We start from the raw sequence: 54994 nt of genomic DNA on the forward strand, positions 1-54994 counted from the left end.
CCCGCGGCGGCCATCGTGCACCGCCCGTCCACGGGGTCGTAGACGACGTACACGCAGCCGGAGCCCACGGGATTGCCGTACGTCCCCTCCGGTCCGGCGCCCTCGTCCCCCGCCGTCCGGTCCACCAGGTCGTCGAGGTGCGCCAGCACCTCCTCGGGAGGCAGGTCCAGCGCGGCCAGGGTCCGCACGGCGGTCCGCAGCCCGCCCATGGCCGCGGCCGCGTCGATGCCGTGTCCCGGGGCCTCGCCGACGACGAGCGCGACACGGGCGCCGGACAGCGGAATGAGGTCGTACCAGTCGCCGCCCAGGCCGGTCAGCTCGTCGGCCGGGCGGTAGCAGGCGGACGCCTCCACGGCCCCCTGCTCGGGCAGGTGGCGGGGGAGCAGACTGCGCTGCAGCCCCAGCGCGGCGTCCCGCTCCCGGGTGTAGCGCCGGGCGTTGTCCACGCAGACGGCGGCACGGGACACGAGATCCTCGGCCAGGGCGAGATCGTCCGCGTCGAACGGGTCCTCGCGGCGGCGACGGAAGAACGTGGTGAGACCCAGGGTGACGCCCCGCGCCCGGACCGGGACGATCATCACGCTCTGCAGCCCGAGTTCCAGGAACGTGGACGCCCGGTCGCCCGGCGACCGGGCGAGCCACTCCGGGGCGAGCGGGTCGAGCCGCTCCTGACGGTAGGAGCGGCCGGTGGTCAGACAGCGCACGGGCGGTGAGTCCGCCAGGTAGGTCACGACCGCCCCGCTCTCCACGACCGTCCGCGGCAGGTCCTGGTACCGCGAGCGGTGTCCCGCGTGGCGCAGGCGGACCCGGTCGGACTCGCTGAGCGGGTCCGGCTGGAGCTCGGCACCCCGCAGCACCGTGTCCAGCAGGTCCACGGTGACGTAGTCCGCGAGCTCCGGCACGGCCACGTCCACCAGCTCCTGCGCGGTGGTCGTGATGTCCAGGGTCCGGCCGATGTACTGGCCGGCCCGGTCGAGCAGGGACAGCCGCTGACGGGCGCGGTGCCGCTCCGTCATCTCCACGACCGTGTAGTACACGCCCATCGGGTTGCCCCGGTCGTCGTCGAGGCGGGTGAACGACAGGATGTGCGCGGTGTCGCGCATCGGTGCCGACCGCACGCGGCCGACGTGCTCGAAGCGGACCACCTGTTCGCCGGTCTCCAGCACGTGCCGCATCTGCGCCTCGACGGAGTCGGCGTCCAGACCCGGCTGGACGTCGCCGTACCGCAGCCCGAGGCGCTGCTCGGCCGGGCCGCCGCCGAACTGCTCCAGGGCCGCGTTGGACCACACGAAGCGCAGGTCGGTGTCCACGACCGCGATGCCGATCGGAGCCCCGGCGACCATCTGCTCCAGCACGGAGCGGCTCATGTCCCAGCCGGCCGAGCCGGCCAGCTCGGAGAGCAGGACCAGCAGCGACGCAGCGCCGCGGGGCTCCACGGTCGGCGTGACCCGCACCGTCACCGCCAGCCGGTGACCGTCCCGGTGCAGTGCCGTCAGCAGCCCCGCCCAGTCCGCGCCGGACCGGCACCGGTCGAGCAGGTCCGGCATCCGGTCGGCGTCGTCGGGAATCAGCAGCTCGGCGAACTTCCGGCCGACCGTCCCGGGCGCGCCGTACCCCAGCAGCCGCTCGGCGTGAGCGGTCCAGCCCGACACGATGCCGTGTGGATCGAGCAGCAGGGGAGCGGCGTCGGCCACGTCGAACCGCTGCCGACGTCCGTCCTGTTCCTTGTGTCCGGCCACGGCCGGCCTCTCTGTCGCTGACAGTGGTCCACCACCTCGTGTCCCCATCTTCACCCGTGAACGGGGGAAGCGGCCTGCCGGGGAGCGCTCGCCTCCCCCGCCACCGTGGCCGGCGGGGGAGGCACCGCGGCTCAGGCGCGGCCGGCGAGGACCTTCTCCAGGGTGTTGAGGGCGCCCCGCAGTTCCTCCTCCGTGATGGTCAGGGGCGGGGCCAGCCGGATGGTGGACCCGTGCGTGTCCTTGACCAGGACGCCCTCGCGCATGAGGCGCTCGCTGATCTCGCGGCCGGTGCCGATCGACGGGTCGACGTCCACGCCCGCCCACAGGCCGCGGGTGCGGAACCCGACGACGCCGCTGCCGGTCATCGCCTGAAGGCCCTCGCGCAGCACCGCGCCCAGGTCCGCCGCCCGGCGCTGGAACTCACCCGTCTCCAGCAGCTCCACCACGGCCGTGCCCACCGCGGCGGCCAGCGGATTGCCGCCGAAGGTCGACCCGTGCTCACCGGGGTGCAGCACCTGGAGCACCTCCCGCCGGGCCACCACCGCCGACACCGGGACGATGCCGCCGCCCAGCGCCTTGCCGAGCAGCACCACGTCCGGGACGACCGACTCGTGCTCCACGGCGAGCGTGCGGCCCGTGCGGCCCAGACCCGACTGGATCTCGTCCGCGACGAACAGGCACCCGGTGCGGCTGGTCAGCTCCCGCACCCCGGCGAGATAGCCGTCGTCGGGCACGATCACACCGGCCTCGCCCTGGACCGGCTCGATCAGCACCGCCGCCGTCGTCTCGTCGACCGCGGCCTCCAGCGCCGCGAGGTCGTTGTACGGGACCACCCGGAAGCCCGGGGTGAAGGGCCCGAATCCGGCGCGGGCCACCTCGTCGGTCGAGAAGCTCACGATCGTCGTGGTACGCCCGTGGAAGTTGTCCGCCGCCACCACGATCGTCGCCCGGTCGGCCGGCACGCCCTTCACGTCGTAGGCCCACTTGCGGGCCACCTTCACGGCGCTCTCCACCGCCTCGGCGCCGGTGTTCATCGGCAGCACCATGTCCAGCCCGGTCAGCGCCGCCAGCCGCTCCGCGAACCCGGCGAGTTGGTCGTTGTGGAAGGCCCGGGAGGTCAGCGTGAGCCGGTCCAGCTGGCGGTGCGCGGCCTCGACCAGCGCGGGGTGCCGGTGGCCGAAGTTGAGCGCCGAGTAGCCGGCCAGCATGTCGAGGTACCGCCGGCCCTCCACGTCCTCCACCCAGGTGCCCTCCGCGCGGGCGACGACCACGGGCAGCGGATGGTAGTTGTGCGCGAGGACCGGCTCCTCCGCGCCGATGAGCTCGGCGGACGTACGCGCGGTGGCGACAGTGGTCATGAGCGGATCTCCTGAGTGCAGCACTTGATGCCCCCGCCCGCCTTGTGGAACTCGGACAGGTCGACGGGGACGGGGACGTAACCGCGGGCGGCGAGAGCGCCGGAGAGACCCGTCGCCTCCGGCGCGATGAAGACGTGGCGGCCGTCGGAGACGGAGTTCAGGCCGAACGCCATCGCGTCCTCACGCGTGGCGAGCACCGCGTCCGGGTACAGCCGGGCCAGCACCTCACGGCTGCCCGGGGAGAACGCCTCCGGGTAGTAGGCGACGTTCTCCTCGTCCAGCACGAACAGCGCCGTGTCGAGGTGGTAGAAGTATGGATCCACCAGCGTCAGGCCGATCACCGGTACGCCGAAGAACTCCTGCACCTCGCGGTGCGCCTCGCGGGTGGTGCGGAATCCGGTGCCGGCGAGGATCCAGCGCCCGGCGGGCACCAGATCGCCCTCGCCCTCGCACACCGACCCCGGGTGCTGGACGTCGTAGCCCTCGGCCTTGAACCAGGCCTCGTACGGAACCGACTCCGGGCGCCGCTCCGGCGCGAGGTAGCGGGAGCCGAAGACACGGCCCTCCACGACGACCGCCGCGTTCGCGGCGAACACCATGTCGGGCAGTCCGGGCTCGGGCTTCACGGTCTCCACCGTATGGCCGTGGTCGCGGTAGGCGGCGATCAGCGTCCGCCATTGGCGCTGGGCCAGCGAGACGTCGACGGGACGGTCGGGATGCATCCAGGGATTGATCGCGTACCGGACGGCGAAGTGTCTGGGTTCGCAGACGAGGTAGCGCCGCCGGCGCGCCACACGGGACTGGGGCACAGAGGGGTTCCTCCGCTTCCACGCGGTGCCGACTGGGATGCCTCCACGGTAGGAAGCCCGCAGGACGGACGACAAGCAACGAGAGCTGCGCGTCCACGCAGGATCACTGCGTGTTCACGCCTGCCCGCGCACGTCTGCTGCGCCGCCCGGGGCGGGCTGCGTCACTCCCGCCTCAGGACTGTCGGGCAGCAGGTGGGACAGCACCATCACGCTGATCGTCTTGCGGATGAACGGCTCCTGGCGGATCCGCTCCAGCACCTCCTCGAAGTGCTCCACGTCCCGCGCCCGCACGTGCAGCAGCGCGTCCGCGCCCCCCGTCACCGTCATCGCCGCGGCGATCTCCGGATGGTTGCGCACCACCTCCGCCAGCCGCCGCGGCGGTGCCGCCCCCTCGCAATACACCTCGACGTACGCCTCCGTGCGCCAGCCCAGCGCCGACGGCCGCACCGTCGCCGTGAACCCCGTGATCACCCCGGTCTCGCGCAGCCGGTCCACCCGGCGTTTCACCGCCGTCGACGACAGCCCGACGGCCGCGCCGATCTCCGCGAAGGACGTCCTGGCGTTCGCCATCAGAGCCGTGACGATCTTCCGGTCGAGCTCGTCGAACGGCGTGGGCCTGCTGCTCATGCGGGCACTGTATCCAGGGACGTCCGGCCGCCCCGCGCACCGTGTGCCGTCGCCGCCGCCCCTGTGCGGCACGTGTCCACACGGGGGAAACACCCCTACACTCCGGCTTCATGCTGCGCGCCCTCGCCGTCGACGACGAACGCCCCTCGCTGGAGGAACTGCTGTACCTGCTGAACGCGGACCCGCGCATCGGCAGCGCCGAGGGCGCCGGCGACGCCACCGAGGCGCTGCGCCGCATCAACCGCGCCCTGGAGTCGGGCCCCGACGGGCCGGAGGCCATCGACGTCGTCTTCCTCGACATCCAGATGCCCGGACTCGACGGTCTCGACCTCGCCCGGCTGCTCAGCGGGTTCGCCCGGCCGCCGCTCATCGTGTTCGTCACCGCCCACGAGGACTTCGCCGTCCAGGCCTTCGACCTCAAGGCCGTCGACTACGTCCTCAAACCCGTACGCAAGGAACGGCTGGCCGAAGCCGTCAGGCGGGCCGACGCACAGCGCCGCACCGCCCCGCGCGAGGCCGCCCCGCGCATCCCCGTGCACGAACCCGACCCCGACCACATAGCCGTCGAGCTCGGCGGCGTCACCCGCTTCGTCGCCGTCGACGACATCACCCACGTCGAGGCCCAGGGCGACTACGCCCGGCTGCACACCGACCGCGGCAGCCACCTCGTACGGATCCCGCTGTCCACCCTGGAGGAGCGCTGGCGCTCCCGGGGCTTCGTGCGCATCCACCGCCGCCACCTCGTCGCCCTGCGCCACATCGGCGAACTCCGGCTCGACGCGGGCACGGTGAGCGTGCTGATCGGCTCCGAGGAACTCCAGGTGAGCAGGAGACACGCCCGCGAACTGCGCGACCTGCTGATGCGCCGGACGACGAGCTAGACGGGGGAGCACCCATGCCCCAGGACCCGACCGAACGCCGCGTGGTCGTCACCGGCCCGCCCCGGCGCGCCCCCCACTCCTCCGGCTACTACCGGCCGCGCACCGAGATCGACGAGCAGACCACCCTCGGCCACACCTACGTCCGCTCCCTGATGCGCATCCAGCTGCGCGCCGGCCTGGCCGTGTTCGCCGTGCTCGCCCTGCTCATCGGCCCGCTGCCGCTGGTCTTCGCCGCCGCCCCCGACGCGCGCCGCCTGGAGTGGGCGATCCTCGGCTTCGGCCTGTACCCCCCGCTGGTCCTGCTCGCCCGCTGGTACGTACGCCGCGCCGAACGCAACGAACGCGACTTCGTGCGGCTCGTCGAGGACCGCTGAGACCGGGGACCACCAGCACCGTGAACTACACCTACGCCGTCACCGCCGTCGCGCTCGTGGTGCTCGCCACCGTCCTCGTCGGCGCCTTCGGCCTGCGCATATCCCGCACCACCTCCGACTTCTACGTCGCCTCCCGCACCGTGGGCCCCCGCCTCAACGCCGCCGCCATCAGCGGCGAGTACCTCTCGGCCGCATCCTTCCTCGGCATCGCGGGGCTCGTCCTCGTCCAGGGCCCGGACATGCTCTGGTACCCGGTCGGCTACACCGCCGGCTATCTGGTCCTGCTGCTGTTCGTCGCCGCCCCGCTGCGCCGCTCCGGCGCCTACACCCTGCCCGACTTCGCCGAGGCCCGGCTCGCCTCGCAGACGGTGCGGCGGCTCGCCGGAGCGCTCGTCGTCGGCGTCGGCTGGCTGTACCTGCTGCCCCAGCTCCAGGGCGCCGGACTCACCCTGACCGTCCTCACCGGCGCGCCCGACTGGCTCGGCGGGGTCATCGTCGCCGTCGTGGTGACCGTCATCGTGGCCGCGGGCGGCATGCGCAGCATCACCTTCGTCCAGGCCTTCCAGTACTGGCTGAAGCTCACCGCGCTGCTCGTCCCCGCCCTCTTCCTGATCCTCGCCTGGCAGAGCGACGGCGCGCCCAGCCACGCCTTCGACGAACCCGCAGCCTTCCGCGAGCAGCGGACGGTCCGCATCGACGACACCCTCGACCTGCGGCTCGCGAAGCCGCTCACCGTGACCGTGGACGGCACCGTCGACGGCCGTGACCTCGACGGCACCGAGGTCGCCCTGTCCGCCGGCACCCACCGCGTCGACGGCGGCACCCGGCTCACCTTCGCGGAGGGCGCCGAGGTCCCCGCCGCAGGCCGCGGCGCCGACGACGCCCTGTCGCCCTCCCGTGCCGAGTCCCGCGAGGAACGCCCGCTGTACGCCACCTACGGGCTGATCCTCGCCACCTTCCTCGGCACCATGGGCCTGCCCCACGTGGTCGTCCGCTTCTACACCAGCCCGCACGGCGTGGCCGCCCGCCGCACCACGGTCGCCGTCCTCGGACTGATCGGCGCCTTCTACCTGCTGCCGCCGGTCTACGGCGCACTGGGCCGGCTGTACGCCCCCGAGCTCACCCTCACCCAGGACGCGGACGCCGCCGTCCTGCTGCTGCCGGGCCGGATGATCGGGGGAGTGGGCGGCGACCTCCTCGGCGCCCTGGTCGCCGGAGGTGCCTTCGCCGCGTTCCTGTCGACGGCCTCCGGGCTCACCATGGCCGTCGCCGGGGTCCTCACCCAGGACGTGCTGCCCGCGCGCGGGGTGCGGCACTTCCGGCTGGGCACCGTGCTCGCGATGGCGGTGCCGCTCGGGGCGAGCGTCCTGGTCGGCGGACTGCCGGTGGCCGACGCCGTGGGACTGGCCTTCGCCGTGTCCGCCTCCTCCTTCTGCCCGCTGCTGGTCCTCGGCATCTGGTGGCGGAGGCTGACCCCGCCGGGCGCGGCGGCCGGGATGCTGGTGGGCGGCGGGTCCGCGTTCCTCGCCGTCGCCGCGACCATGACCGGCTACCCGGGCGCCGGTCCCTGGCACGCGCTGCTGGCCTGGCCCGCGCTGTGGTCGGTGCCGCTGGGCTTCCTCACCATGATCGTGGTGTCCCTGTCCACACCCGGCCGGGTGCCGCCCGGGACGGCGGCGGTGCTGGCGCGCTTCCACCTCCCGGAGGAACTCCGTACGGAGGACAGGCGTACGGAGGTGTCCACGTGAGCGGTTTCCTCGCCGGTCTGCTCGTCGCCGTCCTGCCCCTGCTGGCCGCCGGGTTCTGGCTGGGCCGGCGCACCGCGCGGCCGGCCAGCCTCGCCGGACTCGGCACCCCCGTCGAGCACGCCACCTTCGAGACCCTGCACACCGCCTCCCTCGCCACACCCCCGCTCCGGGCCGGCCTGACCGAGGAGACCGCCGGCAGGTCCGCCCGCAAGCTGCGCTCGCTGCTGGGCACCGACGCCCTCTGCCTCACCGACCGCGAACAGGTGCTCGCCTGGGACGGCGCCGGCGCCCACCACCGCACCGAGATCATGGAGCGGCTCACCGGTCCCCTCGACACCGGCCGGGGCGAGGCCTTCCCGCTCACCTGCGACACCCCCGACTGCTCGGTGCGCTGGGCGGTCGTCGCCCCGCTCACCGTCGACGACCGGGTGCACGGGGCGCTCGTCGCCTGCGCGCCCCGGGAGTCGGCGGTACTCGTCCGGGCCGCAGGCGAGGTCGCCCGCTGGGTCTCCGTCCAACTGGAACTCGCCGACCTCGACCAGTCCCGCACCCGCCTCATCGAGGCCGAGATCAGGGCACTGCGGGCGCAGATCTCCCCGCACTTCATCTTCAACTCGCTCGCCGTGATCGCCTCGTTCGTGCGCACCGACCCCGAGCGCGCCCGGGAGCTGCTGCTGGAGTTCGCCGACTTCACCCGGTACTCGTTCCGCCGGCACGGCGACTTCACCACCCTCGCCGACGAGCTCCACGCCATCGACCACTACCTGGCACTGGTCAGGGCACGCTTCGGCGACCGTCTCTCCGTCACCCTGCAGATCGCCCCCGAGGTGCTGCCGGTCGCGCTGCCCTTCCTGTGCCTCCAGCCGCTCGTGGAGAACGCCGTCAAGCACGGCCTCGAGGGCAAGGCCGACCAGTGCCACATCCAGATCACCGCCCAGGACGCCGGCGCCGAGGCCCTCGTCGTCATCGAGGACGACGGCGCCGGCATGGACCCCGGTCTGCTGCGCCGCATCCTCGCCCGCGAGGTCAGCCCCACCGGGGGCATCGGACTGTCCAACGTCGACGACCGGCTCCGCCAGGTCTACGGCGACGACCACGGCCTGGTCATCGAGACGGCCGTGGGTGCGGGCATGAAGATCACCGTCCGGCTGCCGAAGTACCAGCCGGGCGTGCACCTGGCTGGGCGGCTCACACCGAAGTGAGAGCCGCCGCCCCGGTCGTCCCTCAGGCGCTGCGGGTGGCCACCATCCCGAGGGTGAGCAGGCCGAGGACGACCCACCCGAACCACAGCCAGCCGTTGCTGCCGAGCGCCACCGTGTACGCCGTCACGGCGACCAGGGCGCCCACCGTGAGCACCCCCATGGTCTTCGTCGCACTTGAACCGTTCGTGGTACCGGGCATCGCAACACCCTCCTCATGGTTCGGCTCCCTCCATGGTGCCCCCGTTCCGCCTCTTTACGGTGCACACGACCGCGTGCTCGCCTGATTTCCGGGCTCCGCCGCCGGTCCACGACCCGGCCGTGTGGAGCGAGGGGTCGAAGCCGTAGTCACGCGGCGCGACCTCCCGCGCACACGCCGCGTCCGCCGCGGAGCGGGCCCCGGCGGGCGTCGCGTCCCCGCCCAGCCGGACGAACCCCAGGACCTGCTCGTCGTGCTCCCCCGCGCAGGACACCAGCAGCGCCTCCCGGCGCGAGCGCACCTCCAGGCAGTCCCGCCGCTGCATCGTCGCCGGGTCCGCGAACGCCGTCCCCATGCGGCGGTGGTGGCCCAGCGGGCCGTAGAGGGGCCCGTGCGCGCCGAACACCAGACAGGCGGTGCGCCGCCCGGCCGCCTCGAACCCGTCGGGCGCCGGGACGACGGCCACCGCCCGTACGTCGGCCAGCCGGCCGCGCAGCTCCCGCGTCCGCTCCTCGCACAGCGCCGGGCCCCGCTGACGCGCCTCCCCGGCCGAGGCGGACGCCACGAACGCCATGACCTGCCCGTCGGGCGTCTGCTCCGCGCAGGTCGCATCGAGGGTCAGCCGGGGCGTGCCGGCGAACCGGGCACCGCCGGGCCAGTCGGCCCGCACGCAGTCGCCCGCCTCCAGCGGCTCCACCAGCCCGACGGCCTCCCCGTACGGCGGGGCCGTCCCGCGACCGCCGGGTTCCCGGTCGGCCAGCGCGTACCAGGTCCCGCCCAGCGTCAGCACCAGCCCCAGACCCCCGGCGAGCACGGCGCGCAGGGCGTGCGGGCGGCGGCGCCGGCGGGTTTTCGCGGGGGAGGGGACGGGTGGGTGCGCCGAGGGCTGCGGGTGCGGGGCGGTGTCCCACGGAGGCCGGGAGCCGAGGTCCGCCTGCGTGCGCGGATACGTCTCCGACTGGGGCGTCACGATCCACGCCAGCTCGGCCTCCGTGTCCCGCGCGGTCGTGCGCAGTCCCGGATCCTTGGCGAGCAGTCCCCGCAGCACCGGCTCCAGCGCGCCCGCCCGCACCGGCGGACGCGGGTCCTCCATGACCACCGCGGTGACCGACGCCAGCGGGGACGCCCGCGCGAAGGGAGCCCGCCCCTCCACCGCGTGGTACAGGGTGCAGCCGAGCGAGAACAGGTCGGCCGCGGGAGTGGGCGGCCCACCGGTGGCCCGCTCCGGCGCCAGGTACCCGGCGGTGCCGACCAGCGCGGAGGCCAGGGTGTACCGCGTCTCGCCGGTGTCCGGCCGTACGGAGATGCCGTAGTCGGTGAGCAGCACCCGGCCGTGCGGTGCGCCGGCGCGGTCGGGCGCGAGCAGGATGTTCGCCGGCTTCACGTCGCGGTGCAGCACGCCCCGCTCGTGCCCGGCGGTGAGTGCGTCCAGGACGCCGAGCCCGATCCGGGCGCACTCGGCGGGGGCGAGGCGGCCCCTGCGGGCGAGCAGCTCCCGCAGGTCGACGGCGCCGGCGACGTACTCCATGACGATCCACGGCAGCCCGTCGTGCTCCAGCACGTCGTGCACGGTCACCACATGGGGGTGACCGCGCAGACCGGCCGCGTGCCGTGCCTCCGCGCGGGCCCGTGCGACCCGCGCCTCCCGGTCCTGGCCGGGCTCGGCCGGATCACCGAACACGATCTCCTTGAGCGCGACCTCGCACGCCAGCCGCTGGTCGTGGGCGAGCCACACGTGCCCCATGCCGCCGCCGCCCAGCCGCCGCAGCAGCACGTACCGGCCGGCGATCACCCGGCCCGCTCCCGACGCCGGCGCACCCGCGGGCATCCGGGTCACGTCCGGTTCCGGCCGGGACGCTCGGCCGTGGCGGTCATTTCCTTCGTGCGGTGGCGGAGAACGAGGGCGATATTCCGCATCGCAGCCTTGTTCACCTCGTGCGCAGACGTACGCATTCCCATGGACCGCTCCCCCTTGCGGTTTCCCCCGGACGCATCATGTTACTGGAGGAAATTGTCCGTTCAAGGGGACGGAGAAAGGGGTGAATTCAGTTCCCGGGTGAGTTCAAAGAGGCCAGATAGGCGTTGTACGCCTGGAGTTCCTTGTCCCCGTCCCGGTCGGCGGCGCGGTCCGTGCGCTTGGCCTGCCGCTGGTCCGAGGCGTACCACTGGAACAGCAGCGCGATCAGCACCAGGACGGAGGGCACCTCGCTGAACGCCCAGGCGATACCGCCGGCCGCGTTCTGGTCGGACAGCGCGTCGATGCCGAGTGAGCCGGGAGGGTTCTCGAAGGTGGTGACCATCGGCGTCGACGCCATCATCAGCGCGATGCCGAAGAAGGCGTGGAACGGCATGCCGGCGAACAGTTCCAGCATGCGCATCAGATAACCCGGCCGGTGCGGGCCCGGGTCCACGCCCATGATCGGCCAGAAGAAGACCAGGCCGACGGCGAGGAAATGCACCATCATCGCGATGTGCCCCACCTGGGAGCCCATCAGGAAGTCGAACAGAGGCGTGAAGTACAGCCCGTACAGGCTCGCGATGAACATCGGAATGGTGAACACCGGGTGCGTGATGAGCCGCATGTAATGGCTGTGCAGCAGCATCAGCAGCAACTCGCGCGGTCCCTTGCGGCCCCGCCCGGCCGGCGGCAGCGCGCGCAGGGCGAGGGTGATCGGGGCGCCGAGCAGGATCAGGATCGGCGACACCATGCTGATCACCATGTGCTGCACCATGTGCACGCTGAACATGACCATGCCGTAGTCGTTCAGCGCGGTGCACATCATGAGCCCGATGCTCAGCACACCGGTGACGAACGCGACGGTCCGTCCCACCGGCCACTTGTCACCGCGCCGCGCCAGCCGGACCACGCCCCAGCCGTACAGCGCCAGCCCCAGCAGGCAGGCGACGAGAAAGAAGGGATCCGCCGACCAGGCGAGCCCCCGCCCCAGCGTGAACGGTGGCAGATCCATCGTCATACCGTGCCCGCTGTGATCCATCGGCCGGCTCCATTTTCGTGCAGGTTGTACCCGTTCCGTCCGCACCAGAGTAGAACCGCCCCCGGCGACCGTGGTCACCGGGGGCGGTCATCGCCCTGAAGGGGCGCGGGGGACCGCACGGTCCACCACACGCGGCCCGCGGCCCGGAACGCGGCCGGGCGAGCTCTCATCGGCCCCGCACACTCACAGCACGCACTCCGCCTCCGCGTACCGGGAGTCCGGCACCGTCTTCAACGTCTCCACCGCCTCCGCGAGGGACACCATCACGATGTCCGTCCCCCGCAGCGCCGTCATCCGCCCGAACTCGCCCCGGTGCACCGCCTCCACCGCGTGCCACCCGAAGCGGGTCGCCAGCACCCGGTCGTACGCGGTGGGTGTCCCGCCGCGCTGCACGTGCCCGAGGATCACCGGCCGGGCCTCCTTGCCGAGCCGGGACTCCAGCTCCAGGGAGAGCTGCCGGGCGATCCCGGCGAACCGCTCGTGACCGTAGACGTCCTTGCCGCCCTCGTCGAAGTCCATCGTCCCGGCCTTCGGCTTGGCTCCCTCCGCAGCGACCACGATCGCGAACCGCTTGCCGGCCGAGAACCGCTCACCGACCTTCGCGGTCAGCTCGTCGATGTCGAAGGGCCGCTCGGGGACGACGACGGCGTGCGCGCCGGCGGCCATGCCGGAGTGCAGCGCGATCCATCCCGTGTGACGGCCCATGACCTCCACGATCAGCACGCGCTGGTGGGATTCGGCGGTGGTCTTCAGCCGGTCCAGGGCCTCGGTCGCCACCCCGACGGCGGTGTCGAAACCGAAGGTGACGTCGGTGACGGCGATGTCGTTGTCGATGGTCTTCGGCACACCGACTATCGGCAGGCCGTTGTCGGAGAGCAGCCGGGCCGCCTTGAGCGTGCCCTCACCGCCGATGGGGATGATCGCGTCGAGGCTGAGCTCCTGGACGTGTCCCTTGGCCCGCTCCACACCGTCCCGCAGATGCTCGGGACGGACCCGGGAGGAGCCGAGGATGGTGCCGCCGCGGGCGAGGATGCCGCTCACCGCGTCGAGGTCGAGCTTGAGGTGGTCGCCCTCCAGGAGGCCCTTCCACCCGTCACGGAATCCGATGACCTCGTCGCCGTGGTCGACGACGGCACGGTGCACGACGGACCGGATGACGGCGTTCAGGCCGGGGCAGTCGCCGCCGGACGTGAGGACACCAATGCGCATAGCCCGAAACAACCTTCTCGATGTGGGCCGGACCGGACCGCGCTGTCCGGCTCGATCCCCGCCACCCTAGCGGCTGTGGGGGGCCGGACCGCATCTCGCGTCCGCCTGCTGGACGACCCCGCTCACCTGTGCGGAGCAGGCGTCAGACGGGCCGTCCGGGCCCGTCCGACGCCCGGTGTCCACGCGCCGGCGAAGGCCTCAGGCGGGCTGCTGCGCCGCCGCGATCCGCTCGGTGCGCAGGGCCTCGTACCAGCGGTCGTCGGTGGGCGGCAGCGCGTTGACGTCCAGCGCCAGCTTCAGCAGCAGGTCGGCGATCTGCGGGTTGCGCGCGAGCACGGGGCCGTGCATGTACGTCCCGAAGACGGTGCCGTTGAACGCGCCCTCGGTGCCGTCCCCGGTGCCGTTGCCGTTGCCGAAGCGCACCTGGGCGAACGGGCGGGCGGTGGGGCCCAGGTGGGTGACGCCCTGGTGGTTCTCGAACCCGGTCAGCGGGGGCAGCCCCAGCTGCGGGTTGATGTCCGCGAGTACGTCGCCGACGCACCGGGCGCCCTCACCGCGTACCGAGACCACGTCGAGCAGACCGAGGCCGGGCTCGCGCTGACCGAGGTCGTTGATGAACTCGTGGCCGAGGATCTGGTAGCCGGCGCACACCGAGAAGACGATCGCGCCGTTCTCCACCGCCCGGTGCAGACCGCCGTCGCGGCGCAGCCGCTCGGCGGCCAGCCGCTGTGGACGGTCCTCGCCGCCGCCGATCAGGTAGATGTCGCCGGAGGTCGGGATCGGCTGGTCGCTGCGCACGTCGAGCCGCGCCACGTCCAGGCCGCGCTGCCGCGCCCGGCGCTCCACGACGAGCACGTTGCCCTGGTCGCCGTACGTGCTGAGCAGGTCCGGGTAGATCCAGACGACCCGCAGCTGGTTGTCGCTCACTTCAAGTCCCCTGAGGTGTCGTGGTCAGTTGCCGACGCGGCGGCGCAGGTCCTGGAACGCGGTGTAGTTGGCGATGACCTCGATCCGGCCGGGCGGGCACAGCTGCACCGCCTGGTCGAGGTTCTCGCAGACCTGGAACTGCTGGTTCGCGACCTCCAGACGCACCGCGAGGTCCAGCTTCCGGTCGCCTACGACGCAGATCGGGTGACCGGTCAGCCGCGTGTAGTCGACGTCCCACAGCCAGGAGGTGTCGGTGCCGTCGGCGGAGCGGGCGTTCACCGAGAGGATCACCGGGGTCGGCGGCGGGTCGATCAGCGAGAACGTCTCCAGCCAGCCCGCGGGGTTCTTGGCGAGCAGCAGTCGCAGGTCACGGCCCTCGAACTGGACCACGTCGTAGCGGCCGGCCACGGCCTGCACCTGGTACATGCGCTCCAGGGCGACCTGCGGCGGCACGCCGAAGACGGCGGCGACGGCCGCGGAGGACGCGGCGTTGGCCTTGTTGGCGCGGCCCGGGAGCTGCAGGTGGATCGGCCAGGCGGAGCCGTGCGGGTCGAGCACGTGGTCGCCGGAGAGCGCCCAGCTCGGGGTGGGCCGGCGGAAGCCGCACTCACCGCAGAACCAGTCGTCGCCGGGGCGCTGCATCACACCGCCGCAGGACGGGCAGGACCAGGCGTCGTCCTTCCACATCTGGCCGGCGGCGACCCAGATCACGTTGGGGGAGGAGGAAGCGGCCCACACCACCAGCGGGTCGTCGGCGTTGGCGACGATGACGGCCTTGGAGCCGGCCAGGCCCTCGCGCCAGTTCTCCGCGAGCATCCGGGTCTCGGCGGCCCGGTCCAGCTGGTCGCGGGAGAGGTTGAGCAGGGCGATGCACTTCGGGTCGGTGTCGCGGGCGACGCCCGCCAGGTACTTCTCGTCGACCTCGATGACACCGAACTTGGCGTCCGAGCCGCCCGCGAGCGCCGAGGTGATGCCGGCCGGCATGTTGGCGCCGAGCGCGTTGGAGACGACGGGGCCCGCGGCCCTGAGCGCCTCGGCGATGAGCCGGGTGGTCGTCGTCTTGCCGTTGGTCGCCGAGACCAGGACACAGTCCAGGTTCTGGGCGAGCCGGGCGAGGAGATCGGGGTCGAGTTTGAGTGCCACCCGGCCGCCGATCACCGATCCGCTGCCGCGTCCGGCGGCGCGGGATGCCGCAGCGACCGCCTTGCCCGCGGTCACGGCCAGCTTGGCCCGCGGCGAGAGCGGGTCCGAGTTGCCTGCCATCAGTTCTCGATCCTCCTTGCGTACGCGCCGCGTCTGTGCCGGACGGCCACGTGGTGAGACCTCAGCCTATCGAGATCCATTCGCACTCCTGAACCGCGGCACCATCGTGAGACGGGCGTTGCTGGAAGGACCGTACTCTTGCCGCCATGCGACACGGCTCCATCCCCGGCGTCCACGGACGCGTCCGGCCCCTCACCCTGCTCGGCGACCCGGTGCTGCACGCGCCCTGCCGGGAGGTCTCCGGCTTCGGCCCGGAACTCTCCCGACTGGTGGAGGACTTGTTCGCGACGATGTACGCGGCCCAGGGGGTGGGCCTGGCGGCGAACCAGGTCGGCGAGCCGCTGCGGGTGTTCGTCTACGACTGCCCGGACGACGAGGACGTCCGGCACCGGGGCCATGTGGTGAACCCGCGGCTGGCCGAGACGGACGGGGTGGTGGTGCGCGGCCCGGAGGGCTGTCTGTCCCTGCCGGGCCTGGAGGCGGGGACGGAGCGGTACGACCATGCCGTGGTCGAGGGGTTCACGGTGACCGGCGAACCGGTCACCGTCCACGGCACCGGCTTCTTCGCCCGGTGTCTGCAGCACGAGTACGACCACCTGGAGGGCCGGATCTACGCCGACCGCCTGACGGGGTGGCGGCACCGCAGGCTCATGCGCCGGGCGGACCGAGCGTCCTGGAACCGTCCGCACTGAGGCCGGGCACGTCTGCCGTCCCGGGCGGGAAGGGAGAGGCCGCCCGGTCGCGGTTCAGAAGCCCGGGCTGCCGGTCCTGTCGCCCGCCGCCGCCAGCCGCCCCCAGAGCAGATCCGCCAGGCTGCGCACCAACTCGGCGCGGGAGCAGGGCCGTTCTCCGAGCCACCAGTCGCCGGCCGCGTGCATCATGCCGACGATGCCGTGTCCCCACACCCGGGCGAGCTGCTGGCTGCCCGGTCCGAGGTCCAGCCGCTCCTCGATCACCTGGGCCAGCTCCTCGCCCATCCGCCGCAGCAGCGGTGCCGAGTGTTTGCCGACGTCGAAGCCCTGCTCGCTCGGTGCCCCCTCCGCGGGATGCATCAGGAACCGGTACACCTGTGGGCGTGCCTCGATGGCCGACAGGTACGTGTCCAGGGTGGCCTCGACCCGCTCGCGCCGGCCCGCCGGGGCGTCCAGCGCGGCCCGCAGCGAGGCCAGCAGCGCGTCGGTGTGCCGCTTGGCCAGTGCGGCGTAGAGTCCTCCCTTGTCACCGAAGTGCCGGTAGAGGATCGGCTTGGTGATGCCCGCCTCGGCGGCGATCGCGTTCATCGAGGCTCCGGGGCCGTCGCGCAGCACCACTCGGTCGGCGGCCTCCAGCAGCTCGCGCCGTCGTCGGTCGGCGGACCGCTGCTGATCGGTCCGCTGTGTGGTGTCCATGAACTCTCCCCACCCGTGCTGGTTCGGTGACGCCTGCGCAAACTAGCACTGAAGGCTCAGTGGCCATCGAACGGGATACCGGCGACCCTGAGGGATTGACTTTTCCTACCCATGAGTAACAGACTCGGTGTTACCGTAAGTAACACGCACGTGAATCGCCGCTGGAGGGGTCATGGCCGAGTTCACCATGGAGCTCAACGACGAACAGAAGGAGGTGCGGGACTGGCTGCACGGCTTCGCCGCCGATGTGATCCGCCCCGCGGCCGCCGAATGGGACGAGCGTGAGGAGACTCCCTGGCCGGTGATCCAGGAGGCCGCCAAGGTCGGCATCTACTCCCTCGACTTCTACGCCCAGCAGTACTTCGACGCAAGTGGCCTGGGCATTCCCATGGCGATGGAGGAGCTCTTCTGGGGCGACGCGGGCATCGCCCTGTCGATCGTCGGCACCGGTCTCGCCGCCGTCGGCGTCCTCGCCAACGGCACCGAGGAGCAGATCGGCACCTGGATCCCCCAGATGTACGGCGACGCCAACGACGTCAAGGTCGCCGCGTTCTGCTCCTCCGAGCCCGACGCCGGCTCCGACGTCGCCTCGATGCGCACCCGCGCGGTGTACGACGAGGCCAAGGACGAGTGGGTGCTCAACGGCACCAAGACGTGGGCCACCAACGGCGGCATCGCCAACGTCCACGTCGTGGTCGCGGTCGTCGACCCGGAGCTCGGCTCCAAGGGCCACGCCTCCTTCATCATCCCGCCGAACACCCCCGGCTGCTCCCAGGGCCAGAAGTTCAAGAAGCACGGCATCCGCGCCTCGCACACCGCCGAGGTCATCCTGGACAACGTGCGCGTGCCCGGCTCCTGCCTGCTCGGCGGCAAGGAGAAGCTGGACGAGCGGCTCGCCCGCGCCCGCGAGAAGGCCAGGAAGGGCGGCGAGCGCGTCAAGAACGCCGCCATGGCCACCTTCGAGGCGTCCCGCCCGGCGGTCGGCGCCATGGCCGTGGGCACCGCCCGCGCCGCCTACGAGGTCGCCCTGGAGTACGCCACCACGCGGGAGCAGTTCGGCCGCCCGATCATCGACAACCAGGGCGTCGCCTTCCAGCTCGCCGACATGCGCACCCAGATCGACGCCGCCCGCCTCCTGGTGTGGCGCGCCTCCTGGATGGCCATCAACGGCAAGCCGTTCACGGCGGCCGAGGGCTCGATGTCCAAGCTGTTCGCCAGCGAGACCGCCAAGAAGGTCACCGCCCAGGCGATCCAGATCCTCGGCGGCAACGGCTACACCCGCGAGTACCCCGTCGAGCGGATGCACCGAGACGCCGCGATCTACACGATCTTCGAGGGCACGAGCGAGATCCAGCGCCTGGTGATCGCCCGCACCCTGTCGGGCGTGCCCATCCGCTGAGACGGGTCCCCCCCGAACGGCCCGGCGGTGCGGGCGGCGCCGCCGGGTTACCCGTGCCCCGTTCCCGGGGAAGGCTCGTGTGTGACCGACGCGACGGAGGACGCGATGCCCCGCACCGCCCGCGACCTGATGGACGCGTTCACCCGCGACCTGGCCCCTGACCCGCGCGCCAACCCCCTCGTGCCGCTGATCGCCCGCGGCGAGGCGGACCGGGCGGTGCTGGCCGCGCTCGCCCTCGAGCAGCGCCTGGTGATCCCCGCGGACCGCCGCGCGTTCCTGCACCTGGCGGACCGGTCCGCCGGCGAACCGGACTCCGCCGCGTTCTTCACCGCTCTCGCCGAGGGCGAGGCGCTCGCCGGGGAGCACCTCGAGCCGTTCGCGGCCGCCTGCGGTGCCGACGCGGCCCGGGCGGACGCGTACGAAGCCCGGCCGGGGTGCCAGGCCTACCCGGCCTGTGTCGCCTGGCTGGCCCTCAACGCCGCTCCGGCCGACGCCGTCCTCGCCGTGACGGCCAACTTCTCCGCCTGGGGCGGCTACTGCGCCACGATCGCCGACGCCCTGCGCGCCCACTACGGATTCCCCGACGAGGCCTGCGCCTTCTTCGACTTCTTCGCCGAACCGGCTCCCGACCTGGAGCGCATGGCCCTGGCGTCGGTCCGGGCCGCCCTGGACGCGGGCAGCCTGGACGAGCGCCGCGCCCGCCGTCACGGGCGGCTCCTGCAGAGCTACGAGGCCATGTTCTGGGAGAGCCTGTGCTCCGCCGCCCGGCCGGTCAGGCGGGAGTGAGCTCCTTCCAGACCTGGGCGTCGGTGCCGTTGCACTCGTGGATCTGGAGCGGGACGCCGTTGGTGAAGTTCGCGTAGGGCACGTCGAGGCACTTGCCGGACCCGGGGTGGACGAAGGCGAGCGGCACGGTCCGGTCGTAGCGCCACTGCTGGGCGCCGGTGCCGTTGCACGTGTGGAGCTGCACCGTGGTGCCGTCGGCGGTTCCGCCGTCGGCCACGTCCAGGCACTTGCCCGAGTTCGGGTTCACCAGGGTGCCCTCGGGAGTGGTCCTCCAGGTCTGGCCCAGGGAGCCGTTGCAGTCCCACAGCTGCACCCCCGTGGCGTCCTGCGTCCCGGCGCCGCTCACGTCGAGGCAGTGCTCACCGCCGTCGGGACTGTAGGTGAACTCCGTGGGCTCCGTGGGCTCCGGGCCGGTCACCGTGAACACGCACCAGGCGGACCAGTCGGACGGGCCGTCGGCGCCCTCGGCGCGGATCCGCCACTGGTAGTCACCCGGGCTGAACGTGCTGGCGGGAATCTGCACGGCCCACACGTGGCCGGCCCCCGTGTCGGTCCGGAAGGTGCCGAACGGCTGCTCGCCGAGGCGTGCCAGCTCCATCCTCCCGTTCAGGCCGGGCTGGGGCTCCAGACCCTTGACCGAGGCGGCGAACAGGGGTGCGGAACCGTTGGTGGCGCTGAACGTCGGCGGGGTCGGGGCGCCGCACTGCTGGAAGCCCGCGTAGGGCCCGGTGCAGATCCGCAGCGCCTCGGGGACGTCGGGCGTGGCGGCCCACGCGGTGGCGGGAAGGCCGAGGCCGAGGCAGGCGGCGGCAAGACCCGTGGCCGCGGCGGACGCGGAACGATTCCATCTCATTGCTGTGACTCCATCGCACGATCGATCACTCGGTCGCTCAGGAGTTCACACCACCGGACGTTCTCCGTCAGCCTCTCCGGTGCCGGCGTAAGGATTACGTCACATCCCCTCTGCCCGCGCCGGTCGGGCCTTCCCGCGGACGGCCCGCGGGAAGGCGGTGGCCGGACCTACGGGGCGCCGCCGCTGCTGTGGGCGATGCACGCCACGTCGATCCGGTCGGCGAGCTTGGCCAGCTCGATGGTCAGCGCGGCGACCGTGTCCTCGTCGAGCCCGTCCTCCCCGGCCTCGACCAGCCGCACCCACCGCCCGCCCACCGTGCGCAGCAGCTTGCTGACATCGGCGGCGGCCACCTGCAAGGTCCCGCGGTCGTCGACGATCAGAGGCAGAGTCACTTCGCGGTTCACAGTCGGGATCGTAGTCGGGCGACCGTCACGCACCCTGCCAAACGGTGGTGATGTTGCAGAACTCGCGGATTCCGTGCCCGGACAGCTCACGCCCGAACCCGGACCGCTTGACCCCGCCGAACGGGAACGCCGGGTGGGACGCCGTCATCCCGTTCACGTACACGCTGCCCGCCTCCAGGTCCCGGACGAAGCGGTCGACCTCGGCCTCGTCACGGGTCCAGACGTTGGAACTGAGCCCGAAGTCGGTGTCGTTGGCGATGAGGACCGCCTCGTCGATGTCCGCGGCGCGGTACAGCGTGGCGACCGGGCCGAACGCCTCCTCGCGGTGGATGCGCATCTCCCGGCCGATGCCGGCCAGCACGGTCGGCGGGTAGAACCAGCCGGGCCCCTCGGGGCGCTCGCCCCCGCACAGCACGGTGGCGCCGGCCCGTACGGCGTCCTCGACCAGTTCCTCCAGGTCCTCGCGGCCCCGTTCGCTGGAGAGCGGGCCGACGTCCGTGTCCTCGTCCATCGGGTCGCCGACCTTCAGCGCCTTCATGCCGGCGGTGAAACGCTCGGCGAAGGCGTCGTAGACGTCCGTGTGGACGATGAACCGCTTGGCGGCGATGCAGGACTGCCCTGTGTTCTGCGTCCGCGCGGTGACCGCCACCTCGGCGGCCCGGTCCAGGTCGGCGGAGGGCATGACCACGAACGGGTCGCTGCCGCCCAGCTCCAGCACCGTCTTCTTGATCATTTCCCCGGCGGTGGAGGCGACCGCGCGGCCCGCAGGCTCGCTGCCGGTGAGGGTGGCCGCCCTGACCCGTTCGTCCCGCAGCAGGTCGTCGACCGCGGCGGAGCCGATGAGCAGTGTCTGGAAGCAGCCCTCGGTGAAGCCGGCGCGGTGGAACAGGTCCTCCAGGTACAGCGCGGTCTGCGGCACGTTCGAGGCGTGCTTGAGCAGGCCCACGTTGCCCGCCATCAGCGCGGGCGCGGCGAACCGCACCACCTGCCACAGCGGGAAGTTCCACGGCATCACGGCCAGCACCGGGCCCAGCGGCCGGTAGCGCACCAGCACCCGGGAAGCGCCCGAGTCCTTGACGTCGGCGGCGTCGGGTTCCTCGTCGGCGAGCAGCCGCGCCGCGTGGTCGGCGTACCAGCGCATCGCCTTCGCGCACTTCGCGGCCTCCGCGCGGGCCTGCTTGACCGGTTTGCCCATCTCCGTGGTGATCACCCGGCCGATGGCGTCCTGGTCCTCCTCGAGGATCTCGGCCGCCCGGTGCATCAGCCGCGCACGCTCCTCGAACGTCGACGTCCGGTACGTACGGAAGGTGGCCTCCGCCAGCTGGAGCCGGCGCTCCAGCTCCTCCTCGTCCATGGGGTGGTACGCCTTGACGGTCTCGCCGTTCGCCGGATTCACCGTGGCGATGTGCATCGCTGACCTCCCTGGGGACGGGCTGTGCCTTCCGACCTTCCCGCGCGGCGGTGGGCGGCGCAACGCGGAAGGGCTCCTCAGGGCGAGTGCTCCGCCAGGCGGTCGAGAAACGCGCTCTGCGCGGAGACGATCACCTCCCGGGCCCGCTCCAGGGGAAACCAGGCGACCCGGTCCAGCTCCGGGAACTCCTGGATCCGCCCGGACCTCGGCGGCCACTCCATCTCGAACGTGCCGGGCACGGCCGTCGCCGGGTCGAGGTCGGCCTCGACCGCCCACGCCGTGACGGTCTTCCCGCCGGACTGCCGGACCTCCCCGAGGGGCAGCGGCTGCCCGTCCGGCGGCGGCAGCCCCAGTTCCTCCTCGAACTCGCGCCGCGCCGCCTCCCAGGCCGGCTCGCCGGGGTCGTGCTCGCCCTTCGGCACGGTCCAGGCCCCGCGCTCCCGCCGGGCGAAGAACGGGCCGCCCATGTGACCGAGCAGCACCTCGATGCCCTGTCCGGTGTGCCGGAACAGCAGCAGCCCGGCGCTGCGTGCGCCGGTCACGGCCGCACCTCGGGATGCGCGGCGAGCAGGGTCTCCACGGTGTCCGCCTCCTCGGGGCGCTTGTCCTCGCGGTAGCGGAGCACGCGGGCGAAGCGGAGGGTGACGCCGGCCGGGTAGCGGGTGGAGCGCTGGAGGCCGTCGTAGGCGATCTCCACGACCAGCTCGGGGCGCACCGTCACGACGTAGCCGCTCTCGTCGACCGCCAGCTCCCGAAGCCGCTCGGTCTGCCACGCCAGCATCGCGTCGGTCATGCCTTTGAAGGTCTTGCCGAGCATCGCGAAACCGCCGTCGGCGGTGCGCGCGCCCAGGTGCAGGTTGGACAGCTTCCCGGTCCGCCGGCCGTGGCCCCACTCGGCGGCCAGCACCACCAGGTCCAGCGTGTGCACGGGCTTGACCTTCAGCCAGGACGCGCCGCGCCGGCCCGCGCTGTAGGGAGCGTCCAGGCCCTTGACCACCACGCCCTCGTGGCCGCGCCCCAGCGTCGCGGTCAGGAACTCCTCCGCCGCGCCCTGTTCCTGCGGGCCGGACACCACGGTGCGCCGCACCCGCATCGGTTCCGGAACGAGCCGGGCCAGCTCGGCGTGCCGCTCGGCGAACGGCAGATCCAGCAGGTCGCGGCCGTCGACGGAGAGCGCGTCGAAGAAGACGGGGGAGACGGGGACCTCCCGTGCGGCCGCCGTCACGTCCGTCCGGGAGCCGACCCGGCCGGCCGTCTCCTGGAACGAGCGGGGCCGGCCGTCGCCGTCGAAGGAGATGACCTCCCCGTCCAGGATGAACCGCTCGCCCCGCAGGTCCAGGGCCGCCGCCGTCACCTCCGGCAGCCGGTCCGTGATGTCGTCGAGGGTGCGGGTGTGCACGCGTACGGTGTCGCCGTCGCGGTGGACCTGGACGCGGATGCCGTCGAGCTTCTCCTCGACCGCGCAGGCCCCCAGCTTCCCGACCGCCTCGGCGACCGAGGAGGCGCTGTGCGCCAGCATCGGCAGCACGGGCCGGCCGACGGTGAGCCGGAAGCGCTCCAGCGCCCCGGGGCCGTCCGCCAGGAGTGCCCCGGCGACCGACTGCAGCGAGCCGGCCAGCATCACCGCCCGCCGCACGGCGTCCGGCGGGGCCCCCGTCGCCCGCGCCAGCCCTTCGACGGCGACCGCGTCCAGGGCGCCCTGCCGGACCTCGCCCGTGAGCAGCCCGAACAGGAACCGCTGCTCGTCCCCGGTGGAGGCGCCCAGCAGCTCGCCGACGAGCCGGGCCCGCTCGGCCTGCGAGCCCGGTCCGGCGACCCCGGCCAGTTCGGTGAGCCGCGCGTCGACCTCGCGCACGGTCAGGGACGGTTCGGTGGCGGGGGCGACGGGACGGCTCAGCACCTTCCAGCCCACACCGATCCGGCCCTGCGGCAGCCGGCCCGCCAGGTACGGGATGACGACCGGCACGTCGGCCGGCTCCGCCTCCCGGAACAGCTCGGCGAGCAGGGTGATCTTCCGGGACCGCGCCGAGGTGGCGGCCACCTCCTGGGACACACGGGCCAGCCGGGACAGCAACATGCGGCCATGGTGCTACGGAGCCGTCCGCTCCACACCCCGGCGGGCCGGCGGGACGGCTACGCGTCCACGGCGGCGTCCAGGCGCGTCATCAGCAGGTCCCCGACGATCGCGGCCGCCGCGCGGTAGCCGCCGCTCGCCGCGTGCACGACCTGCTCGGAGAAGCCGATCGCGTTGCCCGCGGCCCAGACGCCGGGCACCGTCGTCAGACCGGTCGGGTCGACCACCGGGTAGGCGCCGAACGGGGTCTCGTCCAGCTCCGCGCCCAGCCGCTCCAGCAGACCGGTCCGCGGCACCGGGCGGGGTCCGGTGAAGAGGACCGAGCGGGCGTGCACGGTGCCGTCGGCCAGCCGCACCCCGGTGAGCCGGTCGTCCTCCACCACCAGCCCGGCGACCTCACCGGGCACCACGGCGACCCCGGCGGCGGCCAGCCGGCGCAGGTCCTGGTCGGACAGTTCGGCCTCGGCGACCCGGTGCAGGAAGAACGTCACGTCCTTCGACCACTGGGACACCATCAGCGCCTGGTGCACGCTCATCGCGCTCGACGCGAGCACACCGAAGGGCTCGTCGCGCACCTCCCAGCCGTGGCAGAACGGGCAGTGCAGCACGTCCCGCCCGAACCGCTCGGCGACCCCCTCGACGTCGGGCAGCTCGTCCTTCAGCCCGGTCGCCACGAGCAGCCGCCGGGCCCGCACCACCGCGCCCGTCCCCAGTGTGACGGTGAAGTCCCCGTCCCTGGTGACGTCCGTGACCCGGTCGCGGACGAGCGGGACCCCGTATCGGGCGATCTCCTCCCGTCCCCGCGCCAGGAAATCGGCCGGTGACATTCCGTCCCGGGTCAGATAGCCCTGCATGTGCGACGAGGGCGCGTTGCGCGGCTCGCCCGCGTCGACGACCAGTGTGCGCTGCCGGGCCCGGCCCAGCACCAGGGCGGCGGAGAGTCCCGCGGGCCCGCCGCCGACCACGACCACGTCGTGGATCCCGTCGCGGTCCGCCGCGTTCAGTGTGTCGGATTCGTTCATCGTGACCACCTCCATGACGACGACGGTCGCCCAGCCGGTGCCGCATTGACAAACAACCTTGCCGATTCTGCAATAGCGGTATGACGACGGATGACGTACTCGCGGACGTGGGCCCCCGGCTGCGCAGGATCAGGAAGGAGCGGGAGGTGACTCTCGCGGCGCTGTCGGAGGCGACCGGCATATCCGTGAGTACCCTCTCGCGGCTGGAGTCAGGGCTGCGCCGGCCGAGCCTGGAACTGCTGCTGCCGATCGCGCAGGCCCACCGGGTGGCGCTGGACGAACTGGTCGGCGCGCCACCGGTCGGCGATCCGCGCGTCCGCGCGTCCGAGCCGATCGTCCGCCACGGCCGCACCCACTGGCCGCTCACCCGCCAGCCCGGTGGCCTCCAGGCGTACAAGGTGCTCGAGCCCCGGCGGAAGCAGGAACCCGACCCGCGCACCCACGAGGGATACGAGTGGCTGTACGTGCTGTCCGGGAAGCTGCGGCTGGTGCTCGGCGACCACGACGTGGTGCTGGCGGCGGGCGAGGCGGCCGAGTTCGACACCCGTGTGCCGCACTGGTTCGGCTCGACGGGGGAGGGGCCGGTGGAGTTCCTCAGCCTGTTCGGCGCGCAGGGGGAGCGCATGCACGTGAGGGCGCGGCCCAAGAGGGCGTGACGCGGGCCTTCCGGGGCAGAGGCGGTTCCCTCCAGGCAAGCGACCGCTTAGTATGCGATGGACCCGGTCAGGCGCGAACACGACGTTCACAGTCCCGTGGAGGCCCCGCATGCAGGCATGGCAAGTGCACGAGCTCGGCGAACCGGGCGAGGCGATGCGCCTCGCGGAGGTCGAACGGCCGACGCCCGGTGAGGGGCAGGTCCTGCTCAAGGTGCGTGCCGCCAACATCAACTTCCCGGACGCGCTGATGTGCCGGGGTCAGTACCAGGTGAGGCCGCCGCTGCCGTTCACCCCCGGTGTGGAGATCTGCGGCGAGACCGAGGACGGGCGCCGGGTGATCGCCAACCCGGCGCTGCCGCACGGCGGCTTCGCCGAGTACGCGGTCGCGGACGCCGCCGCGCTGCTGCCCGCGCCGAAGGCGCTGGACGACGCCGAGGCGGCCGCACTGCACATCGGCTACCAGACCGGCTGGTTCGGCCTGCACCGCCGTGCCCGGCTGGAGGCGGGCGAGACCCTCCTCGTCCACGCTGCCGCGGGTGGGGTCGGCAGCGCCGCCGTGCAGCTCGGCAAGGCGGCCGGAGCCACCGTCATCGGTGTGGCCGGCGGCGCCGGGAAGGCGGCCGTCGCCCGGGAACTGGGCTGCGACGTGGTGATCGACCGGCGCGAGCAGGACGTCGTGGCCGCGGTGAAGGAGGCCACCGGCGGACGGGGCGCCGACGTGGTATACGACCCCGTCGGCGGGCAGGCCTACGCCCAGTCCGCCAAGGCCGTCGCCTTCGAGGGCCGCATCGTCGTGGTGGGCTTCGCGAGCGGGTCCATCCCGAGCCCCGCCCTGAACCACGCCCTCGTCAAGAACTACTCGATTCTCGGCCTGCACTGGGGCCTGTACAACACCAAGAACCCCGAGCTGGTCCAGCACTGCCACGAACAGCTCACCGGCCTCGCCGCCCGGGGCGCGATCAAGCCGCTGGTGAGCGAGCGCGTCCACCTCGAAGGGGCCGCCGACGCCGTGCAGCGGGTCGCCGACGGCGTCACCACCGGGCGCGTCGCCGTGCTGCCCGCGCCGGAGAACGGAGCCGCATCATGACCGACGCCGCCGAACTGCGCCGCCGGACCCAGGAGTTCCTCGCCGCCCACCCACCGGCCGACACCGCACGCCAGGACTTTCTGCGCGCCCGCTTCGACGCCGGACTCGCCTGGGTGCACTTCCCCGAAGGCCTCGGCGGCCTCGGCGCCCCGCGCACCCTCCAGACCGTCGTGGACGCCGAACTGGAGGCCGCCGGAGCCCCCGACAACGACCCGCGCCGCATCGGCATCGGCCTCGGCATGGCCGCCCCCACGATCCTCCAGTACGGCACCCGGGAGCAGAAGGAACGCTTCCTGCGGCCCCTGTGGACCGGCGAGGAGGTCTGGTGCCAGCTCTTCAGCGAGCCGGGCGCCGGCTCCGACCTGGCGGCACTCGGCACCCGCGCCGTCCGGGAGGGCGAGCACTGGGTGGTCGACGGGCAGAAGGTGTGGACGTCCAGCGCCCACCTCGCCCGCTGGGCCATCCTGATCGCCCGCACCGACCCGGACGTGCCCAAGCACCGGGGCATCACCTACTTCGTCTGCGACATGACCGACCCCGGTGTCGAGGTGCGCCCGCTGCGCCAGATCACCGGCGAGGCCGAGTTCAACGAGGTGTTCCTCACCGGCGTCCGCGTTCCCGACGCCCACCGGCTCGGCGAGGTCGGCGACGGCTGGCGGGTCGCGCAGACCACGCTGAACAACGAGCGCGTCGCCATCGGCGGCATGCGGCTGCCCCGCGAAGGCGGCATGATCGGCCCCGTGGCGAAGACCTGGCGCGAACGGCCCGGACTGCGCACCCACGACCTGCACCAGCGGCTGCTGAGACTGTGGGTCGAGGCCGAGGTGGCCCGGCTCACCGGCGAACGCCTGCGCCAGCAGCTCGTCGCCGGACAGCCCGGCCCCGAGGGCGCGGGAATGAAGCTGGGCTTCGCTCGCCTCAACCAGGAGATCAGCGGCCTGGAAGTGGAACTCCGGGGTGAGGAAGGCCTGTTGTACGACGACTGGACCATGCGCCGTCCCGAACTCGTCGACTTCACCGGGCGCGACGCCGGCTACCGGTACCTCCGCTCCAAGGGCAACAGCATCGAGGGCGGGACCAGCGAGGTCCTGCTGAACATCGTCGCCGAGCGCGTCCTGGGCCTGCCGGCCGAACCGCGCACCGACAAGGACGTCCCGTGGAAGGACCTGGCCCGATGAGCGATCTGCTGTACTCGGAGGAGGAAGAGGCGCTGCGCGCCGCCGTCCGGGACCTGCTCACCGACCACTGCGACGCGTCCGGAGTGATCGCCCGCATCGGGTCGGACGCCCCGCACGACCTGTCCCTGTGGAAGTCGCTCGCCGACGGCATGGGCCTCGCCGGGCTGCTGGTCCCCGAGGACAGGGGCGGTCAGGGCGCCACCCACCGCGAGACCGCCGTCGTCCTGGAGGAACTGGGGCGCGCGGTCGCTCCCGTGCCCTACCTGACGAGCGCCGTGGTGGCCACCGAGGCGCTGCTGGCCTGCCCCGAGCCGGGCGACCTGCTCGCCGGGCTGGCGTCGGGGCGCCGGATCGGCGCCCTCGCGGTGGGACTGCACACCGCTCCCCGCGCGGCGTTCGCCACCGTGCGGCTGGAGGGCGGCGCCCTGCACGGGGAGCTGACCGGCATCGCGGACGCCGCGGTCGCCGACGTACTGCTGGTGCCGGCGGACGACGGCGGGCTGTACGCGGTGGAGGCCGGCGCGGTCACCGTCACCCCGCAGACGTCCCTGGACCTCACCCGCCCGCTCGCCCGGATCGCCCTCGACGGTGCCCGGGGCCGCCGGCTCGGCGACGCGGAACCCGCCGTGCGCCGCGCCCTGCGGGCCGGCGCCGGACTGCTCGCCTCGGAACAACTCGGCGTCGCGGAATGGTCGCTGACGGAAACCGTCCGTCACCTGAAGGACCGCAAGCAGTTCAACCGCCCCGTCGGCGGATTCCAGGCGATCAAGCACCGGCTCGCCCAGGTGTGGCTGGAGACCGTCAACCTCCGCGCGGCCGCGCGGAACGCCGCGGACGCGCTGTCCACCGGCGAGGACACCGACGTGGCGGTCACCGTCGCCCAGTCCTACGCCGCCCCCGTCGCGGTCCGCGCCGCGGAGGAGGCACTGCAACTGCACGGCGGCATCGGCATGACCTGGGAGCACCCGGTGCACCTCCACCTCAAGCGCGCCAAGGCCGACTCCATCGCCTACGGCACGGCGGGCGCCCACCGCGAGGCACTCGCCGAGCTGGTCGACCTGCGCGCCCCCTGAACCACAGGACGGCCGCCGAAGCCCGCCCCTTCCCGGGGCGGGCTTCCCGCTGTGCGCCCCGCGGTGCCGGTGAGGTGAACGGACGACGGCGGATCAGCCAACTCCCCGCAGGACACTGCTCCTTGGGCCTGCCGGACCCCATACTCACGGGGACCCCGTACGGCACCTCCAGGGAGGCAGAGCATGGTCCTCACCACCCGCCGCAGAGCCCTCACCACTCTAGGCGCCGCCCTCGCCGGCTCGGCCGCCCTCCCCGCGACCCGGGCGCTCGCCGGTGAACGCGGCCACCGGCCGCGCCCGTTGTGGCGCGCCCACGCCCACAACGACTACGAGCACCCGCGCCCCCTCCTCGACGCCCTCGACCACCGCTTCGGCAGCGTCGAGGCGGACATCTTCCTGGTCGACGGCCGACTCCTCGTCGCCCACGACCCCGAGGACCTGGACCCGTCCCGCACCCTGGCATCGCTGTACCTGGATCCGCTCGCCGCCCGTGTCCGGGCGAACCGCGGCGCGGTGTACCGCGGACACCGCGGGCCGCTCCAGCTGCTGATCGACATCAAGACCGAGGGCTCCTCCACCTACCTCGAACTCGACCGCCATCTGCGCCGATACCGGCACCTGTTCACCACCTACGCGCACGGCAGGGTGCTGCCCGGCCCCGTCACCGCCGTGATCTCCGGTGACCGCGCCGCCCGCGCGCCCATGGAGGCCCAGCGGGTGCGCCGCGCCTTCTACGACGGGCGGCTCACCGACCTCGGCACCCCCGCGCCGGCCTCCCTCGTCCCGCTGATCAGCGACAACTGGACGCTGCACTTCACCTGGCGGGGCGTCGGTCCCTTCCCCGCCGCCGAGCGCCGCAAGCTGCGGGGCATCGTGCGCAGCGCACACGCGCGCGGGCAGCGGGTGCGCTTCTGGGCCACCCCGGACCTGCCGGGTCCCGCCCGCGACGCGCTGTGGGGCGAACTGGTCGCGGCGGACGTCGACCACCTCAACACCGACGACCTCGCGGGGCTCGAAACCTTCCTCGACGCCCGCCGAAGGACGTGACACCACACGTTCGGCGGACAGGTCAGCAGCCCGGACGAACCCTCCGCTAGGCCACACTTGCGGCCGAACGCCGCGAAAGGGATGTGGCGGAGGAGGTTGACGATGGCCGTTTCCATCTCTGTGGTGCTGCTGCTCTCGGTCCTGGCGGTGATCTTCCTGCGCAACAGCGGGCTGAAGGTCTCCCACGCGCTGGTCTGTCTGCTGCTCGGGTTCTACCTGGCCAGCACCAGCATCGCGCCCACCATCCACAGCGGCCTCACGGCGACCGCCGACATCGTCGGCAGTCTGCGGCCGTGAGGCCGGGCCGCGCCCCGTGGTTCAGCGGCCGGCCGCCGCGTCGCGCGGCAGCACGGTGACCCGGTGGAAGTTGCACCCGGCCGCCGTCGGCAGGGTGGAGGGTGGCCGGTTCTGGTGCGCCTTGAGGGCGACGCTCACCAGGCTCATCAGCAGGTCCACGTCCGTGGCGCAGTCCAGGTGGACCGTCACCCAGCACGACCCCGGGACCAGCTGGATCGCACTCGATCCGTCCAGGTCGTAGGTCAGACGCTGGATCGCGCGGTCGGTCAGGTGAAGGTCCACGTCCCGCGCGGAGTGGAAGTGGACGATCTCGTCCCGCACGGTGCGGAGCGCCTGCCCCGTGCCGCACGCGGCCGGAGAGGCCGAAAGATCGGGCCAGGTGAGCAGTCTCTCGATGGCACGCTGCGCCGGTGTCATGCCCTCATGGTTGCTTGCTCAACGTCTGTCCACCAGCAGTTGGACGATTCGTAATCGAGCGGTGAGGTGGCGGACCGGCACAACCCCGGCAGCCGCACCTGCCCTTGACGTACGCTCAGTCCATGACAGCCAATGATCTCGTGACCTCGCACGGTGTCGCGGTCCTGCACTGCGGCCCGGACGGCAGGAAGCTGAGCGGCGGCGACACCGCCCTCGACCTGATCGGCGATGCCATGGGCTGTCACGCCGAGGTGGTGGCCGTCCCGGTGGACCGGGTGGCCGAGGAGTTCTTCACACTGCGGTCGGGTGTCGCCGGGGACGTGGTGCAGAAGTTCGCCAACTACCGGATCCGCCTGGTGATCGTCGGCGACATCACCGCCCGCGTGGCCGGCAGCGACGCCCTGCGCGACTTCGTCCGCGAGGCGAACCGCGGCGGCCAGGTGTGGTTCGTGACCGACCGGACGGAACTCCAAGAGCGGCTGACCCCGGCCTGACACGGCGCCCGCCGGGCCGACGGCGCCCCGCCCGCGGGCCCGCCGGAGCTGCGGGAGACGTCACCCGGCGGGCCCGGCCCGGGTCAGGTGCGCCCGGCCACGGTCGCCGGGTCGTCCAGGACTCCCCGGACCACCGAATGCGCCGCGCCCAGCAGGGGACCTTCGGGGCCCAGCGCGGACACGGAGACGGGGCAGGCCGGTCCCGCCGTACGGCGGCCCAGTTCGGAGCGCAGGGAGGGCAGCAGCCAGGGTGCGAGCCGGGACAGGGCCCCGCCGAGCACCACGCTCTGCGGGTCCAGCAGGTTCACCGCCCCGGTGAGGGCGATGCCGAGCGCCGTTCCCGCGTCGTGCAGGGCACGTCGTACGTCGGCGTCGCCCTGCTCGGCGCGGCCGGCGAGGAGACCGACGCGGTCCTCGCCCGGCTCCAGCCCGGCCGCGCGCAGGACCGCCTCCTCACCGGCGTACTGCTCCAGACAGCCCCGTCCGCCGCAGGCGCACCCCGGCCCGTCGGGCCACACCGGTACGTGACCCAGCTCGCCCGCGAAACCCCGGTTCCCGTGCAGCAGCCGCCCGTCCACCACGACCGCCGCACCGATACCGATCTCGGCCGACACATGGAGGAAGTCCCGCGGCGTGTCCGCCCCGAGCCACAGTTCGGCCAGCGCGCCGAAGTTGGCCTCGTTGGCCACCGTGAGCGGGAACCGCGCGGGCAGCAGGTCACCGAGGTCGGTGCCGAGCCAGCCGAGGTTCGGGGCGCGTACGACGGTCCGGGCGTCCCGGGCCACCAGGCCGGGCACGGCGACGGCCAGACCCGCCGGCCACAGCCCCTCGCCCTCCGCCTCGGCGACCACCCGGTGGACCAGCTCGGTGAGCTCCCCGAGCACCGGCTCGGGGGAGCGGTCCCGGTTCGCCACGTGCCGCACCGCCCGGGCCCGTACCTGTCCGCGCAGGTCGACCGCGCAGACCGCGAGATGGTCGACGCCGACCTCGGCGCCGATCCCCGCGGGGCCGTTCCCGCTGACGGCGAGTGCGGAACCTGGCCGGCCCACCCGGCCCGGCCGTTCGGGCCCCAGCTCCTCCAGCAGGCCCGAACGGATCAGCTCGTCGACCAGCGTGGACACCGCGGCGCGGGTCAGGCCGATGCGCGAGGCGACGGCGGCCCGGGACAGCGGCCCCTCGGCGCTCACGGTGTGCATCACGCGGGAGAGGTTGCGGCGGCGCATGCCCTGCTGGGTGTCGGGCAGTGCGCGTCCCGGGCCGGCCGGGCGGGTTCTGTGCGGCGGTGCGCTCATTCCTCCGTCGTTCCTCGGTCTCTGCGGTCGTCGGCAGTGCTGTCGGCAGCCCCACCCGGTCGGTCGGTCCGCGCACCCCCGGGGGGTTTGTGTGCGTCCGCCGGGCCGACCGGCGGACACGGACCGCCGCCCCCGGAGCGGCGGGGCGCCGTCAGCCGGCGTCCGTGGCGCGCTCCAGCAGCACGGCCGCGTCGGAGAGTACCCCGGCCAGCCTGGCCAGCGTCTCCTCGTCCCGCTCCACCGCGTCCAGCACCGGCCCGGCCGCCGTGTTCCAGCGCCGGGCGACCGCGGCCGGGTCCTCCCCGGTGAGCAGCCCGGCCGCCTGCGCCGCCGCACCGAGCGCGACCAGCTCCCTCGCACCGGGCACCTGCACGGGCCGCCCCGACAGACGCCGCACGGTCTGCTGCCAGGCCGCGCCGCGGGCGCCGCCGCCGATCAGCAGCAGGGGCGCCGACGGGTCGGCGTCCTCGTCGAGGACCAGGTCCAGCGCGGCCAGCAGGGAGTACACGGCGCCGTCGTAGGCGGCCTGGAGGAGCTGGCCGCCGGTGGTGTCGTGGCGCAGACCGTGCAGCAGGCCGGAGGAGCGGGGGAGGTTCGGAGTGCGCTCGCCGTCCAGGAAGGGCAGCAGGGTCACGCCGTGGCCGGGTTCGACGGCCTCGCGGTCCAGGCCCAGCAGGGCGGCGACCCTGTCCACGGCGAGCGTGCAGTTCAGGGTGCAGGCCAGCGGCAGCCAGTCGCCGCGCGCGTCGGCGAAGCCCGCCACCGTGCCGGTCGGGTCGGCCTGCCGGTGCCGGGACACGGCGTACACGGTGCCCGAGGTGCCGAGGCTCATCACCGGCGTGCCGGGGCGCACCCCGAGGCCCAGCGCGGCCGCGGCGTTGTCACCCGTCCCGCACGCCACCAGGGTGCCCCTGGAGAAGGGCAGGTCGTGACCGTCCCGCACGGTCCCGGCCACCTCGCCGGGCCGCACCATGCGCGGCAGCAGCGCGGGGTCGAGGCCCACATGGGCGAGGATCTCCTCGTCGTACGCCTCCGTCGCCGAGGCCCACCAGCCGGTGCCGGAGGCATCGCCGCGGTCGGTCGTGCCCTCCCCGGTGAGCCGCCCGGTGAGGTAGTCGTGGGGGAGCCGGACGGCCCTGGTGGCGCGCACCGCGTCCGGCTCGTGCTCCGCCAGCCAGGCCCACTTGGTGACCGTGAAGGAGGCGGCGGGCACGCTCCCCGTGCGCTCCGCCCAGAACGTCGCGCCGCCCAGCTCCTCGACCAGCCGGCGGGCCTGCGGCGCGGACCGCACGTCGTTCCACAGCAGCGCCGGCCGGACCGGCTCGCCGTGCGCGTCGAGGGTGACCAGACCGTGCTGCTGCCCGCCGATCGACACCGCCGCGGCCTCGTGCGCCGCCTCGCCGCACTGGCGCAGCGCTTCCGACAGGGCGTCCCACCACTGGCGCGGATCGCTCTCCCGGCCGGCCCCCGAGCTCACCGTGTGCGGGGCCTGGCCGCTCGCGACGACCCTGCCGGTCGCCACGTCGACGACCAGCGCCTTGGTGGACTGGGTGGATGTGTCCACGCCGACGACGAGCGGACCCTCGGCTGCTGACATCGGTCTCTCCCTCTTCCGCACCCGGCGGGGTGTGTCTCTTCCCAGAAATGCTCCTGCATACTAATTTGTAAATCGCCATGACGAAATAGTCTCAGCAGCAGCGAGGAGCCGCGGCATGAACTACCAGCCCACCCCCGAGGACAAGTTCACGTTCGGACTGTGGACCGTCGGCTGGCAGGGACGGGACCCCTTCGGAGACGCCACGCGCAGTGCCCTCGACCCGGCGGAGTCGGTCCGGCGCCTGGCCGAACTGGGTGCCCACGGCGTGACCTTCCACGACGACGACCTCATCCCCTTCGGCTCCGGTGACAGCGAGCGCGAGGAGCACGTCAAGCGGTTCCGGCAGGCGCTGGACGACACCGGCATGAAGGTGCCGATGGCCACCACCAACCTGTTCACCCACCCGGTGTTCAAGGACGGCGGCTTCACCGCCAACGACCGTGACGTGCGCCGGTACGCGCTGCGCAAGACCATCCGCAACATCGACCTCGCGGTCGAGCTGGGCGCGCAGACCTACGTCGCCTGGGGCGGCCGTGAGGGTGCCGAGTCCGGTGCCGCCAAGGACGTCCGTGTCGCCCTCGACCGGATGAAGGAGGCCTTCGACCTGCTCGGCGAGTACGTCACCTCCCAGGGCTACGACATCCGTTTCGCCATCGAGCCCAAGCCGAACGAGCCGCGCGGTGACATCCTGCTGCCCACCATCGGCCACGCCCTGGCGTTCATCGAGCGCCTGGAGCGGCCGGAGCTGTACGGCGTCAACCCGGAGGTCGGCCACGAGCAGATGGCCGGGCTGAACTTCCCGCACGGCATCGCGCAGGCCCTGTGGGCGGGCAAGCTCTTCCACATCGACCTCAACGGCCAGTCCGGCATCAAGTACGACCAGGACCTCCGCTTCGGCGCGGGCGATCTGCGCGCCGCCTTCTGGCTGGTGGACCTGCTGGAGTCGGCCGGATACGAGGGTCCGCGGCACTTCGACTTCAAGCCGCCGCGGACCGAGGACTTCGACGGCGTGTGGGCCTCGGCGGCCGGCTGCATGCGCAACTACCTGATCCTCAAGGAGCGCGCGGCGGCCTTCCGCGCCGACCCGGAGGTGCAGGAGGCGCTGCGCGCGGCCCGTCTGGACGAGCTGGCGCAGCCCACGGCGGCCGACGGCCTCCAGGGCCTGCTGGACGACCGTTCCGCCTTCGAGGACTTCGACCCGGACGCGGCCGCCGCCCGGGGCATGGCCTTCGAGCACCTCGACCAGCTGGCGATGGACCACCTCCTGGGAGCGCGTGGCTGAACACCCGGCGTCCCGTGCGCACCGGCCGCGGCGCGCACGGGACCGTGCGGTCGGCGGGTGCCGTGCGTACGAGGCCGTGCGGTCGGCGAGTGCCGTGCGCACGGGGAGGCAGCCGACGCCCCCGCCGGGGTCCGGGCGGTACGGCGGAGCCACGGACACGCGCGTGCTCCACGAACCGGGTCGCCGCGCCCACGGCCGAACGTGCGGCAGGGACCCGGCGGGCGCCCGGGTCCCGCGGGATGCCCGCGGTACGGGCGCACCGCACCCGCGCGGCACTTCCTCGATCGCGCCGACGCCGGCCCCCGCCACGGTCGGGGAACGTGACGCGGCCTGCCCCTCGCGCACTCGCGCCGGCGCCCCGTCGACGGCCCACTGTGCCGTGCGGTCGGCGACGGGACCGATCGCAGGCCGGCCGCGACCCGCGGCGCGGGACCACATCGCACATCGTGAGCCGCGGGTCGGTCCCCCCGCATCGCCATGCGCGTCCGCCGGAGCACGACGCTTCCTCGCGCCCGTTCCCCGCCCCGCACGCTCTCCGCGCGTACGCCGCGATCGGGCCACCGGAAGCTACGAGCGCGCACCCGCTCCCGCGCGGCGCCCTCGCGCACACCGCATCCGCGGCCACCATGGGGCGTATGGCCACGCCACCCGTACCGCCCCAGCAGCCGCCCGGTCCGCCGGACGACACGCCGCCCCCGGGCGGCGGCTTCGGTCCGCCCTCGTACGGGGGCGCCCCACCGCCCCCGCCGCCCGGCGACCACGGCGGCGGCCCCGGACGCGGTCCCGGCGGGCGCCGACCGGTGCTGATCGTGCTCGCCGTGATCGCGGCCCTCGTGGCGGTCTCCCTCGTCGTCCTCCTCGCCTCACGGGACGGCGACTCGCCGGACGAGGAGCCCGGCGAGCGCAGCACGGCCACCGACGGCATCCCCAGCGAGCTTCCGTCGGGTTTCCCGACCGGGCTGCCCTCCGGCCTTCCCACCGAACTGCCGTCGGGTTTCCCCACCGGGCTGCCCTCTGGCCTCCCCACCGAACTGCCGTCAGGCATCCCGACCGCGCTTCCCAGCGATCTGCCCAGCGGGCTGGAATCGCTGCTGCCGTCCCTGGACGACGTCCCACTGCCCTGACGCGGGAGGGTGGTCCGCGGTCACTCCGCGCAGGCGCCCTCCGCCGTGGCGAGTGCGGTCGCCGGGTCCTGGGCGGGGCCACCCGCCGGGACCCATCGGCCGCGCTCCTTGCGGTACGGCCACCAACGGCCGTCACGACTCAGACGCAGCTGCAGGGGAGCGCCGACGACCGTCCAGCGGTTGGCCCGGGACGTCAGGGCCGGCCGTTCGCCGTCCTCCCAGGCCGATCCCAGTGCGGCGCGCGCCCGTGCCAGGCTCTCGCCCCGCACCGTCCACTCCTCGTCCAGCACGGCCAGTGCCGCCCCACCGCCGTGCCGCCAGGCCCGTACCGCCGCAGCCAGCCCCTCCCGGCCGCGCCCCGACCCCTCGGCGAGCCGGTCCGCCACAGCGCCGGAGGGCTCCCCGGCGGCCAGCCGCACCGCGTCCCGGGCCACCGACGGCTCCGGCTCCGCGGCACGCTCGTCGGGCCCGTCCCGCAGCGCCTCCGCGAGCAGCCGGTGGGCCCGCTCGGCGGTCCGGGCGGCGAGGAACTCGAGCGCGGACGCGTCGATGCCCGCGGCGGGCCCGGTCTCGGTGTCGAGCGACGGCGGGATCCCGGGCTCCGGCGGCAGTACGGGCAGCCCGGGAAGCGACGGCAGGATGTCCCCGGCCGCGTAGGCCTCGGCCGCGTCCACGCCCTCTGCGCCTCGCGCGCTCCGCCCCGCGGACGCGTCGCCGCGCGCGTGGAGCTCGTCCAGCAGGGCGCGTTCACCCCGTCCCCGCATCAGCAGCAGGACGAACGGGTCCTGGTCCAGCAGCCGGGCCACCTGGTAGCACAGTGCCGCCGTGTGAGCGCAGTGGTCCCAGGCCCCGCAGCCGCACTCCGGTTCCAGATCGCCCAGGCCCGGCAGCAGTTCGACGCCCGCGAGCTCCGCGTCCTCGACCAGATGTGTGGGCATCTCCCGGTCGAGCAGCGCCGCGACATGACCGGCTCGCTCGACGGTCATGTCCAGGAACCGCTCCCACTGCTCCCCGGACAGCTCCTGCAGCAGGACGTCCGCCCGGTACGGCGTGCGGTCCCGGTCCTGGACGACCGCCGTGATGCGACCGGGGCGCACCGACACCGCGCCGACCGCACCCGCACGGGCGAGCCTGCGGCCGGCCTTGAGCTGCTGGGTGTCCAGTGCCGTGTCCTCCAGCGCCGTCATCCAGGTCCGGCCCCACCAGGTCTGCGCGAACCCCCGGCCGCGCGCGGGCGGCAGCGCCGCGAAGGTGCGCTCCACCTCGGCCCCGTCGTCGTACGCGTTCACCGGGCATCCCCTCGCAGCTCGACCAGGTCCGCCAGTTCGGCGTCGGTCAGTTCGGTGAGCGCCGCCTCGCCGGAGCCGAGCACCGCGTCGGCCAGTTCCCGCTTGCGCACCAGCAGCTCGGCGATGCGGTCCTCGACGGTTCCCTCGGCGATGATCCGGTGCACCTGCACCGGCCGGGTCTGGCCGATGCGGTACGCGCGGTCCGTCGCCTGCGCCTCGACGGCGGGGTTCCACCAGCGGTCGTAGTGCACGACGTGCTCCGCACGGGTCAGGTTCAGACCGGTGCCCGCCGCCTTCAGCGACAGCAGGAACACCGGGACCGCGCCGTCCTGGAAACGGCGCACCATGGCCTCGCGTTCGGCGACCGGCGTGCCGCCGTGCAGGAACTGCGTCGCCACACCCCGCGTGGCCAGATGCCGCTCCAGCAGCCGTGCCATCCCCACGTACTGCGTGAACACCAGGACGGCCGCCCGCTCGGAGAGCACCGTGTCGAGGAGTTCGTCCAGCAGCTCCAGCTTCCCGGAGCGCCCGGCGACCACCGGTCGTTCCTCCTTGAGGAACTGCGCCGGGTGGTTGCAGATCTGCTTCAGGCCGGTCAGCAGCTTCACGATCATCCCGCGACGCGCCATGCTGTCGGCCCCGGAGATCTCGGCCAGCGCCTCCCGGACCACGGCCTCGTACAGCGCCGTCTGCTCCTGGGTGAGCGAGACGGCGTGATCGGTCTCCGTCTTCGGCGGCAGCTCGGGCGCGATTCCCGGATCCGACTTGCGGCGGCGCAGCAGGAACGGCCGCACCAGCCGGGCCAGCCGGTCCGCGGCGCCGGGATCCCGCCCGCTCTCGACGGCGTCCGCGTACCGCGTCCGGAACGTACCGAGCCGGCCCAGCAGTCCCGGTGTCGTCCAGTCGAGGATCGCCCACAGCTCCGACAGGTTGTTCTCCACCGGTGTCCCGGTGAGCGCCACCCGCGCGCCCGCGCCGATGGAGCGCAGCTGCCGGGCCGTCGAGGAGTAGGGGTTCTTCACGTGCTGGGCCTCGTCGGCGACGACCATGCCCCACGGGACCCCGGCCAGCCGGGGGGCGTCCAGACGCATCGTGCCGTACGTGGTGAGCACGACCTCGTCGTCGGCGAGGCCGTCCAGCGACCGCCGGGCGCCGTGGAAGCGGCGTACGGGGATGCCGGGGGCGAACCGTTCGATCTCCCGCTGCCAGTTGCCCATCAGCGAGGTCGGGCAGACCACGAGGGTGGGGCCCGCCGACGCGGGGTCGCTCCCGCGGTGCAGGTGCAGCGCGATCAGGGTGACGGTCTTGCCCAGGCCCATGTCGTCTGCGAGGCAGCAGCCCAGACCCAGGGAGGTCATGCGGGCCAGCCAGCTCAGCCCGCGCCGCTGGTAGTCCCGCAGGGTGGCGGCCAGGGCGGCGGGCTGGGCGACCGGTTCCTGCGCCTCGGGGTCCGCGAGCCGGTCCCGCAGGGCCGCCAGCCACCCGGTGGGCCGTACCTCGATCCGGCTGCCGTCGACCTCCACGGAGCCCGTGAGGGCGGCGCCGAGCGCGTCGACCGGGGCGAGCACGGAGGCTTGGCGGGCGCGGGCCCGGGCGAGTTCCCGGGGGTCGACGAGGACCCACTGGTCGCGCAGCCGGACGAGGGGGCGGTTCTGTTCCGCCAGCCGGTCCAGTTCCTCACGGGTGAGACGCCGGCCGCCGACGGCGAAGGACCAGTCGAAGGCGAGCAGCCTGTCGGCGGACAGGGACGACGGTCCCTCGGTGAATCCGGCCCCCGGCCGGTCGTCGTCGCGGGGACCGATCTCCGCGCGCGTGGTGAGTTCGCGGACCAGTTCCCTCGGCCAGTGCACGTCGACACCCGAACCGGCCAGCGCCCGGCCGCCCTGGCCGAGGAGTTCGGCGATCTCCTCCTCCGCGAGGTCGACCGCGTCCGGCACGCTCGCCGACAGCAGCGGCGTCAGCGGAGCCCAGACACGTGCCGCGCGGCGCAGTGCGAGCAGGGCGTCCCCCCGCGCGGCGGGGCCGAGGGCCGCGTCCGCGCGCCCGGACCAGACGTCGGCGGCGTCCGCGACCAGGGCCGGGTCGCTCACCCCGTGCATCTGCAGGACGGCGCGGAACGACACGCCCGCCGTGTCGAACGTGTCGTCGGACAGGGCGTCCGCCACTCCGGCGGACACGTCGTCCGCAGGGTCCGTCAGTCCGCGCACCTCGATCCGCAGCGACAGCCGTACGCCCGCGTCGTGGCCCGCGGCGACATCGGCGGCCCAGGCCCGCAGTCCGGGCAGCCGCTGCGGCTCCCAAGCCGCGAAGGCCGCGGTACCGGTCACGAGGCGGGCGGCGGGAGACCGGGGGAGCGTGTCGGCGACCGCGTCGAGGAAGGCGCGCAGCACCTGCTCGGGGTCGGGCAGCCTCGGGGCGCCGCCGCCGTTCAGCGGCACGGCGTGCGCCTCGGGCGGCATCGCGGCGGCGAGCCGGCGGACCGCGTCGATGTCCGCGGCGTCCAGCGGGCCCACGCGCCACGCGTCGTGGTCGGCGGGGGAGAGGCCGGGCAGCAGCAGGCCGCGCGCCACCAGCCGCAGGGCGTGCAGGGCGGCGGCGCCCCAGAAGCGGGCGGCCCGGTGGCCTTCGGCGTCGGTCCGAGCCCGCGCCAGGAGGGGCAGTGCGGTCCGCAGGGGCAGCACGACGGCCGGGACGCCCACCGTCTCGATCCCGTCGCCCACCGGCACGGCGACGGTCAGGTCCTCGGGCGGCACCGGGCCGGCGGACGGCGGGACCTCGCCGTCGGGCCGCCAGAACGCGATCCGGCCCGTGCGGGCGGGGTCGCCGGGCACGAACACGGCAGGGCAGCGGATGAGTGCGGAGGAGCCGGAGGAGCCGGAGAAGGCGGAGAAGGCGGAGGAGCATGCGGGGAGAGTCGTCAGCGCAGCGATGTCGAAGTCCTCAAACTTGACTAGTGAAGCCGGAGTCGCCGAGGGTACCGCATGGGCGGCGACGACCGGGTAGGCGTGTGCTGTGATCCGGGACACCATGGGAGGTGCGTCGGAGTTTCCGCCGAAGGGCTCCGACGGGCGCCGGGAACACCTTAGGGGTCGCACCTCAGGGGCGGCTCAGGGTCGCGGTCCGGAACCGCCGGCAGGGCGGGCCCGTTTTCACGACAGAGAGCGGCAGTGGCCGCGAAGGAGGCGACATCCATGTCGAACAACGCCAAGATCGCCGCGGGAGGTGTGGCAGCCGGGCTCATCCTGCTCATCTGGCTGCCCTGGTGGGCCGCGCTCCTGATAGTCCTGGGAGTCCCGGCCGCCGCCTATCTCGCCCTCGACCCCGCTCAGCGGCGCAGGCTGCGCCGCCGCGCCTCGCGCAAGGAGCTGGGCCGCTGAGGCGCTACCGCGCCGCCGCCCCGCCCGGCTCCAGCGCGCAGGAGTCGACCACATCGCCGTCCGCGGGCCGTTCGACGGTCCGGTCCGCGGGCGGCGTGACTCCCCGCTCCACCCAGGTGACCAGCGCGTCGAACGCCGAGCGGTAGCAGGGCAGGATCGGCCGCAGCCGGTCCGGATGCCTGTCGTACAGGCTGTCGACGTGCGTGCCGCCCTCCACCGTGTAGTAGCGGTGCAGTCGCCCCAGCCCGTGCGACTCGACCATGCCGTCGTACACGTCCGAGTCGACGGCCTTGGGCAGCAGCGCGTCGAGATCGCCATGCAGCGTGATCAGGGGGCGGCCGATCCGTCCGGTGAGCGCCACCCGCTGCACGGCACGGTGCACGGAGGCGGGGCGCGAGGCGTAGTCGTAGGCGGCGTCGGAGGGGCACGGCGCGAGGATCCGCTCCGGCGTCGACCCCGTGGATGTCCCGGGGCAGTCGGGATCGTAGGCGGGGTCGAACTCGGCACGGTAGATCTTCTGCGTGACGCCCCAGTAGGCCTTCTCGTGGTACGGCCACAGGAACTCGGAACCCCGGGGGAAGCCCGCCGCGTACATGTCCTCGTCGGTGGCCCTGCCGAGCGTCCTGGCCACCGCCACCGGCAGGGAGGTCAGCGGCTGGCGGCCCCGGCCGCTCCACAGGTTGCCCTCCCAGTCCACCCCGCCGTCGTACAGCTCCGGGTGGTTCTCCAGCTGCCAGCGTGTCAGGTAACCGCCGTTGGAGACACCGGTCATGTACGTGCGCCGCGGGCTGCGCCCGTAGCGCTGCGCCACGGCCTGCCGCGCGGCACGGGTGAGCTGTGTGGTCCGCGTGTTCCACTCGGCGACCGCGTCACCGGGCCGGTCGCCGTCGAGGTGGAAGTCGACACCGCTGTTGCCCTTGTCGGTCGCCGCGTAGGCGTAGCCGCGTGCCAGCACCTGGTCCGAGATCGCTGTGTCGGTCGCGTACTGCCTGCGGTTGCCCGGCGCGCCGGTGACCACCAGCCCGCCGTTCCAGCGGTCGGGCAGCCGGATCACGAACTGCGCGTCGTGCGCCCAGCCGTGCGTGTCGTTGAAGCGGGACGAGTCGGGGAAGTAGCCGTCGATCTGCGTCCCGGGCACACCGGACGGCGACCGGGTGGCCGCCGCGGTCAGCCCCGCCTGGTCGGCCATGTCGGTGTAGGGGGTACCGGCCAGGCCGGCGGTGGTCAGATCGGCCAGGCACGCACCGCGCTGGTGGACCGCGCCGGGCACCCGCACCCGGTCCAGGTGCGCACAGCCGCCGTCCCCCGCCGCCCCGGCCGGAGCCGGAGCGGCCAGTGCGGCGGTGGCGATGGCGAGGGCGGTGGCGGTGGCGAGCAGCGGAACGCGACGGGAGGGGCGCACGACGGCCTCCGGAAGGGACGGGCAGCGGGCAGGTGGACGGAGCCGATCACGGAAGTGTCCCGTGCCGAGGGACCGCCCTCGCCGTCGCCGACGGGCGGCGCCGCACGGAACGGCGCCCCGCACGTGGAGCCGCAGCACACGCTAACGTCCGGCACCCGCGCCCTCACCGAAGGCCGCGCCTGCTCAGAGCGGGCGTACGGCCATCTGGTCGAGCGCCTCGAGCAGACCCGGCAGTTCCGGCCCCCGGCCCACCGGGAGCACCTCGCCGGGCTCGTCGTCGAGCAGCACGAACGCGATGTCGTCCGTCCTGGCCACCAGCGACCATCCGGGCCCGTCGGCACGCAGTGTGCGGGCACCGCCCGGAGCGAAGGACGAGCGGACCCGGCCGAGCGGGGGCGGCGAGTCGACATAGGCACGTGCCTCGGCAAGGACCCGCCGGATCCCGCCGTGACCACCCGGCGACCGCGCGTCCGGGCCGCCGCCCCGTGCGCCCTCACCGTCCTTCCCTCCGCCAGGCACGGAACCGCCGGGCCCCTCGGTGCCGTCGGCCGTCTCCCCGGGACCGCCCGGCGCGGGGAACGCCGCGTCGTCGACCTGCTCCCGCCAGGCCGCCCACTGGAGCGCGATCTCGTCGGCTCCCAGACGGCGCTGCGCCGGACCCCACACCCCGGCGTCCGGCGGCGTCAGGGCGGGACCGTCCGTGACGTCGGGGCCCGGATCGTGCGGCGCGGGCACGTCCGGCGCGGCCACCGCGACCGCGAGCGGCCAGCCGGGCAGCGCGGTGACGACCGTGCGCTCGTCGGGGGACAGGTCGTGCTCCATGCCGCAGTCCCACGACGCGATCGCGACGGCGACCAGCGAGACGTCGTCGACGACGACGGTCCACCGGGCGCCCGTGCCGTCCTGGCCGAGCACCAGCCCGTACCCGTCCGCGACCGGCGGAAGGCCGAGCGCGGCGCACGCCTCCGGATAGTCGTCGCCCAGCACGCTCGGGAACTTCGCCGGCGTCAGCAACGCCGCCGTCAGCACGTAGAGCGCATCGTCCGCGGCGGCGACGGCTTCCTCGTCCGTCCCGGCCATCCCAGCCTCCCCATCGGTTCGTCCGTCGGCGCGCACCATATGCCGACCCCGCGCCCCTTGTCACGACCCCGCCGGCGCGCCCGGAGCTGCAGGTTTCCGGCCGGACGGGGGCGAATCGGCCACCCGCCGGCGGGTGCTTCAGACGGCCGGAAGCCCCAGCAGCGCCCGCGCGACCGTCCCCGGGTCACTCGTTCCGCTCCCGCGCGAGCGCCACGACCGCACGGCACGCCAGTTCCTCGACCCCGGACGACAATGCCTCCGGCGACACCCAGCCGGCCGCTTCGTCGATCCGGTCCTGATCGTCCTCCGCGCACGCCGCGACGTAGGCCGCGGCGGCCTCGAACAGGTTGTGCGGACGCTTCCCGGCCCGGGAGCGCCGTTCCCCGCGCAGACTGCCGGCCACCCCGCTCCCGATCCCACGGGCCTTCTCCCCCGTGCGGTCAGCCGTCCCCAGACGCCGTCGCCCTCACCGACCGTGCACCTCCCGCCGCTCACCGTAGAGTGACGACTCCGACGGCAGAAGGGGGCGGCACTGTGCGGCGCTTCGAACAGCTGGAACGGATCCGGCGGATGGACCCCTACCGGCAGGCCACGGAGATCTACCGGCTCAGCTCGGCCTACGAGTTCCCCTGGGACCACACCCGGGCCCTGGAACTGGCCCTCTACCGCACCTACGCCGTACCCCGGATCGGGCGGCTGCTCGCCGCGACGGCCGAGCTCACCGACCGCTCCCAGAAACGCTACGACGACACCGCGCTCCTCCTGGACGCCGTCGTCGAGCACGGGTTCGCCGACACCCGGGCCCGGACCGCGATCCGCCGCATCAACCGGATGCACCACGCCTACGACATCCCCGACGACGACATGCGCTACGTGCTGTGCACGTTCGTGGTAATGCCCCGGCGGTGGATCGACGCCTACGGGTGGCGCAGGCTGTCACGGCACGAGATCGTGGCGAGCGCCGTCCACTACCGGACCCTGGGCCGGCACATGGGGATCAAGGACATCCCCGGCTCCTACGAGGAGTTCGAAAGCTTCCTGGACGCCTACGAGGAAACCCACTTCGGCTGGGACGACGGCGCGCGGCGGGTCTCGGACGCCACCCTCGACCTCATGGCCTCCTGGTACCCGCGCCCGCTCGCCCCCGCGCTGCGCACGGCCACGCTCGCCCTGCTCGACGAGCCCCTGCTGCGCGCCTTCCGCTACACCCCGCCGAGTGCGGCCACGCGCGCGTGGGTGCGCCGCGCGGTACGGCTGAGGGGCCGCGCGGTACGGCTGCTGCCGCCCCGCGACGTCCCGCATTTCGCCCGGCAGAACCGGGAGATCAAGAGCTATCCCGGCGGCTACCGGCTGGCGGACCTGGGCACCACTCCCGTACCGGGACTCCGGGGCTGCCCGGTACGGCACCCGGACTGACCGCCCGGCGAGCGGTCAGTCCGCGCGCACGGCCAGCGCCAGGAACCGGGTGTCCTCGTCGGTGTACGAGGTCAGGCGCCAGCCCGAACACGTCAGCAGGGCACGCAGGTTCGGCTCCGCGCGGAGGTCGCCGGGTGTGAGCGTGCGGCCCTGCCGGGCGGCGAGCGCCGCCCGGCCGACCGGATGGAACAGCGCCAGTACGCCCCCGGGCCGCACCACCCGTGAGAGCTCCCGCAGGTTCCCGGCAGGGTCGGGCAGGTGCGCGATCAGCCCGGCCGCGAACACCGCGTCGAGCGAGGAGCGGCGCAGCGGCAGAGCGGTGACGTCGGTCAGCAGCAGCACCCCGTCGCGGTCGCGTCCGGCCCGTGCCGCCTCGCTCAGCATGGCCGGGGTCAGATCGGCGCCGAGGACCACGCCCGACGGCCCGACCGCCGCCCGCAGCGGAGGCAGGGCCCGGCCGGTCCCGCAGCCCGCGTCGAGCACCCGGCCGCCCTGCCGCAGCCCGAGCCCGGCCACCGCGGCCGCGTAGGCCGGGCCGTCGTCGGGGAAGCGGCGGTCCCAGTCGGCGGCGCGCGCGCCGAAGAACTCCTGGACGTGTGTGTGGTCCTCGCTCATGCCCTGCATGATCCCCCACCGGGACGAGCGACACCGCTGCGCGCACGTTCGAGCGTGACGCGGCCGTTCCGGTGCACTCCCGCGTCGATACCAGCCGCTTTCACAGCGCGCCCTCCTCGCGCGCTCCCGCCCCCCGGCGTCACGGGGCGAGGGGACACCTGGACCGCACCGAGCTCGGGACACCCGTCGTGCTGTGCGACGCGCGGGAGCGCGACTCGGGGACGGACGTGCTGATCCGCCTCGTCCAGTACGCCGGACGGATGCACCGCCCGGCTGCTCGACTCGGTCACGTGACCGCGAGAGGGGCGGGCCGCGACCGGGTGTCAGTCCGCGACGTCCCCTTCGGCCACGACCTTCTCGACGGTGACACGGACGAGGAGTTCGCCGGGCACGGCATTGCGTGACCCGAACTCCTCGGCCCGTTCCTCACCCATGTACCGTGCGTCGATCCGGGTGGCCCAGTGCCGGAGCTCGTCGGGGTCGTGCGAGAGCCGTGCCCGGCCGTGCAGCACCACGAAGCCGAACGGCGGCCGGTCGTCGTCCACACAGAGGGCGACCCGCCCGTCACGGGCCAGGTTGCGTCCCTTCACGGTCCGCTCCCCGGTGTTGAACACCACGTCGTCCCCGTCGAGCAGGAACCAGACCGGCGCCACGTGCGGGCTGCCGTCGGCGCGGACGGTGGACAGTTTCGCGGTGCGCGTTCCGCGGGAGACGAACTCCCGCCACTCTTCGTCGCTCATCTTGTACGCCATGGCTTCCATCCTCCTTGCCCGGGGCCCGGTCGTGGGGAAGGCTGGCGCGGGGACCCTCCCGACGGAGGGGACACACGCGGGGACGACCACGGGGAAGATCAGGGGGAGATTCACGACATGGCGCAGAACCAGGGACTCGACTGGCTGCTGGACGAGCTGACCCAACGCGTCGAACACGTACGGCACGCGCTGGTGCTGTCCAACGACGGGCTGGTGACGGGCGCGAGTACGGGACTGCGCCGTGAGGACGCGGAGCACCTCGCCGCAGTGTCGTCCGGACTGCACAGCCTCGCCAAGGGATCGGGGCGGCACTTCGGCGCGGGAGGCGTGCGCCAGACGATGGTCGAGTTCGACGACGCGGTGCTCTTCGTGACCGCCGCCGGGAGCGGAAGCTGTCTGTGCGTGCTCAGCGGGGCCGAGGCCGACATCGGCCAGATCGGGTACGAGATGACGCTGATGGTCAACCGGGTCGGCGAGCACCTGGACGTGGACGTCCGGCGGCTGAAACCCGACACGGAGCTCTGACCTGCGGATCCGTCGGTAGCTACGGAGTTTTCCACAGGCTCGCCACGGAGTGTGACGGAGCGGCTACGGTTTCTCGCGGAGCGGGCGCGATCCGGCGCCGGCCGTCACACATTCCACGGGGAGACGAGCATGCCCGGACATCACACGCTCACGCCCGCAGGCGGCGGGGCCCGAACGGCCCACGGCGGCGGAGGGGGCGGGCACCGGACGGTGCGGGCCCTGGGCACCGCGCAGGGCGCGGCCCTCCTGGAGGTGTCGGTGACCCGGTTCAACCGGCTGGCGCGGCTGGGCCTGCTGGTGCCCGTGACCTTCCGTCCGTACCGCCACCGCGCCGTGCTCTGGCGCTATCCGGCCGGGGAACTGACGCTGTTCGCGTCCGACGACAGGAACGCACGGCTGTTGAGCGGACGCATGCCCGAGACCCTCAGGGGCCAGCTCGACACCGGCCTCGACCTGCGTCCGCGCAACTGGCGCACCCGGCGCCTCGGTCTCCTGCTCCGCCGGGCCGACGGTCCCTGGGCCCGGGCCGGCGCCGTGGCGTCGCTCCTCGACCCGCGCCATGTGGCGCAGGCGGTGCCCGCCCCGCGGGACCGGTCCCGGCTGAGTCACTTCCTCGTACCGCCCCCGTCCCACGGCACCGTCGGATCCCCGGCCTCCCGCGTCGCGGGGCACCTCATGACGGCCCGGGACCCGGACGAGATCGCCTGGCTGCGGTCCGAACTGGCCCGGCTGATACACGAGGCGCGGGAACAGCCGCCGACTCCCCCGTCCCCGCAGCCCCCCTTGCCGCCGAGGACCGGACCGACGGGTGACGCACGGCACGGCCGGACCGGCCCGCGCGGCGCACCGGGGCGGCCCGCTCGTCCGCCGGCACCGCGGCGACCGCTGACCTACAGCGCCCGGAACAACCCCTCCTGCACGACGGACACCAGCATCCGGCCCTCCCGGTCGTAGATCCGCCCGCGGGCCAGACCCCGTCCGCCCGTGGCGATCGGTGACTCCTGGTCGTAGAGGAACCACTCGTCCGCGCGGAACGGGCGGTGGAACCACATGGCGTGGTCCAGCGACGCCATGTCGAAGCCGCGCGGCCCCCACAGCGGCTCCACCGGGATCCGCACGGCGTCGAGGAGGGTCATGTCACTGGCGTAGGTCAGGGCACAGGTGTGCACCAGTGGATCGTCGCCGAGCGGGCCGACCGCGCGCATCCACACCGCGCTGCGCGGCTCCGCGCCCTCCACCTCCTCGGCATTCCAGCGCAACCGGTCGACGTAGCGGATGTCGAAGGGCTGCCGGCGCGCCATCCGCTCCAACTGCTCCGGCAGCGCGCCCAGGTGCTCACGGATCTCCTCGGCGACCGTCGGCAGCGACTCCGGGTCCGGGACGTCCCGGGCCGGCGGCAGCTGGTGCTCGAAACTCCCCTGTTCCGGCTCGTGGAAGGAGGCGGTGAGATGGAAGATCGTGCGGCCCTGCTGCACCGCGGTGACCCGGCGGGTGGTGAACGACCTGCCGTCCCGCACCCGTTCGACCTGGTACACGATCGGCACCCCGGGCCGGCCCGGACGCAGGAAGTACGCGTGCAGCGAGTGCACGGGACGGTCGCCCTGCGTGGTGCGGCCCGCGGCGACCAGCGACTGCCCGGCCACCTGCCCGCCGAAGACCCGCTGCAGCGACTCCTGCGGGCTGCGGCCACGGAAGATGTCGACCTCGATCCGCTCCAGGTCGAGCAGGGCGACGAGGCTCTCGGCCGGACTGGTCATCGGTGGGACTCTCCTGCGCTCACAGTTGGCCGACATCGGTGACACGGACGACCGCACGGCCCTCCGCGTCGGAGGCGGTGAGGTCGACCTCGGCACTGATGCCCCAGTCGTGGTCCCCGTTCGGGTCGTCGAAGATCTGCCGGACCCGCCACAGTCCGTTCTCCGGTTCCTGCTCGATCAGAAGCAGCTTCGGGCCGCGGGCGTCGGGACCGGTGCCCAGCTCCTCGTACTCGTCCCAGTACTTGTCCATCGCCTCGCCCCAGGCACCGGCGTCCCAGCCCGCATCGGCGTCCAGCTCACCCAGCTCCGCCACCTGGTCGAGGGCGGCGAGCTCGACCCGTCGGAACATGGCGTTGCGCACCAGGACGCGGAAGGCACGCGCGTTGGCGGTCACCGGCTTGACCTGGTCGGCCTTCTCCTGCGCCTCCTCGGCGGTCATCTCCTCCGGGTTGGCCAGCTGCTCCCACTCGTCCAGCAGGCTGGAGTCGACCTGACGCACCATCTCGCCCAGCCAGGCGATCAGATCCTCCAGGTCCTCCGACTTCAGGTCGTCCGGCACGGTGTGGTCCAGCGCCTTGTACGCGCTCGCCAGGTAGCGCAGCACGATGCCCTCGGTGCGCGCCAGCTCGTAGTGCGAGACCAACTCGGTGAAGGACATCGCCCGTTCGTACATGTCCCGGATCACGGACTTCGGCGACAGCGGATGGTCACCGACCCAGGGGTGACTCTTGCGGTAGGTGTTGTACGCGTGGAAGAGCAGCTCCTCCAGCGGCTTCGGGTAGGTGACGTCCTGCAGGCGCTCCATGCGCTCCTCGTACTCCACCCCGTCCGCCTTCATCGCGGCGACCGCCTCACCGCGCGCCTTGTTCTGCTGGGCGGCGAGGATCTGGCGCGGATCGTCCAGCGTCGACTCCACCACGGACACCATGTCCAGCGCGTACGACGGCGACTCCGGGTCGAGCAGTTCGAACGCGGCCAGCGCGAACGTGGACAGCGGCTGGTTGAGCGCGAAGTCCTGCTGGAGGTCGACCGTCAGGCGGACGATGCGGCCCTCGGCGTCCGGCCGGTCGAGCCGCTCGACGATGCCGCCGTCCAGCAGCGAGCGGTAGATGGCGATCGCCCGCCGGATGTGCCGCACCTGCTGCTTGCGCGGCTCGTGGTTGTCCTCCAGCAGCCTGCGCATCGCCTCGAAGGCGTTGCCCGGCCGGGCGATCACCGACAGCAGCATCGTGTGCGTGACCCGGAAGCGGGAGGTCAGCGGCTCCGGCTGCGAGCCGATGAGCTTGTCGAAGGTCTGCTCGCTCCAGGCGACGAACCCCTCGGGCGCCTTCTTGCGCACGACCTTGCGGCGCTTCTTCGGGTCGTCGCCCGCCTTCGCCAGCGCCTTCTCGTTCTCGACGACGTGCTCGGGGGCCTGCGCGACCACGAAGCCCTCGGTGTCGAAACCCGCGCGTCCCGCACGGCCCGCGATCTGGTGGAACTCACGGGCCCGCAGGGTCCGTACGCGAGTGCCGTCGTATTTGGTCAGGGCCGTGAACAGCACCGTGCGAATGGGGACGTTGACGCCCACGCCGAGGGTGTCCGTCCCGCAGATGACCTTCAGCAGACCCGCCTGCGCCAGCTTCTCCACGAGCCGCCGGTACTTGGGCAGCATGCCGGCGTGATGCACACCGATGCCGTGCCGGACGTAACGCGACAGATTGCGGCCGAACTTGGTGGTGAAGCGGAAGTTGCCGATGAGCTCGGCGATCCGCTCCTTCTCCTCGCGCGAGCACATGTTGATGCTCATCAGCGCCTGCGCCCGCTCCACCGCCTGTGCCTGCGTGAAGTGCACGATGTAGACCGGCGCCTGCCGGGCCGCGAGCAGGTCGGTGAGCGTCTCGGTGAGCGGCGTGTACCGGTACTCGTACGACAGCGGAACGGGCCGGGTCGCCGAGCGGACCACGGCGGTGGGGCGGCCGGTGCGGCGGGTGAGGTCCTTCTCGAAGAAGGAGACGTCGCCGAGCGTCGCCGACATCAGCACGAACTGCGCCTGCGGCAGCTCCAGGATCGGAATCTGCCAGGCCCAGCCCCGGTCCGGTTCCGCGTAGAAGTGGAACTCGTCCATCACGACCTGGCCCACGTCGGCGTCCTTGCCGTCGCGCAGCGCGATCGACGCCAGCACCTCGGCGGTGCAGCAGATGACCGGGGCGTCCGCGTTGACGGACGCGTCGCCGGTGAGCATGCCGACGTTCTCCGTGCCGAAGATCTTGCACAGTTCGAAGAACTTCTCCGACACCAGTGCCTTGATGGGCGCCGTGTAGAAGGTGACCTCGTCGCGCGCCAGCGCGGCGAAGTGGGCGCCGGCCGCGATCATGCTCTTGCCCGAACCGGTGGGCGTGGACACGATCACGTTCGCCCCGGAGACCACCTCGATCAGCGCCTCCTCCTGGTGGGGGTAGAGCGTGAGACCGCGTTCCCCGGCCCACGACTCGAAGGCTTCGTAGAGGGCGTCGGGGTCGGCGGTCGGCGGCAGCTGATCGATGAGGGTCACGACCCCATCTTGCCTGCCCGCGCGCCCGATGGGGGAATCCGCTGCGGGCCCGAAGATCGTGAACGCTACGCTGTGTCGCCGGCGGGGTGTCCACGCGACCGGTCAACTGGACAGCGGCGAACGAGGAATGGGGCGGGCAACGGCGATGATGGGACCAGCACACTCACTGTCGGGCGCCGCGGCCTGGCTCGGAGTCGGTGCGGCGGCCGCCGCGGCCGGGAAACCGATGCCGTGGCCGGTCCTCCTGGCCGGCGCGCTGATCTGTGCCGGCGCCGCGCTCGCCCCCGACCTGGACCACAAGGCGGCCACCATCTCGCGGTCCTTCGGACCCGTGTCACGCTGGCTGTGCGAGATCGTCGACAAGCTGTCCTACGCCGTGTACAAGGCCACCAAGAAGCAAGGCGACCCGCGCCGCTCCGGCGGCCACCGCACGCTGACGCACACCTGGCTGTGGGCCGTTCTCATAGGCGGCGGCACCGCGGCCCTGGCGATCACCGGCGGACGCTGGGCGGTGCTGGCCATCCTCTTCGTGCACATGGTGCTGGCCATCGAGGGCCTGCTGTGGCGGGCGACCCGCGGATCCAGCAGCGACGTCCTGGTGTGGCTGCTGGCGGCGACCAGCGCCTGGATCATCGCGGACATCCTGGACCAGCCGGGCATGGGCTCGGACTGGATGTTCACCGCACCCGGCCAGGAGTACCTGTGGCTCGGGCTGCCGGTCGTGCTGGGCGCGCTGGTGCACGACATCGGGGACGCGCTGACCGTCTCCGGCTGCCCGATCCTGTGGCCCATACCGGTGGGCCGCAAGCGCTGGTACCCGATCGGCCCGCCCAAGGCGCTGCGTTTCCGCGCGGGCAGCTGGGTCGAGCTGAAGGTGCTGATGCCCGCGTTCATGCTGCTGGGCGGTGTGGGCTGCGCGGCGGCCCTCAACGTGATCTGACCCGGCCCGTCCGGGGCTCGGCTCAGCCGGCACCCTCACCGCCGTACCGGCGCTCGAAGCGCGCCACGCGGCCTTCCGTGTCCACGGTGCGGGCCTTGCCCGTGTAGAACGGGTGGCTCTCCGAGGAGATCTCCACGTCCACCACCGGGTACGTCTCGCCGTCGTCCCACTCGATGGTCTGGTCGCTGGTCGCCGTGGACCGCGTGAGGAACGCGTAGCCGGCGGCACGGTCACGGAAGACGACCGGCCGGTAGTCGGGGTGCTTGTGCTGCTGCATGGATGCTCCTCGGGCGACTGGGGCCCGCGCTTCGGCGGGGGAGGGGCGTGGTCAGCCGGGCAGGGTGTCCTCGTCGACGACGTGCACGGCGGCCTCCTCCGCGGAGGCGGCGGCGCCGTCGATGCCGACGTCCGTGGCGACGAGGGCCTCCTCCTCGTCCTCGTGCGCCCCTTCGTCGGGGGAGACGAGCCGGCCGGAGCGCGCGGCGCCGACCTCGTGGTCCAAAAGTTCTCCGTCGGTGCCCGACGCGTCCCCGAGCCCGTCGCCGTCCATGGCGGTGGGGTCCGGCACCTCCTCGGCGAGCCGCTGGTCGAGTGTCTCGCCCTCGTGGGCCTCGGCAGCCGTCACGCCGTGGTGCTCCACGGCCCACGGCCGCTCCGGAGGGGACCAGCCCCGGTCGAGGGGGTCGGCGACGCCGTCGTTGTCCAGCGTGTCCTCGGCGTCCAGCAGTCCGGCGTCGTCCTGAATCTCGGACGCGTCGGGCTGGTAGACGTCGTCTCCCCAACCGTCGGCGCTGTTCACGGGTACCTCCAGGGGGTGGGGGCGGGCCCGTTCCCGCCGCCGCGGCCCGCGCCGGGCCGTGTGCACGGGGCACTGGCGCCACCCGTTCCCGGTCGGCCGGGATCCGGGCGTTCCCCGAGCCGGTGCCTGACTCCAGCCTTCCACCGCAGCTCCCCACCGCGCAACGGCACGACCGGCCGGGGGCACCGCCCCGCTCCGGCGTGCCGGCCGGCCGGGATGCCGCCCCGGGGGCCGTCGGCTCCGTGCGACGGGAGCTCCGGGCCGAGGGCACCCCCCGTGCTTGACCCCGGGCAAACGGCATGCCGGAGCGTCCCGTCCCGTACGCCGACGCCCGTCGCTCCCGCGCGGACGCGGGTGCCCCGCTCCGGTCCTGCGTGGCGCGCGACGGCCTCCGCCCGCCCCGGGTGGCGCGTCCCCCGCCCCGTGGGGAGGGACGGTGTCGCGGCCGGCCGCCCGGGCGGCACGGATGCGCTCGCCGCCGGCCACGTGAGGCCGGGCGGCGAGCGGTGGTTCACCCGTGCCAGGACCGCCACAGGGCCGCGTACGCGCCGTCCGCCGCGACGAGTTCGTCATGGCTGCCCAGTTCGCTGATGCGGCCGTCCTCCACGACGGCGATGACGTCCGCGTCGTGGGCGGTGTGCAGGCGGTGGGCGATCGCGACCACCGTCCGGCCGTCCAGGACCCGGGCCAGGGAGCGCTCCAGATGACGCGCAGCGCGCGGGTCGAGCAGCGAGGTCGCCTCGTCCAGGACCAGCGTGTGCGGGTCGGCCAGCACCAGGCGGGCCAGCGCGATCTGCTGCGCCTGGGCCGGGGTGAGCGTCAGCCCGCCCGAGCCGACCTCGGTGTCCAGGCCCTCGCCGAGCGCGCGCGCCCAGCCGTCCGCGTCGACCGCGCCGAGCGCCGCCCAGAGTTCGGCGTCCTCGGCGTCCGTCCGGGCGAGCCGCAGATTGTCGCGCAGCGAGCCCACGAACACGTGGTGTTCCTGGTTGACCAGGGCCACGTGGGCCCGGACCCGCTCCGCGGTCATCCGCGACAGCTCCGCGTCGCCCAGGGTGACCCGCCCCTCCCGGGGCGCGTAGATCCCGGCGAGCAGCCGGCCCAGCGTGGACTTGCCCGCGCCCGAGGGACCGACCAGCGCCAGTCTGGTCCCGGGGGCGACCTCCAGGGACACCTTCCGCAGGACGTCCACGCCCTCGCGGTAGCCGAAGCGCACCCGGTCCGCGTGCACCCGGCGCCCGTCGGGGGCCAGAGCGGCGTCTCCGGCGTCCGGCTCGATGTCCCGTACCCCGACCAGCCGGGCCAGCGACACGTGCGCCACCTGGAGCTCGTCGTACCACCGCAGGATCAGCCCCACCGGGTCCACGAGCATCTGCGCGATCAGCGCGCCCGTGGTCAGCTGGCCGACACCGATCCAGCCCTGCAGGACGAACACCCCGCCGATCATCAGCACCGAGCCGAGAACGGTCACGTGGGTGATGTCGATGACGGGGATGAGCACCGACCGCAGCCAGAGCGTGTACCGCTCCCAGGCCGTCCACTCCCCGACCCGCCGGTCGGTCAGCGCCACGCGGCGCGGGCCGAGCCGGTGCGCCTCCACGGTCCGCCCCGCGTCCACCGTCTCGGCGAGCGCGGCCGCCACGGCGGCGTACCCGGCCGCCTCCGAGCGGTAGGCGGCGCCCGCCCGCCGGAAGTACCAGCGGCAGCCCGCCACCAGCAGCGGCACCGCGACCAGCACGGCCGGCGCGAGCTCCGGAGCCGCGACGACCAGCCCGCCCAGCAGCAGCACCGCCCACACCACGCCGATCGCCAGCTGGGGCACGGCTTCCCGCATGGCGTTGCCGAGCCGGTCGATGTCGGTCGTGATCCGCGACAGCAGGTCGCCGGTGCCGGCCCGTTCCAGCACGCCCGGCGGCAGTCCGACCGACCGCACCAGGAAGTCCTCGCGCAGATCGGCCAGCATCCGCTCACCGAGCATCGCCCCGCGCAGCCGCACCTGCCGCACGAACACCGCCTGCACGGCCAGCGCGAGCACGAAGAACCCCGCGGTGAGCCCCAGGTGCAGCTCCCGCTCCGGCCCGGAGACCCGCTCCACCAGCCCGCCCAGCAGGTACGGACCCACCATGGACGCGACCACGGCGGCCGTGTTGACGGCGACCAGCAGCAGGAAGGCCCGCCGGTGCCGGCGCAGCAGCTCCGTGACGTAGGCGCGCACGGTCGCGGGCTTGCCCACGGGCAGGGTGGCGGCCGCGGTCGGGGCCGCCGGGTCGTAGTCCGGTGGCGCCACGCCGATCATGCTGTC

The 54994-nt window shown here is 73.4% G+C and carries 53 protein-coding genes and 2 pseudogenes (2 of these 55 running past the window's edge); 22 read left to right on the plus strand and 33 right to left on the minus strand.

Annotated elements, in window-relative coordinates:
• The 4 genes from ACZ6A9_RS17875 to ACZ6A9_RS17890 all read right to left on the minus strand — a co-directional run.
• Nucleotides 1–1739, minus strand: the 5' portion of a protein-coding gene (locus ACZ6A9_RS17875) for a SpoIIE family protein phosphatase (protein WP_468986120.1). It extends 715 nt beyond the left edge of the window; the window shows 1739 of its 2454 coding nt (coding positions 1–1739); the start codon lies at nt 1737–1739; its stop codon lies off the left edge, out of view.
• A 131-nt stretch (nt 1740–1870) separates the two neighbouring features.
• The gene (rocD, locus tag ACZ6A9_RS17880; RefSeq protein WP_468986122.1) at nt 1871–3097 is read right to left on the minus strand and encodes an ornithine--oxo-acid transaminase; all 1227 of its coding nucleotides are present in this window, start codon (nt 3095–3097) and stop codon (nt 1871–1873) included.
• Entirely contained in the window at nt 3094–3906 is an 813-nt protein-coding gene (ddaH, locus tag ACZ6A9_RS17885; RefSeq protein WP_468986125.1) for a dimethylargininase, read from the minus strand. Before ddaH ends, rocD begins: the two co-directional genes overlap by 4 nt.
• A 114-nt stretch (nt 3907–4020) precedes the next feature.
• A complete protein-coding gene (locus tag ACZ6A9_RS17890; protein WP_468986127.1) occupies nt 4021–4533 on the minus strand; it encodes an Lrp/AsnC family transcriptional regulator in 513 nt (170 codons plus the stop codon).
• Between the two features lie 110 nt (nt 4534–4643).
• Here ACZ6A9_RS17890 and ACZ6A9_RS17895 point away from each other — a divergent pair, with 110 nt between their 5' ends.
• From ACZ6A9_RS17895 to ACZ6A9_RS17910, 4 genes are read left to right on the plus strand one after another with little or no spacing between them, the layout of a single operon-like run.
• On the plus strand, nt 4644–5414 hold the full coding sequence (locus ACZ6A9_RS17895; protein ID WP_468986130.1) for a LytR/AlgR family response regulator transcription factor: 771 nt from the start codon (nt 4644–4646) through the stop codon (nt 5412–5414).
• A gap of 14 nt (nt 5415–5428) precedes the next feature.
• Entirely contained in the window at nt 5429–5788 is a 360-nt protein-coding gene (locus ACZ6A9_RS17900) for a hypothetical protein (protein WP_468986133.1), read from the plus strand.
• Nucleotides 5789–5808: 20 nt separating this feature from the next.
• The gene (locus ACZ6A9_RS17905; RefSeq protein ID WP_468986138.1) at nt 5809–7536 is read left to right on the plus strand and encodes a sodium/solute symporter; all 1728 of its coding nucleotides are present in this window, start codon (nt 5809–5811) and stop codon (nt 7534–7536) included.
• Nucleotides 7533–8738: a sensor histidine kinase gene (locus tag ACZ6A9_RS17910; protein WP_468986143.1), complete on the plus strand. Its 1206-nt coding sequence runs from the start codon at nt 7533–7535 to the stop codon at nt 8736–8738. Before ACZ6A9_RS17905 ends, ACZ6A9_RS17910 begins: the two co-directional genes overlap by 4 nt.
• Before the next feature lie 22 nt (nt 8739–8760).
• Here ACZ6A9_RS17910 and ACZ6A9_RS17915 read toward each other — a convergent pair whose 3' ends face one another.
• The 6 genes from ACZ6A9_RS17915 to ACZ6A9_RS17940 form a co-directional block, all read right to left on the minus strand.
• On the minus strand, nt 8761–8937 hold the full coding sequence (locus ACZ6A9_RS17915; RefSeq protein WP_468986147.1) for a hypothetical protein: 177 nt from the start codon (nt 8935–8937) through the stop codon (nt 8761–8763).
• Nucleotides 8938–8950: 13 nt separating this feature from the next.
• The gene (locus tag ACZ6A9_RS17920) at nt 8951–10762 is read right to left on the minus strand and encodes a serine/threonine-protein kinase (RefSeq protein WP_468987214.1); all 1812 of its coding nucleotides are present in this window, start codon (nt 10760–10762) and stop codon (nt 8951–8953) included.
• A gap of 217 nt (nt 10763–10979) precedes the next feature.
• Complete coding sequence (locus tag ACZ6A9_RS17925) at nt 10980–11930, minus strand: cytochrome c oxidase assembly protein (protein WP_228965833.1); 951 nt, start codon at nt 11928–11930, stop codon at nt 10980–10982.
• Between the two features lie 183 nt (nt 11931–12113).
• Complete coding sequence (locus ACZ6A9_RS17930; RefSeq protein ID WP_468986153.1) at nt 12114–13139, minus strand: 6-phosphofructokinase; 1026 nt, start codon at nt 13137–13139, stop codon at nt 12114–12116.
• Between the two features lie 198 nt (nt 13140–13337).
• Nucleotides 13338–14066 (minus strand): glutamine amidotransferase, encoded by a 729-nt coding sequence (locus ACZ6A9_RS17935; protein WP_228965831.1) that lies wholly within the window; start codon nt 14064–14066, stop codon nt 13338–13340.
• 24 nt (nt 14067–14090) lie between these two features.
• The gene (locus ACZ6A9_RS17940; RefSeq protein ID WP_190163599.1) at nt 14091–15329 is read right to left on the minus strand and encodes a Mur ligase family protein; all 1239 of its coding nucleotides are present in this window, start codon (nt 15327–15329) and stop codon (nt 14091–14093) included.
• Between the two features lie 146 nt (nt 15330–15475).
• On the opposite strand from ACZ6A9_RS17940, the gene def reads away from it, so the two are divergent.
• Nucleotides 15476–16021 (plus strand): peptide deformylase, encoded by a 546-nt coding sequence (gene def / locus ACZ6A9_RS17945; protein ID WP_468986183.1) that lies wholly within the window; start codon nt 15476–15478, stop codon nt 16019–16021.
• A gap of 54 nt (nt 16022–16075) precedes the next feature.
• Here the strand turns inward: def and ACZ6A9_RS17950 are convergent, their stop codons facing one another.
• A complete protein-coding gene (locus tag ACZ6A9_RS17950; protein ID WP_468986187.1) occupies nt 16076–16717 on the minus strand; it encodes a TetR/AcrR family transcriptional regulator in 642 nt (213 codons plus the stop codon).
• Nucleotides 16718–16889: 172 nt separating this feature from the next.
• Between ACZ6A9_RS17950 and ACZ6A9_RS17955 the strand changes: the two genes are divergently transcribed.
• Both ACZ6A9_RS17955 and ACZ6A9_RS17960 read left to right on the plus strand, forming a co-directional pair.
• Complete coding sequence (locus ACZ6A9_RS17955) at nt 16890–18116, plus strand: acyl-CoA dehydrogenase family protein (protein WP_468986189.1); 1227 nt, start codon at nt 16890–16892, stop codon at nt 18114–18116.
• A 105-nt stretch (nt 18117–18221) separates the two neighbouring features.
• Nucleotides 18222–18902, plus strand: coding sequence for a transcriptional regulator (locus tag ACZ6A9_RS17960; RefSeq protein ID WP_468987215.1), 681 nt, complete (start codon nt 18222–18224; stop codon nt 18900–18902).
• Here the strand turns inward: ACZ6A9_RS17960 and ACZ6A9_RS17965 are convergent.
• From ACZ6A9_RS17965 to ACZ6A9_RS17990, 6 genes are all read right to left on the minus strand, one after another.
• Entirely contained in the window at nt 18889–19755 is an 867-nt protein-coding gene (locus ACZ6A9_RS17965) for an RICIN domain-containing protein (protein WP_468986192.1), read from the minus strand. The genes ACZ6A9_RS17960 and ACZ6A9_RS17965 overlap by 14 nt on opposite strands.
• A gap of 167 nt (nt 19756–19922) precedes the next feature.
• Nucleotides 19923–20159, minus strand: a complete 237-nt coding sequence (locus ACZ6A9_RS17970; RefSeq protein WP_004991175.1) for a DUF6213 family protein — start codon at nt 20157–20159, stop codon at nt 19923–19925.
• 25 nt (nt 20160–20184) lie between these two features.
• Nucleotides 20185–21570 carry an NADP-dependent succinic semialdehyde dehydrogenase gene (locus tag ACZ6A9_RS17975; RefSeq protein ID WP_468986196.1) on the minus strand — a complete coding sequence of 462 codons (1386 nt, stop codon included), beginning with the start codon at nt 21568–21570 and terminating at the stop codon, nt 20185–20187.
• Nucleotides 21571–21647: 77 nt separating this feature from the next.
• A complete protein-coding gene (locus tag ACZ6A9_RS17980) occupies nt 21648–22112 on the minus strand; it encodes an NUDIX hydrolase (RefSeq protein WP_468986199.1) in 465 nt (154 codons plus the stop codon).
• A complete protein-coding gene (locus ACZ6A9_RS17985) occupies nt 22109–23647 on the minus strand; it encodes an ATP-dependent DNA ligase (protein WP_468986203.1) in 1539 nt (512 codons plus the stop codon). Before ACZ6A9_RS17985 ends, ACZ6A9_RS17980 begins: the two co-directional genes overlap by 4 nt.
• Before the next feature lie 56 nt (nt 23648–23703).
• On the minus strand, nt 23704–24681 hold the full coding sequence (locus ACZ6A9_RS17990) for an NAD(P)/FAD-dependent oxidoreductase (RefSeq protein ID WP_468986209.1): 978 nt from the start codon (nt 24679–24681) through the stop codon (nt 23704–23706).
• A gap of 65 nt (nt 24682–24746) precedes the next feature.
• On the opposite strand from ACZ6A9_RS17990, the gene ACZ6A9_RS17995 reads away from it, so the two are divergent.
• From ACZ6A9_RS17995 to ACZ6A9_RS18020, 6 genes are all read left to right on the plus strand, one after another.
• A complete protein-coding gene (locus ACZ6A9_RS17995) occupies nt 24747–25322 on the plus strand; it encodes a helix-turn-helix domain-containing protein (RefSeq protein ID WP_468986212.1) in 576 nt (191 codons plus the stop codon).
• A 109-nt stretch (nt 25323–25431) separates the two neighbouring features.
• Nucleotides 25432–26409, plus strand: coding sequence for an NADPH:quinone oxidoreductase family protein (locus ACZ6A9_RS18000; RefSeq protein WP_468986217.1), 978 nt, complete (start codon nt 25432–25434; stop codon nt 26407–26409).
• The gene (locus ACZ6A9_RS18005; RefSeq protein ID WP_468986220.1) at nt 26406–27587 is read left to right on the plus strand and encodes an acyl-CoA dehydrogenase family protein; all 1182 of its coding nucleotides are present in this window, start codon (nt 26406–26408) and stop codon (nt 27585–27587) included. Before ACZ6A9_RS18000 ends, ACZ6A9_RS18005 begins: the two co-directional genes overlap by 4 nt.
• A complete protein-coding gene (locus ACZ6A9_RS18010) occupies nt 27584–28660 on the plus strand; it encodes an acyl-CoA dehydrogenase family protein (protein WP_468986222.1) in 1077 nt (358 codons plus the stop codon). The genes ACZ6A9_RS18005 and ACZ6A9_RS18010 overlap by 4 nt, the downstream gene beginning before the upstream one ends.
• A gap of 183 nt (nt 28661–28843) precedes the next feature.
• Complete coding sequence (locus ACZ6A9_RS18015; RefSeq protein ID WP_468986226.1) at nt 28844–29707, plus strand: phosphatidylinositol-specific phospholipase C/glycerophosphodiester phosphodiesterase family protein; 864 nt, start codon at nt 28844–28846, stop codon at nt 29705–29707.
• Nucleotides 29708–29809: 102 nt separating this feature from the next.
• A complete protein-coding gene (locus tag ACZ6A9_RS18020; protein WP_125508696.1) occupies nt 29810–30004 on the plus strand; it encodes a hypothetical protein in 195 nt (64 codons plus the stop codon).
• Nucleotides 30005–30025: 21 nt separating this feature from the next.
• Here ACZ6A9_RS18020 and ACZ6A9_RS18025 read toward each other — a convergent pair whose 3' ends face one another.
• Nucleotides 30026–30421, minus strand: a complete 396-nt coding sequence (locus ACZ6A9_RS18025) for a luciferase domain-containing protein (RefSeq protein WP_468986228.1) — start codon at nt 30419–30421, stop codon at nt 30026–30028.
• A gap of 122 nt (nt 30422–30543) precedes the next feature.
• On the opposite strand from ACZ6A9_RS18025, the gene ACZ6A9_RS18030 reads away from it, so the two are divergent.
• Complete coding sequence (locus ACZ6A9_RS18030) at nt 30544–30915, plus strand: DUF4180 domain-containing protein (RefSeq protein ID WP_468986230.1); 372 nt, start codon at nt 30544–30546, stop codon at nt 30913–30915.
• Between the two features lie 83 nt (nt 30916–30998).
• On the opposite strand, the gene ACZ6A9_RS18035 is transcribed toward ACZ6A9_RS18030, so the two are convergent.
• Entirely contained in the window at nt 30999–32207 is a 1209-nt protein-coding gene (locus ACZ6A9_RS18035) for an ROK family protein (protein ID WP_468986233.1), read from the minus strand.
• A 151-nt stretch (nt 32208–32358) separates the two neighbouring features.
• On the minus strand, nt 32359–33804 hold the full coding sequence (xylB, locus tag ACZ6A9_RS18040) for a xylulokinase (protein ID WP_468986238.1): 1446 nt from the start codon (nt 33802–33804) through the stop codon (nt 32359–32361).
• 115 nt (nt 33805–33919) lie between these two features.
• Here xylB and xylA point away from each other — a divergent pair, with 115 nt between their 5' ends.
• Together xylA and ACZ6A9_RS18050 are read left to right on the plus strand one after the other, a co-directional pair.
• Nucleotides 33920–35086 (plus strand): xylose isomerase, encoded by a 1167-nt coding sequence (gene xylA, locus ACZ6A9_RS18045; RefSeq protein WP_468986241.1) that lies wholly within the window; start codon nt 33920–33922, stop codon nt 35084–35086.
• A gap of 635 nt (nt 35087–35721) precedes the next feature.
• The gene (locus ACZ6A9_RS18050; RefSeq protein WP_468986244.1) at nt 35722–36210 is read left to right on the plus strand and encodes a hypothetical protein; all 489 of its coding nucleotides are present in this window, start codon (nt 35722–35724) and stop codon (nt 36208–36210) included.
• A 20-nt stretch (nt 36211–36230) separates the two neighbouring features.
• Here ACZ6A9_RS18050 and ACZ6A9_RS18055 read toward each other — a convergent pair whose 3' ends face one another.
• Both ACZ6A9_RS18055 and ACZ6A9_RS18060 read right to left on the minus strand, forming a co-directional pair.
• On the minus strand, nt 36231–37499 hold the full coding sequence (locus ACZ6A9_RS18055; protein WP_468986246.1) for an SWIM zinc finger family protein: 1269 nt from the start codon (nt 37497–37499) through the stop codon (nt 36231–36233).
• Complete coding sequence (locus tag ACZ6A9_RS18060) at nt 37496–40528, minus strand: DEAD/DEAH box helicase (RefSeq protein WP_468986248.1); 3033 nt, start codon at nt 40526–40528, stop codon at nt 37496–37498. Before ACZ6A9_RS18060 ends, ACZ6A9_RS18055 begins: the two co-directional genes overlap by 4 nt.
• Before the next feature lie 162 nt (nt 40529–40690).
• Between ACZ6A9_RS18060 and ACZ6A9_RS18065 the strand changes: the two genes are divergently transcribed.
• A complete protein-coding gene (locus ACZ6A9_RS18065) occupies nt 40691–40876 on the plus strand; it encodes a hypothetical protein (protein ID WP_468986249.1) in 186 nt (61 codons plus the stop codon).
• A gap of 4 nt (nt 40877–40880) precedes the next feature.
• Here ACZ6A9_RS18065 and ACZ6A9_RS18070 read toward each other — a convergent pair whose 3' ends face one another.
• From ACZ6A9_RS18070 to ACZ6A9_RS18080, 3 genes and pseudogenes are all read right to left on the minus strand, one after another.
• Nucleotides 40881–42278 (minus strand): tannase/feruloyl esterase family alpha/beta hydrolase, encoded by a 1398-nt coding sequence (locus tag ACZ6A9_RS18070; RefSeq protein ID WP_468986253.1) that lies wholly within the window; start codon nt 42276–42278, stop codon nt 40881–40883.
• Nucleotides 42279–42461: 183 nt separating this feature from the next.
• A complete protein-coding gene (locus ACZ6A9_RS18075; protein ID WP_468986257.1) occupies nt 42462–43358 on the minus strand; it encodes a hypothetical protein in 897 nt (298 codons plus the stop codon).
• A 138-nt stretch (nt 43359–43496) separates the two neighbouring features.
• Nucleotides 43497–43773 (minus strand): annotated as a pseudogene (locus tag ACZ6A9_RS18080) (hypothetical protein).
• A 119-nt stretch (nt 43774–43892) separates the two neighbouring features.
• Between ACZ6A9_RS18080 and ACZ6A9_RS18085 the strand changes: the two are divergent.
• A complete protein-coding gene (locus ACZ6A9_RS18085) occupies nt 43893–44774 on the plus strand; it encodes an oxygenase MpaB family protein (RefSeq protein WP_468986259.1) in 882 nt (293 codons plus the stop codon).
• 15 nt (nt 44775–44789) lie between these two features.
• Here the strand turns inward: ACZ6A9_RS18085 and ACZ6A9_RS18090 are convergent, their stop codons facing one another.
• Nucleotides 44790–45389: a class I SAM-dependent methyltransferase gene (locus tag ACZ6A9_RS18090; protein ID WP_468986262.1), complete on the minus strand. Its 600-nt coding sequence runs from the start codon at nt 45387–45389 to the stop codon at nt 44790–44792.
• 170 nt (nt 45390–45559) lie between these two features.
• Here ACZ6A9_RS18090 and ACZ6A9_RS18095 point away from each other — a divergent pair.
• Nucleotides 45560–45683: pseudogene (locus tag ACZ6A9_RS18095) on the plus strand (ATP-binding protein); the annotation flags it as partial.
• Between the two features lie 29 nt (nt 45684–45712).
• On the opposite strand, the gene ACZ6A9_RS18100 reads toward ACZ6A9_RS18095, so the two are convergent.
• Nucleotides 45713–46141 carry a PPOX class F420-dependent oxidoreductase gene (locus ACZ6A9_RS18100; protein WP_468986265.1) on the minus strand — a complete coding sequence of 143 codons (429 nt, stop codon included), beginning with the start codon at nt 46139–46141 and terminating at the stop codon, nt 45713–45715.
• Nucleotides 46142–46258: 117 nt separating this feature from the next.
• Between ACZ6A9_RS18100 and ACZ6A9_RS18105 the strand changes: the two genes are divergently transcribed.
• Complete coding sequence (locus tag ACZ6A9_RS18105) at nt 46259–46666, plus strand: roadblock/LC7 domain-containing protein (protein ID WP_468986268.1); 408 nt, start codon at nt 46259–46261, stop codon at nt 46664–46666.
• A 129-nt stretch (nt 46667–46795) separates the two neighbouring features.
• Entirely contained in the window at nt 46796–47620 is an 825-nt protein-coding gene (locus ACZ6A9_RS18110) for a DUF6397 family protein (RefSeq protein WP_468986272.1), read from the plus strand.
• On the opposite strand, the gene ACZ6A9_RS18115 is transcribed toward ACZ6A9_RS18110, so the two are convergent.
• Both ACZ6A9_RS18115 and ACZ6A9_RS18120 read right to left on the minus strand, forming a co-directional pair.
• The gene (locus ACZ6A9_RS18115; RefSeq protein WP_468986275.1) at nt 47557–48423 is read right to left on the minus strand and encodes an acyl-CoA thioesterase; all 867 of its coding nucleotides are present in this window, start codon (nt 48421–48423) and stop codon (nt 47557–47559) included. The two genes, ACZ6A9_RS18110 and ACZ6A9_RS18115, sit on opposite strands and share 64 nt — an antisense overlap.
• 19 nt (nt 48424–48442) lie before the next feature.
• Nucleotides 48443–50956 carry a DEAD/DEAH box helicase gene (locus ACZ6A9_RS18120; protein ID WP_468986277.1) on the minus strand — a complete coding sequence of 838 codons (2514 nt, stop codon included), beginning with the start codon at nt 50954–50956 and terminating at the stop codon, nt 48443–48445.
• Nucleotides 50957–51101: 145 nt separating this feature from the next.
• On the opposite strand from ACZ6A9_RS18120, the gene ACZ6A9_RS18125 reads away from it, so the two are divergent.
• Entirely contained in the window at nt 51102–51896 is a 795-nt protein-coding gene (locus ACZ6A9_RS18125) for a metal-dependent hydrolase (protein ID WP_468986280.1), read from the plus strand.
• A gap of 22 nt (nt 51897–51918) precedes the next feature.
• On the opposite strand, the gene ACZ6A9_RS18130 is transcribed toward ACZ6A9_RS18125, so the two are convergent.
• The 4 genes from ACZ6A9_RS18130 to ACZ6A9_RS18145 form a co-directional block, all read right to left on the minus strand.
• Nucleotides 51919–52173 (minus strand): type B 50S ribosomal protein L31, encoded by a 255-nt coding sequence (locus tag ACZ6A9_RS18130; RefSeq protein ID WP_468986282.1) that lies wholly within the window; start codon nt 52171–52173, stop codon nt 51919–51921.
• 51 nt (nt 52174–52224) lie between these two features.
• Nucleotides 52225–52695 (minus strand): DUF5709 domain-containing protein, encoded by a 471-nt coding sequence (locus ACZ6A9_RS18135; protein WP_468986288.1) that lies wholly within the window; start codon nt 52693–52695, stop codon nt 52225–52227.
• 511 nt (nt 52696–53206) lie between these two features.
• Entirely contained in the window at nt 53207–54988 is a 1782-nt protein-coding gene (locus ACZ6A9_RS18140) for an ABC transporter ATP-binding protein (RefSeq protein WP_468986291.1), read from the minus strand.
• Nucleotides 54985–54994, minus strand: the end of a protein-coding gene (locus ACZ6A9_RS18145; protein ID WP_468986296.1) for an ABC transporter transmembrane domain-containing protein. The gene runs 1814 nt beyond the window's last position; 10 of the gene's 1824 nt are visible here — the last part of the coding sequence; the start codon falls outside the window, past its right edge; the stop codon is at nt 54985–54987. The genes ACZ6A9_RS18140 and ACZ6A9_RS18145 overlap by 4 nt, the downstream gene beginning before the upstream one ends.

It is taken from the genome of Streptomyces sp. NPDC041124 (genome assembly GCF_055592385.1).

Excerpts from the sequence above, each read along its gene's own strand:
- ACZ6A9_RS18105 (WP_468986268.1), top strand. The coding sequence starts at position 46,259 with ATGGCGCAGAACCAGGGACTCGACTGGCTGCTGGACGAGCTGACCCAA.
- ACZ6A9_RS17955 (WP_468986189.1), top strand. The coding sequence starts at position 16,890 with ATGGCCGAGTTCACCATGGAGCTCAACGACGAACAGAAGGAGGTGCGG.
- ACZ6A9_RS18115 (WP_468986275.1), bottom strand. The coding sequence starts at position 48,423 with ATGACCAGTCCGGCCGAGAGCCTCGTCGCCCTGCTCGACCTGGAGCGG.
- ACZ6A9_RS18005 (WP_468986220.1), top strand. The coding sequence starts at position 26,406 with ATGACCGACGCCGCCGAACTGCGCCGCCGGACCCAGGAGTTCCTCGCC.
- ACZ6A9_RS17915 (WP_468986147.1), bottom strand. The coding sequence starts at position 8,937 with ATGCCCGGTACCACGAACGGTTCAAGTGCGACGAAGACCATGGGGGTG.
- ACZ6A9_RS18010 (WP_468986222.1), top strand. The coding sequence starts at position 27,584 with ATGAGCGATCTGCTGTACTCGGAGGAGGAAGAGGCGCTGCGCGCCGCC.
- ACZ6A9_RS18125 (WP_468986280.1), top strand. The coding sequence starts at position 51,102 with ATGATGGGACCAGCACACTCACTGTCGGGCGCCGCGGCCTGGCTCGGA.
- ACZ6A9_RS17925 (WP_228965833.1), bottom strand. The coding sequence starts at position 11,930 with ATGGATCACAGCGGGCACGGTATGACGATGGATCTGCCACCGTTCACG.
- xylB (WP_468986238.1), bottom strand. The coding sequence starts at position 33,804 with ATGTCAGCAGCCGAGGGTCCGCTCGTCGTCGGCGTGGACACATCCACC.
- ACZ6A9_RS18140 (WP_468986291.1), bottom strand. The coding sequence starts at position 54,988 with ATGATCGGCGTGGCGCCACCGGACTACGACCCGGCGGCCCCGACCGCG.
- xylA (WP_468986241.1), top strand. The coding sequence starts at position 33,920 with ATGAACTACCAGCCCACCCCCGAGGACAAGTTCACGTTCGGACTGTGG.
- ACZ6A9_RS18020 (WP_125508696.1), top strand. The coding sequence starts at position 29,810 with ATGGCCGTTTCCATCTCTGTGGTGCTGCTGCTCTCGGTCCTGGCGGTG.
- ACZ6A9_RS17990 (WP_468986209.1), bottom strand. The coding sequence starts at position 24,681 with ATGGAGGTGGTCACGATGAACGAATCCGACACACTGAACGCGGCGGAC.
- ACZ6A9_RS18065 (WP_468986249.1), top strand. The coding sequence starts at position 40,691 with ATGTCGAACAACGCCAAGATCGCCGCGGGAGGTGTGGCAGCCGGGCTC.
- ACZ6A9_RS17965 (WP_468986192.1), bottom strand. The coding sequence starts at position 19,755 with ATGAGATGGAATCGTTCCGCGTCCGCCGCGGCCACGGGTCTTGCCGCC.
- ACZ6A9_RS17900 (WP_468986133.1), top strand. The coding sequence starts at position 5,429 with ATGCCCCAGGACCCGACCGAACGCCGCGTGGTCGTCACCGGCCCGCCC.
- ACZ6A9_RS18110 (WP_468986272.1), top strand. The coding sequence starts at position 46,796 with ATGCCCGGACATCACACGCTCACGCCCGCAGGCGGCGGGGCCCGAACG.
- ACZ6A9_RS18075 (WP_468986257.1), bottom strand. The coding sequence starts at position 43,358 with ATGGCCGGGACGGACGAGGAAGCCGTCGCCGCCGCGGACGATGCGCTC.
- ACZ6A9_RS18025 (WP_468986228.1), bottom strand. The coding sequence starts at position 30,421 with ATGACACCGGCGCAGCGTGCCATCGAGAGACTGCTCACCTGGCCCGAT.
- ACZ6A9_RS17960 (WP_468987215.1), top strand. The coding sequence starts at position 18,222 with ATGCCCCGCACCGCCCGCGACCTGATGGACGCGTTCACCCGCGACCTG.
- ACZ6A9_RS17940 (WP_190163599.1), bottom strand. The coding sequence starts at position 15,329 with ATGGCAGGCAACTCGGACCCGCTCTCGCCGCGGGCCAAGCTGGCCGTG.
- rocD (WP_468986122.1), bottom strand. The coding sequence starts at position 3,097 with ATGACCACTGTCGCCACCGCGCGTACGTCCGCCGAGCTCATCGGCGCG.
- ACZ6A9_RS18060 (WP_468986248.1), bottom strand. The coding sequence starts at position 40,528 with ATGGTGTCCCGGATCACAGCACACGCCTACCCGGTCGTCGCCGCCCAT.
- ACZ6A9_RS17985 (WP_468986203.1), bottom strand. The coding sequence starts at position 23,647 with ATGTTGCTGTCCCGGCTGGCCCGTGTGTCCCAGGAGGTGGCCGCCACC.
- ACZ6A9_RS18035 (WP_468986233.1), bottom strand. The coding sequence starts at position 32,207 with ATGAGCGCACCGCCGCACAGAACCCGCCCGGCCGGCCCGGGACGCGCA.
- ACZ6A9_RS17890 (WP_468986127.1), bottom strand. The coding sequence starts at position 4,533 with ATGAGCAGCAGGCCCACGCCGTTCGACGAGCTCGACCGGAAGATCGTC.
- ACZ6A9_RS18100 (WP_468986265.1), bottom strand. The coding sequence starts at position 46,141 with ATGGCGTACAAGATGAGCGACGAAGAGTGGCGGGAGTTCGTCTCCCGC.
- ACZ6A9_RS17950 (WP_468986187.1), bottom strand. The coding sequence starts at position 16,717 with ATGGACACCACACAGCGGACCGATCAGCAGCGGTCCGCCGACCGACGA.
- ACZ6A9_RS18015 (WP_468986226.1), top strand. The coding sequence starts at position 28,844 with ATGGTCCTCACCACCCGCCGCAGAGCCCTCACCACTCTAGGCGCCGCC.
- ACZ6A9_RS18050 (WP_468986244.1), top strand. The coding sequence starts at position 35,722 with ATGGCCACGCCACCCGTACCGCCCCAGCAGCCGCCCGGTCCGCCGGAC.
- ACZ6A9_RS17895 (WP_468986130.1), top strand. The coding sequence starts at position 4,644 with ATGCTGCGCGCCCTCGCCGTCGACGACGAACGCCCCTCGCTGGAGGAA.
- ACZ6A9_RS18090 (WP_468986262.1), bottom strand. The coding sequence starts at position 45,389 with ATGAGCGAGGACCACACACACGTCCAGGAGTTCTTCGGCGCGCGCGCC.
- ACZ6A9_RS18000 (WP_468986217.1), top strand. The coding sequence starts at position 25,432 with ATGCAGGCATGGCAAGTGCACGAGCTCGGCGAACCGGGCGAGGCGATG.
- ACZ6A9_RS17920 (WP_468987214.1), bottom strand. The coding sequence starts at position 10,762 with ATGCCCGCGGGTGCGCCGGCGTCGGGAGCGGGCCGGGTGATCGCCGGC.
- def (WP_468986183.1), top strand. The coding sequence starts at position 15,476 with ATGCGACACGGCTCCATCCCCGGCGTCCACGGACGCGTCCGGCCCCTC.
- ACZ6A9_RS18130 (WP_468986282.1), bottom strand. The coding sequence starts at position 52,173 with ATGCAGCAGCACAAGCACCCCGACTACCGGCCGGTCGTCTTCCGTGAC.
- ACZ6A9_RS17975 (WP_468986196.1), bottom strand. The coding sequence starts at position 21,570 with ATGCACATCGCCACGGTGAATCCGGCGAACGGCGAGACCGTCAAGGCG.
- ACZ6A9_RS17930 (WP_468986153.1), bottom strand. The coding sequence starts at position 13,139 with ATGCGCATTGGTGTCCTCACGTCCGGCGGCGACTGCCCCGGCCTGAAC.
- ACZ6A9_RS18030 (WP_468986230.1), top strand. The coding sequence starts at position 30,544 with ATGACAGCCAATGATCTCGTGACCTCGCACGGTGTCGCGGTCCTGCAC.
- ACZ6A9_RS17995 (WP_468986212.1), top strand. The coding sequence starts at position 24,747 with ATGACGACGGATGACGTACTCGCGGACGTGGGCCCCCGGCTGCGCAGG.